The organism is Roseateles microcysteis, from assembly GCF_036880965.1.
GTDB lineage: Bacteria > Pseudomonadota > Gammaproteobacteria > Burkholderiales > Burkholderiaceae_C > JAUASW01.
Genome location: NZ_JBAJMV010000006.1, coordinates 56,802 through 113,214, shown reverse-complemented (window position 1 = coordinate 113,214; position 56,413 = coordinate 56,802). Strand labels below are relative to the sequence as shown.

51 protein-coding genes, 1 tRNA gene and 1 other RNA gene (2 of these 53 only partly in view) are annotated in these 56,413 nt (G+C 65.4%); 28 read left to right on the top strand and 25 right to left on the bottom strand.

Annotated features, from left to right (window positions below):
* Positions 1–681, bottom strand: partial view of an alpha/beta hydrolase family protein gene (locus V3596_RS17210; protein WP_334279031.1) — the 5' end (the start) only. The gene continues 1,308 nt to the left of window position 1, outside the view; 681 of the gene's 1,989 nt are visible here — the first part of the coding sequence; the start codon lies at positions 679–681; its stop codon lies beyond the left edge, outside the window.
* 98 nt (positions 682–779) lie between these two features.
* On the opposite strand from V3596_RS17210, the gene V3596_RS17205 reads away from it, so the two are divergent.
* Positions 780–2,603: an ABCB family ABC transporter ATP-binding protein/permease gene (locus tag V3596_RS17205; RefSeq protein ID WP_334279030.1), complete on the top strand. Its 1,824-nt coding sequence runs from the start codon at positions 780–782 to the stop codon at positions 2,601–2,603.
* A 50-nt stretch (positions 2,604–2,653) separates the two neighbouring features.
* Here V3596_RS17205 and V3596_RS17200 read toward each other — a convergent pair whose 3' ends face one another.
* Positions 2,654–3,328 (bottom strand): hypothetical protein, encoded by a 675-nt coding sequence (locus tag V3596_RS17200; RefSeq protein WP_334279029.1) that lies wholly within the window; start codon positions 3,326–3,328, stop codon positions 2,654–2,656.
* A 152-nt stretch (positions 3,329–3,480) separates the two neighbouring features.
* Here V3596_RS17200 and V3596_RS17195 point away from each other — a divergent pair, with 152 nt between their 5' ends.
* The 5 genes from V3596_RS17195 to V3596_RS17175 all read left to right on the top strand — a co-directional run bounded on the left by V3596_RS17195 (position 3,481) and on the right by V3596_RS17175 (position 7,658).
* Positions 3,481–4,410, top strand: a complete 930-nt coding sequence (locus tag V3596_RS17195) for a LysR substrate-binding domain-containing protein (RefSeq protein WP_334279028.1) — start codon at positions 3,481–3,483, stop codon at positions 4,408–4,410.
* Positions 4,411–4,477: 67 nt separating this feature from the next.
* A complete protein-coding gene (locus tag V3596_RS17190; RefSeq protein WP_334279337.1) occupies positions 4,478–5,332 on the top strand; it encodes an amino acid ABC transporter substrate-binding protein in 855 nt (284 codons plus the stop codon).
* A gap of 81 nt (positions 5,333–5,413) precedes the next feature.
* Positions 5,414–6,154 (top strand): amino acid ABC transporter permease, encoded by a 741-nt coding sequence (locus tag V3596_RS17185; RefSeq protein WP_334279027.1) that lies wholly within the window; start codon positions 5,414–5,416, stop codon positions 6,152–6,154.
* Entirely contained in the window at positions 6,151–6,819 is a 669-nt protein-coding gene (locus V3596_RS17180) for an amino acid ABC transporter permease (protein WP_334279026.1), read from the top strand. Before V3596_RS17185 ends, V3596_RS17180 begins: the two co-directional genes overlap by 4 nt.
* Before the next feature lie 104 nt (positions 6,820–6,923).
* Positions 6,924–7,658 carry an amino acid ABC transporter ATP-binding protein gene (locus V3596_RS17175; protein WP_334279024.1) on the top strand — a complete coding sequence of 245 codons (735 nt, stop codon included), beginning with the start codon at positions 6,924–6,926 and terminating at the stop codon, positions 7,656–7,658.
* 29 nt (positions 7,659–7,687) lie between these two features.
* Here V3596_RS17175 and V3596_RS17170 read toward each other — a convergent pair whose 3' ends face one another.
* Positions 7,688–8,023, bottom strand: coding sequence for a TM2 domain-containing protein (locus V3596_RS17170; RefSeq protein WP_334279023.1), 336 nt, complete (start codon positions 8,021–8,023; stop codon positions 7,688–7,690).
* A gap of 87 nt (positions 8,024–8,110) precedes the next feature.
* Positions 8,111–9,004 carry a DUF4394 domain-containing protein gene (locus tag V3596_RS17165; RefSeq protein WP_334279022.1) on the bottom strand — a complete coding sequence of 298 codons (894 nt, stop codon included), beginning with the start codon at positions 9,002–9,004 and terminating at the stop codon, positions 8,111–8,113.
* A gap of 91 nt (positions 9,005–9,095) precedes the next feature.
* Here V3596_RS17165 and pyrC point away from each other — a divergent pair, with 91 nt between their 5' ends.
* From pyrC to V3596_RS17150, 3 genes are read left to right on the top strand one after another with little or no spacing between them, the layout of a single operon-like run.
* Entirely contained in the window at positions 9,096–10,130 is a 1,035-nt protein-coding gene (pyrC, locus tag V3596_RS17160) for a dihydroorotase (protein WP_334279021.1), read from the top strand.
* A gap of 50 nt (positions 10,131–10,180) precedes the next feature.
* A complete protein-coding gene (locus V3596_RS17155) occupies positions 10,181–11,563 on the top strand; it encodes a S1 family peptidase (RefSeq protein WP_334279020.1) in 1,383 nt (460 codons plus the stop codon).
* On the top strand, positions 11,542–12,534 hold the full coding sequence (locus V3596_RS17150) for an FHA domain-containing protein (RefSeq protein ID WP_334279019.1): 993 nt from the start codon (positions 11,542–11,544) through the stop codon (positions 12,532–12,534). Before V3596_RS17155 ends, V3596_RS17150 begins: the two co-directional genes overlap by 22 nt.
* A gap of 48 nt (positions 12,535–12,582) precedes the next feature.
* Here the strand turns inward: V3596_RS17150 and cysK are convergent, their stop codons facing one another.
* The gene (cysK, locus tag V3596_RS17145) at positions 12,583–13,500 is read right to left on the bottom strand and encodes a cysteine synthase A (protein WP_334279018.1); all 918 of its coding nucleotides are present in this window, start codon (positions 13,498–13,500) and stop codon (positions 12,583–12,585) included.
* 161 nt (positions 13,501–13,661) lie between these two features.
* On the opposite strand from cysK, the gene V3596_RS17140 reads away from it, so the two are divergent.
* A complete protein-coding gene (locus V3596_RS17140) occupies positions 13,662–16,730 on the top strand; it encodes an alpha/beta hydrolase family protein (protein ID WP_334279017.1) in 3,069 nt (1,022 codons plus the stop codon).
* A 69-nt stretch (positions 16,731–16,799) separates the two neighbouring features.
* Here V3596_RS17140 and argJ read toward each other — a convergent pair whose 3' ends face one another.
* Positions 16,800–18,029 carry a bifunctional glutamate N-acetyltransferase/amino-acid acetyltransferase ArgJ gene (gene argJ / locus V3596_RS17135; RefSeq protein ID WP_334279016.1) on the bottom strand — a complete coding sequence of 410 codons (1,230 nt, stop codon included), beginning with the start codon at positions 18,027–18,029 and terminating at the stop codon, positions 16,800–16,802.
* Between the two features lie 109 nt (positions 18,030–18,138).
* Positions 18,139–20,877 (bottom strand): preprotein translocase subunit SecA, encoded by a 2,739-nt coding sequence (gene secA / locus V3596_RS17130; RefSeq protein ID WP_334279015.1) that lies wholly within the window; start codon positions 20,875–20,877, stop codon positions 18,139–18,141.
* A 232-nt stretch (positions 20,878–21,109) separates the two neighbouring features.
* Here secA and V3596_RS17125 point away from each other — a divergent pair, with 232 nt between their 5' ends.
* Entirely contained in the window at positions 21,110–21,430 is a 321-nt protein-coding gene (locus V3596_RS17125) for a hypothetical protein (protein WP_334279014.1), read from the top strand.
* A gap of 71 nt (positions 21,431–21,501) precedes the next feature.
* On the opposite strand, the gene V3596_RS17120 is transcribed toward V3596_RS17125, so the two are convergent.
* The 6 genes from V3596_RS17120 to petA all read right to left on the bottom strand — a co-directional run bounded on the left by V3596_RS17120 (position 21,502) and on the right by petA (position 25,818).
* Positions 21,502–21,577: transfer RNA gene (locus V3596_RS17120), tRNA-Thr, on the bottom strand.
* Between the two features lie 68 nt (positions 21,578–21,645).
* Positions 21,646–22,233, bottom strand: a complete 588-nt coding sequence (locus V3596_RS17115; RefSeq protein ID WP_334279013.1) for a ClpXP protease specificity-enhancing factor — start codon at positions 22,231–22,233, stop codon at positions 21,646–21,648.
* 16 nt (positions 22,234–22,249) lie between these two features.
* Entirely contained in the window at positions 22,250–22,867 is a 618-nt protein-coding gene (locus tag V3596_RS17110) for a glutathione S-transferase N-terminal domain-containing protein (protein WP_282828862.1), read from the bottom strand.
* 114 nt (positions 22,868–22,981) lie between these two features.
* Positions 22,982–23,764 carry a cytochrome c1 gene (locus V3596_RS17105; RefSeq protein WP_334279336.1) on the bottom strand — a complete coding sequence of 261 codons (783 nt, stop codon included), beginning with the start codon at positions 23,762–23,764 and terminating at the stop codon, positions 22,982–22,984.
* Between the two features lie 29 nt (positions 23,765–23,793).
* On the bottom strand, positions 23,794–25,203 hold the full coding sequence (locus V3596_RS17100) for a cytochrome b (RefSeq protein ID WP_334279012.1): 1,410 nt from the start codon (positions 25,201–25,203) through the stop codon (positions 23,794–23,796).
* 18 nt (positions 25,204–25,221) lie between these two features.
* The gene (petA, locus tag V3596_RS17095; RefSeq protein ID WP_334279011.1) at positions 25,222–25,818 is read right to left on the bottom strand and encodes a ubiquinol-cytochrome c reductase iron-sulfur subunit; all 597 of its coding nucleotides are present in this window, start codon (positions 25,816–25,818) and stop codon (positions 25,222–25,224) included.
* Positions 25,819–25,977: 159 nt separating this feature from the next.
* Between petA and mscL the strand changes: the two genes are divergently transcribed.
* Positions 25,978–26,418, top strand: coding sequence for a large conductance mechanosensitive channel protein MscL (gene mscL, locus V3596_RS17090; RefSeq protein WP_334279010.1), 441 nt, complete (start codon positions 25,978–25,980; stop codon positions 26,416–26,418).
* 172 nt (positions 26,419–26,590) lie between these two features.
* A complete protein-coding gene (locus V3596_RS17085) occupies positions 26,591–28,987 on the top strand; it encodes a DUF1631 family protein (RefSeq protein ID WP_334279009.1) in 2,397 nt (798 codons plus the stop codon).
* A 417-nt stretch (positions 28,988–29,404) separates the two neighbouring features.
* On the opposite strand, the gene pdxA is transcribed toward V3596_RS17085, so the two are convergent.
* Positions 29,405–30,406: a 4-hydroxythreonine-4-phosphate dehydrogenase PdxA gene (pdxA, locus tag V3596_RS17080; RefSeq protein WP_334279008.1), complete on the bottom strand. Its 1,002-nt coding sequence runs from the start codon at positions 30,404–30,406 to the stop codon at positions 29,405–29,407.
* On the bottom strand, positions 30,403–31,146 hold the full coding sequence (locus V3596_RS17075) for a Nif3-like dinuclear metal center hexameric protein (RefSeq protein ID WP_334279007.1): 744 nt from the start codon (positions 31,144–31,146) through the stop codon (positions 30,403–30,405). The genes pdxA and V3596_RS17075 overlap by 4 nt, the downstream gene beginning before the upstream one ends.
* A gap of 14 nt (positions 31,147–31,160) precedes the next feature.
* Between V3596_RS17075 and V3596_RS17070 the strand changes: the two genes are divergently transcribed.
* Positions 31,161–32,333: a S1C family serine protease gene (locus V3596_RS17070; RefSeq protein ID WP_334279006.1), complete on the top strand. Its 1,173-nt coding sequence runs from the start codon at positions 31,161–31,163 to the stop codon at positions 32,331–32,333.
* 12 nt (positions 32,334–32,345) lie between these two features.
* On the opposite strand, the gene tatC is transcribed toward V3596_RS17070, so the two are convergent.
* The 8 genes from tatC to V3596_RS17030 all read right to left on the bottom strand — a co-directional run bounded on the left by tatC (position 32,346) and on the right by V3596_RS17030 (position 36,439).
* A complete protein-coding gene (gene tatC / locus V3596_RS17065; protein ID WP_334279005.1) occupies positions 32,346–33,119 on the bottom strand; it encodes a twin-arginine translocase subunit TatC in 774 nt (257 codons plus the stop codon).
* Positions 33,116–33,595, bottom strand: coding sequence for a Sec-independent protein translocase protein TatB (gene tatB, locus V3596_RS17060; protein WP_334279004.1), 480 nt, complete (start codon positions 33,593–33,595; stop codon positions 33,116–33,118). The genes tatC and tatB overlap by 4 nt, the downstream gene beginning before the upstream one ends.
* 18 nt (positions 33,596–33,613) lie before the next feature.
* Complete coding sequence (gene tatA / locus V3596_RS17055; protein WP_334279003.1) at positions 33,614–33,838, bottom strand: Sec-independent protein translocase subunit TatA; 225 nt, start codon at positions 33,836–33,838, stop codon at positions 33,614–33,616.
* A 60-nt stretch (positions 33,839–33,898) separates the two neighbouring features.
* On the bottom strand, positions 33,899–34,246 hold the full coding sequence (locus V3596_RS17050; RefSeq protein ID WP_334279002.1) for a histidine triad nucleotide-binding protein: 348 nt from the start codon (positions 34,244–34,246) through the stop codon (positions 33,899–33,901).
* 7 nt (positions 34,247–34,253) lie between these two features.
* Complete coding sequence (locus V3596_RS17045; RefSeq protein ID WP_334279001.1) at positions 34,254–34,589, bottom strand: phosphoribosyl-ATP diphosphatase; 336 nt, start codon at positions 34,587–34,589, stop codon at positions 34,254–34,256.
* Positions 34,586–34,975, bottom strand: a complete 390-nt coding sequence (gene hisI, locus V3596_RS17040) for a phosphoribosyl-AMP cyclohydrolase (RefSeq protein ID WP_334279000.1) — start codon at positions 34,973–34,975, stop codon at positions 34,586–34,588. Before hisI ends, V3596_RS17045 begins: the two co-directional genes overlap by 4 nt.
* A 95-nt stretch (positions 34,976–35,070) precedes the next feature.
* The gene (locus V3596_RS17035; RefSeq protein ID WP_334278999.1) at positions 35,071–35,520 is read right to left on the bottom strand and encodes an NUDIX domain-containing protein; all 450 of its coding nucleotides are present in this window, start codon (positions 35,518–35,520) and stop codon (positions 35,071–35,073) included.
* Positions 35,513–36,439 (bottom strand): ATP-binding protein, encoded by a 927-nt coding sequence (locus V3596_RS17030; protein WP_334278998.1) that lies wholly within the window; start codon positions 36,437–36,439, stop codon positions 35,513–35,515. Before V3596_RS17030 ends, V3596_RS17035 begins: the two co-directional genes overlap by 8 nt.
* A gap of 42 nt (positions 36,440–36,481) precedes the next feature.
* Here V3596_RS17030 and rnpB point away from each other — a divergent pair.
* The 3 genes from rnpB to V3596_RS17015 all read left to right on the top strand — a co-directional run bounded on the left by rnpB (position 36,482) and on the right by V3596_RS17015 (position 39,225).
* An RNA gene (gene rnpB / locus V3596_RS17025) (RNase P RNA component class A) lies at positions 36,482–36,868 on the top strand.
* Between the two features lie 119 nt (positions 36,869–36,987).
* Positions 36,988–38,202: a multidrug effflux MFS transporter gene (locus V3596_RS17020; protein WP_334278997.1), complete on the top strand. Its 1,215-nt coding sequence runs from the start codon at positions 36,988–36,990 to the stop codon at positions 38,200–38,202.
* A gap of 54 nt (positions 38,203–38,256) precedes the next feature.
* Positions 38,257–39,225, top strand: a complete 969-nt coding sequence (locus tag V3596_RS17015) for a carbonic anhydrase (protein WP_334278996.1) — start codon at positions 38,257–38,259, stop codon at positions 39,223–39,225.
* Positions 39,226–39,237: 12 nt separating this feature from the next.
* Here V3596_RS17015 and V3596_RS17010 read toward each other — a convergent pair whose 3' ends face one another.
* On the bottom strand, positions 39,238–41,520 hold the full coding sequence (locus tag V3596_RS17010; protein WP_334278995.1) for an ATP-binding protein: 2,283 nt from the start codon (positions 41,518–41,520) through the stop codon (positions 39,238–39,240).
* A 123-nt stretch (positions 41,521–41,643) separates the two neighbouring features.
* Here V3596_RS17010 and V3596_RS17005 point away from each other — a divergent pair, with 123 nt between their 5' ends.
* The gene (locus V3596_RS17005; protein ID WP_334278994.1) at positions 41,644–43,281 is read left to right on the top strand and encodes a response regulator; all 1,638 of its coding nucleotides are present in this window, start codon (positions 41,644–41,646) and stop codon (positions 43,279–43,281) included.
* 4 nt (positions 43,282–43,285) lie between these two features.
* Here the strand turns inward: V3596_RS17005 and V3596_RS17000 are convergent, their stop codons facing one another.
* A complete protein-coding gene (locus V3596_RS17000) occupies positions 43,286–44,551 on the bottom strand; it encodes a putative Na+/H+ antiporter (protein WP_334278993.1) in 1,266 nt (421 codons plus the stop codon).
* Positions 44,552–44,840: 289 nt separating this feature from the next.
* On the opposite strand from V3596_RS17000, the gene mraZ reads away from it, so the two are divergent.
* The 10 genes in view from mraZ to ftsW are tightly spaced (at most 29 nt apart) and all read left to right on the top strand, a layout consistent with a single transcriptional unit that may run on beyond the window.
* A complete protein-coding gene (mraZ, locus tag V3596_RS16995) occupies positions 44,841–45,269 on the top strand; it encodes a division/cell wall cluster transcriptional repressor MraZ (RefSeq protein ID WP_334279335.1) in 429 nt (142 codons plus the stop codon).
* Positions 45,269–46,255: a 16S rRNA (cytosine(1402)-N(4))-methyltransferase RsmH gene (gene rsmH, locus V3596_RS16990; RefSeq protein WP_334278992.1), complete on the top strand. Its 987-nt coding sequence runs from the start codon at positions 45,269–45,271 to the stop codon at positions 46,253–46,255. Before mraZ ends, rsmH begins: the two co-directional genes overlap by 1 nt.
* Positions 46,252–46,545: a cell division protein FtsL gene (ftsL, locus tag V3596_RS16985; RefSeq protein WP_334278991.1), complete on the top strand. Its 294-nt coding sequence runs from the start codon at positions 46,252–46,254 to the stop codon at positions 46,543–46,545. The genes rsmH and ftsL overlap by 4 nt, the downstream gene beginning before the upstream one ends.
* Positions 46,542–48,338: a peptidoglycan D,D-transpeptidase FtsI family protein gene (locus V3596_RS16980; protein ID WP_334278990.1), complete on the top strand. Its 1,797-nt coding sequence runs from the start codon at positions 46,542–46,544 to the stop codon at positions 48,336–48,338. Before ftsL ends, V3596_RS16980 begins: the two co-directional genes overlap by 4 nt.
* A complete protein-coding gene (locus tag V3596_RS16975) occupies positions 48,338–50,092 on the top strand; it encodes a peptidoglycan D,D-transpeptidase FtsI family protein (RefSeq protein ID WP_334278989.1) in 1,755 nt (584 codons plus the stop codon). The genes V3596_RS16980 and V3596_RS16975 overlap by 1 nt, the downstream gene beginning before the upstream one ends.
* Complete coding sequence (locus V3596_RS16970) at positions 50,092–51,576, top strand: UDP-N-acetylmuramoyl-L-alanyl-D-glutamate--2,6-diaminopimelate ligase (RefSeq protein WP_334278988.1); 1,485 nt, start codon at positions 50,092–50,094, stop codon at positions 51,574–51,576. The genes V3596_RS16975 and V3596_RS16970 overlap by 1 nt, the downstream gene beginning before the upstream one ends.
* Before the next feature lie 29 nt (positions 51,577–51,605).
* Positions 51,606–53,024, top strand: coding sequence for a UDP-N-acetylmuramoyl-tripeptide--D-alanyl-D-alanine ligase (locus tag V3596_RS16965; RefSeq protein WP_334279334.1), 1,419 nt, complete (start codon positions 51,606–51,608; stop codon positions 53,022–53,024).
* Positions 53,025–53,030: 6 nt separating this feature from the next.
* Positions 53,031–54,209 (top strand): phospho-N-acetylmuramoyl-pentapeptide-transferase, encoded by a 1,179-nt coding sequence (mraY, locus tag V3596_RS16960; RefSeq protein WP_334278987.1) that lies wholly within the window; start codon positions 53,031–53,033, stop codon positions 54,207–54,209.
* Between the two features lie 11 nt (positions 54,210–54,220).
* Positions 54,221–55,996, top strand: a complete 1,776-nt coding sequence (gene murD, locus V3596_RS16955; protein ID WP_334278986.1) for a UDP-N-acetylmuramoyl-L-alanine--D-glutamate ligase — start codon at positions 54,221–54,223, stop codon at positions 55,994–55,996.
* On the top strand, positions 55,993–56,413 hold the 5' end (the start) of the coding sequence (ftsW, locus tag V3596_RS16950) for a putative lipid II flippase FtsW (protein WP_395384245.1). 839 nt of this gene lie beyond the right edge of the window; the window shows 421 of its 1,260 coding nt (coding positions 1–421); its start codon is at positions 55,993–55,995; its stop codon lies beyond the right edge, outside the window. Before murD ends, ftsW begins: the two co-directional genes overlap by 4 nt.

The following is a 56,413-nucleotide window of genomic DNA, read 5'->3' as shown; positions in this document are numbered from 1 at the left end:
GATGACCTTTCCGGCCTCGGTGGCGCTGGCCAGTCGGGGGCGGCCCTGCGGATCGAACCACCAGCGGCCGACTTCCTTGTGCGGCGGGCTGTCCGTCATCACCAGGCGCTTGGCGCGCGTGGTGACGTTGTAGTAGTAGGGCGTGACGTATCCGTGGTCGATGCTGGTGTACTTGTATTCACCGACGATGATTTCGCCGCTGCCTTCAGCGCCGTAGGAGAGCAGGCCGAAGTTGGGCTCGAGGGGCTTGGCGCCACGGGCGGAGAAGTCGCGGTCCCGTTCGCGGCGGATCAGGAGCCGCTGCTCCTTGCCATCGCGACGGATGCTGAACATGCTCGGCTGCTTGCGCAGGCTGTCGGCGTCTTCGATGTCTTGCGTCTCGAAGACCAGCGTGTCGTCGGTCATCCATTCAACGTCGATCACGTCCACCGTGTCGAACAGCGCAATGATCTGGGGCGCAGACGGGTTCTGCGTATCCAGCATGATCAGCTTCTTGCGCTCGCCGGCCTTGGCGCCGATGGCGGCCAGCCAGCGGCCCGATGGCGACAGCTGTGCGCCAGACAGATCGAGCGGTTCAAAGAAGGCCGCTACCGGAACCGGTGCGTCCGCGGCTGTTGACGCGAGCGGCATTGCCGCCGCGAATGCAAGTGCCAATGCACGGGCGAGTTGGGGCATGTCCATGTTTTCCTCCCTGTAATGCTAGGACGGGCGCGATTATTGGCAGGGCCATGCAGGAGCGGTATCGGTAGGTTCACCGTGTCGGACCGACAATCGCTTTCATGCAGCGATCACAAGCAGTTCCCGGTGTCGGCACCGCCGCCCCAGCCACGGCCCCGAAATCCGACTGGTCTACCATTGGCAAGCTCCTGCCCTATCTGTGGCAATACCGCTGGCGAGTCGGCCTGGCCCTGAGCTTCATGGTGGCGGCCAAGCTTGCCAACGTGGGGGTGCCGCTGCTGTTGAAGCAGCTGATCGACAGCCTCTCGATCAAGCCTGGCTCGACCGAGGCTATGCTCGTGCTGCCGCTGGGCTTGCTGCTGGCCTACGGCGGCCTGCGCCTGTCGACCTCGCTGTTCACCGAACTGCGCGAGCTGATCTTTGCCAAGGCCACCGAAGGCACGTCGCGCAGCATCTCGCTGCAGGTGTTCCGCCATCTGCATGACCTGAGCCTGCGCTTCCACCTCGAGCGCCAGACCGGTGGCATGACGCGCGACATCGAGCGCGGCACGCGGGCAGTGCATTCGCTGATCTCGTATTCGCTCTACAGCATCTTCCCGACGCTGGTCGAGGTGGCGCTGGTGCTGGGCCTCCTGTCCACGCAGTTCGACTTGTGGTTCGCCGGCATCACGGTGGCGGCGTTGGTGCTCTACATCGCCTTCACGGTGACGGTGACGGAGTGGCGCACGAAGTTCCGCAAGACCATGAACGAGCTCGACTCGGTGGCGCACAGCCGGGCCATCGATTCACTGCTGAACTACGAGACGGTCAAGTACTTCAACAACGAGGACTTCGAGGCCCGCCGCTATGACGAGAGCCTGGAGAAGCTGCGCCGCGCGCAGCTGAAATCGCAGAGCACGCTGTCCATGCTCAACACCGGCCAGCAATTGATCATCGCCACGGCGCTGGTGCTGATGCTGTGGCGTGCGACCGAGGGCGTGGTGCAAGGTCGGCTGAGCCTGGGTGACCTGGTGATGATCAACGCCTTCATGATCCAGCTCTACATCCCCTTGAACTTCCTCGGCGTGATCTATCGCGAGATCAAGCAGGGGCTGGCCGACCTTGAGAAGATGTTCGTGCTGCTGGAGCGCGAGCGCGAGGTGGCTGACAAGCCCGACGCCCAGCCCCTGCAGCTGCGCGATGTTGCGGTTCGCTTCGAGCAGGTGGACTTCGCCTACGAGCCCGCGCGGACCATCCTGCATGACGTGTCATTCCAGATTCCGGCCGGCAAGAAGGTGGCGGTGGTGGGCCCGAGTGGCTCGGGCAAGAGCACGCTGGCGCGCCTGCTGTATCGCTTCTATGACGTCGGTGCCGGTCGCATCACCATCGATGGCCAGGAGATTTCCGCCGTGACCCAGGCTTCGCTGCGTCAGGCCATCGGCATCGTGCCGCAAGACACGGTGCTGTTCAATGACACCATCGCCTACAACATCGCCTATGGCCGGCCCGGCGCCAGCCGTGAGGAAGTCGAGGCGGCTGCGCGGGCTGCGCACATCCATGACTTCATCGTGAGCCTGCCCAAGTGCTACGACACCGCGGTGGGCGAGCGCGGGCTGAAGCTTTCCGGCGGTGAGAAGCAGCGGGTGGCGATTGCGCGCACGCTCCTGAAGAACCCGCCCATCCTCATCTTCGACGAGGCCACGTCGGCGCTTGACTCACGCAACGAGCGCGCGATCCAGGCCGAGCTCGAGGCGGCGGCGCAGAACAAGACGGTGCTGGTGGTGGCACACCGGCTCTCCACCGTCGTCGATGCGCACGAGATCCTGGTGCTGGAGGGCGGCCGCATCATCGAGCGCGGCAACCATGCGGCGCTGCTGGCGCTGCAAGGACGCTATGCCCAGATGTGGCGGCTGCAGCAGCAGGGCGGCGGCAGCGCCGATCAGTAAACAAAAAGCCCGCCGGAGGCGGGCTTTGCATGATCAGGCGCGGAGGCCGATCAGCTGCGGCGGCGGCGTGTGAATGCCAGGGCGCCCAGGGCGGTCAGGGCCAGCGCGGCACCGGTGGGCTCGGGTACGGTGCCGGGATCGGTGGTGCCGGAGGGCAGGTCACCGAACACGATGTTGTCGAAGTAGAAGACATTGTCCGGCGAGGTGATCACGACCGAATGCGCGACGTTGTCGTCGAGGTCGATGTCCAGCAGGCCCCAGTTGCACGCCAGGGGGGCTGTGCAGCCGGCCTGGTCCACCAGGGGGAAGGGGCCGGTGGAGCCCAGCAAGGTGCCCTTGCCATCCGCCTCGCTGAAGATTTGCACATTGGTGCCGGGCCAGCTGTCGTACGTGGTGTAAAGCATCTGGAACAGGGTGCTGAAGCCCGCAGCCACATTGATCGTCAGCGAAGAGCTGAAGCCAGTACCAATGGCCGGATCATTCACGAACATGGCCACGTTGTTCGTGAGGTGGCTGGCGTCTACCTGGCCAACGAAATTGCCGGTACCGCCTGCAAGCGTCGAGCCACGGGTGAAGGGGCTGCCACTGAAGGTGATGCCTGCGTAGGGGTTGCCGACGGCGCCAGTAACGACCCCCCGATCCTCGAAGGTCAACTCAACGCTGGCACTTGCGCTCAGCGCCACCGCCATCAGCGAACAGCAAGCCAGAATTTTTTTGAGCCGCATGGTTAGCTCCAAGGGTTTGTTGTTGGTCCGGTGGACTGCATGTATCCGGTCGTAAGCTGACTGTACTGAAGCTAGGGGGGGAATCGGCGGCTCCGCCCCCCTCCATCTGCGGGGGGGAATGCCCCGAATGTGGGGCCGGCTACACTGACCCGGTGGAAACCAAATGGCTTGAGGATTTCGTCAGTCTTGCCGAGACGCGGAGCTTTTCGCGCTCGGCCCAGCTGCGCCATGTGACGCAGCCTGCCTTCTCGCGGCGCATCCAGGCGCTGGAGGCCTGGGCGGGCGTGGACCTGGTGGATCGCTCCTCTTACCCGACCCGCCTGACCGGTGCCGGCGAGACCCTGCTCGCTCAGGCGGTCGAGATCCTCGGCAACCTGCAGGCCACCCGCAACATGCTGCGCAGCCACCAGTCGGCTGGGCAGGACATGCTGGAGTTCGCGGTGCCGCACTCGCTCGCGTTCAGCTTCTTCCCGCACTGGCTGATGGACCTGCGCCAGCGCTTTGGTGCGATCAAGAGCCGCTTGAATGCGCTGAACGTGCATGACGCGATGCTGCAGCTCAGCGAAGGCAATTGCGACCTCTTGATCGTTTATCACCACGCCAGCCAGCCCCTGCAGCTCGATCCCGAGCGCTACCAGATGGCCTCGCTGGGCCATGAAACCCTGGCCGCCTACGCCAAGGCCGATGCCAACGGCCAGCCGATGTTCCGCCTGCCCGGCCACCCCGGGCACAAGATTCCCTTCCTCAGCTATGCCTCGGGCGCCTATCTCGGCCGCCTCGTGGAGCTGATCGCCAAGGCCTCGCCCGAGCCGCTGAACCTGGATGCCATCTACGAGACCGATATGGCCGAAGGCCTGAAGGCCATGGCGCTGGAGGGCCACGGCCTGGCCTTCCTGCCTGCCAGCTCGGTTGCGAAGGAAATCAAGTCGGGCCGCCTGGTGCAGGCAGCCCAGGCCGGCCAGTACGAGCTGAGCATGGAGCTGCGCATCTACCGTGAGCGGCCGGAGGTGGCTCGCCGGACCAAGCCGGCAGCGCTAGCGCTGTGGGATTTCCTGACCGGCAGCGTGGTCGTGGCGGCCTGATATCTCCATCGATCAACACCCTTTCTCCCATAGACGGAGCACTCAATCCATGTCGAGCAAGAAGCTGATGAACAAGACCCTCCTGGCCCTGTCGCTGTTGACCGTGGCCCTGGGCGCGCAGGCCGAAGACACGCTGAAGAAGATCAAGGCCAGCGGCGTCGTCAACATGGGCGTGCGCGAATCCTCGGGTGCGCTGTCCATCACCACCGGTGAAAACAAGTACGAAGGATTCCATGTCGATCTCTGCCGCCACGTGCTGGCCGATATCAAGAAGCAGCTCGCCCTGCCCAAGCTCGACATCAACTACCAGGCGGTGACCTCGCAGAACCGCGTGCCCCTGATGCAGGGCGGCAATATCGACATCGAGTGCGGCTCGACCACCAACAACACGCAGCGCGCCAAGGACGTGGCCTTTGCCGTGACGACCTACGTCACCGAAGTCCGCATGGCCGTCAAGGCCTCGTCGGGCATCAACTCCATCGCCCAGCTGAACGGCCGCAGCGTCGTCACCACCACCGGCACCACATCGGTACAGACGCTGCGCCGCCAGGAGCGAGCCAGCAATCTGGACTTCAAGGAAGTCGTCGGCAAGGACCACGCCGACAGCTTCCTGCTGCTGGAATCCGGCCGCGCCGATGCCTTCGTGATGGACGACTACATCCTGGCCGGCAATATCGCCCGGGCCAAGAAGCCGGCCGATTTCAAGATCGTGGGCGAAGTGCTCGCCGTGGAGCCCATTGCCATCATGTTCCGCAAGGACGACCCGGCCTTCAAGAAGGCCGTGGACGACAGCCTGAAGGCGCTGATGAAGAGCGGCGAGATCGAGAAGATGCTGGCCAAGTACGGCGTCACGCCAAGCGCCGTGACGAAAGCCGCATGGGCCACGCCGAACGACAATCCGGCCGAGAGCTACAAGAAGTAAGGCTCAGGCCCGGCGCCGCAAGCGCCGCTTCGAGGCCGCCAACGGCGGCCTCTCGCATTTGATGGAGAAGGGAAGCTAGCGATGGGCTGGGACTGGCAGGTCTTCTGCAAGGACAACCTCGAACAAACCGTGGTCGCCGGCTGCCTGGGCAGCGGCGGCGCAGTGACCTACCTGGACATGTTCCTGGGCGCCTGGAAATGGACGCTGGCCGTCTCGGCCGCGGGCCTTCTGGTGGCGCTGGTGGTGGGCACGGTGATCGGCATCTTGCGCACGCTGCCCGGTAGAGGCTGGCGCTATGCCGGCGAAGCCTGGACCGAGCTGTTCCGCAATGTGCCGCTGCTGGTGCAGATCTTTCTCTGGTACTTCGTCGTCCCGGTGCTGATCCCGCCGATGGCGGCCTTGCCGCCTTTCTGGCTGGTCGTGATGGGCCTGGGATTCTTCACCTCGGCGCGCGTGGCCGAGCAGGTTAAGGCCGGCATCGAAAGCCTGCCGAGCGGCCAGCGCAATGCCGGCCTGGCGCTGGGCATGAGCCTCTCCCAGACCTACCGCTACGTGCTGCTGCCGATGGCGTTCCGCATCGTCATACCGCCGCTCACCAGCGAGTCGATGAACATCGTCAAGAACTCCTCGGTGGCCTTTGCCGTGTCGATCTCCGAGCTGACCCAGTTCGCCATGCAGGCTCAGGAAGAAACCTCGCGCGGCATCGAGGTCTACCTGGCCGTGACGGGCGGCTACTTTGTCTCGGCCTTTGTGGTGGCGCGCTGCGCGACCCTGCTTGAACGCTGGCTGCGCGTGCCCGGCACGCTGGGAGCCAAGCGATGAACAGCCTGGACTTCAGCTTCGTCACGGCAGATTTTGTGCGTGACTTCATCCTGCAAGGCCTGTGGTTCACGCTGCGCCTGACTGCCATCTCGGCCGTGCTGGGCGTGATGCTGGGCACGGTGCTGGCCCTGATGCGACTGTCCAGCAGCCGCGTGCTGAGCATGGTGTCGGCGGCCTATGTGGACACGCTGCGCTCGGTGCCGCTGGTGATGGTGATCCTGTGGTTCTACCTCTTGATCCCGGTGCTGACCGGCCAGACCATCGGCAAGGAGACCTCGGCGCTGATCACCTTCACGCTGTTCGAGGCGGCCTACTTTGCCGAGATCATGCGCGCTGGCATCCTGAGCGTACCCAGCGGCCAGCAGGCTGCGGGCCTGGCCATGGGCATGAGCTATGCGCAGACGATGCAACTGATCGTGCTGCCACAGGCCTTGCGAAATATGCTGCCGGTGCTGATGACGCAGATCATCGTGATGCTGCAGGACACTTCGCTGGTCTATGCCATCGGTGCCTACGACCTGCTCAAGGGCTTCCAGCTTGCGGGCCAGAATCTGGGCCGGCCCATCGAGGGCTATCTGCTCGCCGCCGTCGTGTATTTCGTGATCTGCTTCGGCTTGTCCGCAGCGGTGCGCCGCCTCCAGAAACGCATTGCAATCATCCGCTAGAAATGTGAGCCCCCGGTCGCTGAGTACAGCGACCGCCCCCCGAGGGGGACCGGCCGGCTTGGGGCGGCCCGGCGCTCGGCCGGCACGGCCTGTTAGGAGTGAATGTGATTGATATTCGAAACGTCTCCAAGTGGTACGGCGCCTTCCAGGTGCTGACCGACTGCACCACCTCGATCGCCAAGGGCGAGGTCGTCGTCGTCTGTGGCCCTTCGGGCTCGGGCAAGTCCACGCTGATCAAGACCGTCAATGCGCTGGAGCCGGTGCAACAAGGCGAGATCATCGTGGACGGTGTGACCATCACCGACCCCAAGACCAATCTGCCCAAGCTGCGTTCGCGCGTGGGCATGGTGTTTCAGCATTTCGAGCTGTTCCCGCATCTCTCGGTGACCGAGAACCTGACGCTGGCGCAGATCAAGGTGCTGGGCCGCGGCGCCGATGAAGCCAAGGAGCGCGGCCTGAAGATGCTGGACCGCGTGGGCTTGAGCGCTCACAAGGACAAGTTCCCTGGCCAACTCTCAGGCGGCCAGCAGCAGCGCGTGGCGATTGCGCGTGCCCTGTCGATGGACCCGGTGGTGATGCTGTTTGACGAGCCGACCTCGGCACTCGACCCGGAAATGGTGGGCGAGGTGCTGGACGTGATGGTTCAGCTGGCCCAGGACGGCATGACCATGATGTGTGTCACGCACGAGATGGGCTTTGCCCGCAAGGTCAGCCACCGCGTGATCTTCATGGACGGCGGGCGCATCGTCGAAGACTGCGCCAAGGAAGAATTCTTCGGCCATCCCGACCGCCGCGCGCCGCGCACGCAGGAATTCCTCTCGAAGATCCTGCACGGATGAATTTGTGCCGCCGCAAGGCGGCACAAATTTCAAGTCCAGAGTGTGAGCTGATTGCCTTCTTTGTCGGTGAACGAGCCGACGAGCAGCATGATCAGGTCGATCAGGTACCAGAGGCCCAGGCCGCCCAGGGTGATGATGAACAGGATGGCTGTGCCCACCTTGCCGACATAGAAGCGGTGAGCGCCCAGCCAGCCCACGAAGATCAGCAGCAGCACCGCCGGCAGGATGCGGCGCGTGGTATTGCCGCGGGGGCCGCTGGGCACAGCGCCGCAGTTGGGGCAGGCCGTGGCGCTGACATGCATCTGCTTGCCACAGGCGTGGCAATAGACCATCTGGTTGTGTTGTGTGGCGACGGTGGCTTCCATCTCGAACTCCCTCCAAAGAAAACTATGGCCGCGATCATCGTTGATCGCGGCCCGGGTCAAGCAGGCTGAGCGACGAACTGCACGGATTCAGGGTTCGATGGCAGTACCGACGACCAGCTCGTTCTCGCCGATGCTGCCCATCAGCTGTGCCTTGCCCGTTTTCAGGTCGATGCGGTACCAGCGGCTGCTCGCGCGCCCCGAGGCGTCGGCCGCAGGCGTGATCGCTGCATAGCCGGTGTTGGAGATGTCCGAGATATCGAGCGTGGCGCGGTCGAACGGCGGCAGGCCCAGCGAGCCCACGGTATAGAGCTTGCCGGTGTTGGGCGAGACAACGGGCGTCACACCTTCCTTCGTGCCCATGTGGGCCAGGATGCCCTGGCTGCGCTCGATCACATAGTTGGTGGTCTGCTTCTCGTCTGTCTTGTTGTAGGTGTAGCCGGCGGCCACCACGGCCGGCTTCTTGCCGGCGTTCGCGTCCTTGGCGTCGAAGGCCAGCATGCCGTCGAGCTGCAGGCCCGGCCGGCCGGGATCGCTGTCGACCATGGCGCCAGTGTCAGGATGCATGCGCAGGTTCAGGCCGGTGTCGCTGATCACGCGGATGCGGTCCACCGTCGGGTTGAAGTCGAAGCCGTACTCGCGGCCTTCGCCAGTCAGCACTGCCTGCGATCCGATCGTCGCGGCCATGCCCGTGGCGGTATCGATGCGATAGAGCTGCCCACTCGCGCCGAGGCCGTAGAGCTGGCCGCGGGCTACACGGTAGTCGATGCCCAGCAGCCGGTCCTGCGCGAGCAGGCCGGAGAGCGGCTTGCGGCTGAGGATCTTCTGCGGCTGGCCGGCGTTGAAATGGATCAACTGGTTGTTGACGGTCACCGCATGGACCATCTCCTTGGTCGGAGGATGGGTGGGCTCGGTGGTTCCGCAGGCGCTCAAGGCAAAGGCCAGGGCAAGAGGGGCGCGGGCGGCGGTCGGGAACAGGCGCATGCTGCAGGACTCCTGGGGTTGTTCATTGCATGCTAGCCCTCATCGCGCAGGGCGTACTCAGGTCCATCACGGGTTTTGGGACAATGTGCACATGCAAGACAGCCTCACCCTGACACGCCCCGACGATTGGCATGTGCATCTGCGCGATGGCGCGGCCCTGCAAAGCGTCGTTCCCTATACCGCCCGCCAGTTCGCCCGTGCGATCGCGATGCCGAACCTGCGCCCGCCGATCACCACCGCGGCACAGGCCCAGGCCTACCGGGAACGCATCCTCGCTGCGGTGCCCGAGGGCGTCGATTTCGAGCCCTTGATGACGCTCTACCTCACCGACGTGACCACGCCGGACGAAATCCGGCGTGCGAAGGATGCAGGCGTCGTGGCCTTGAAGCTCTACCCGGCCGGCGCCACGACCAACAGCGATGCCGGCGTGACCGACATACGCAAGACCTACCGGACGCTGGAAGCCATGCAGCGCGACGGTTTGCTGCTGCTGGTGCACGGGGAGGTGACCGACCCGGCCGTTGACGTGTTCGACCGCGAGGCTGTCTTCATCGACCAGGTGATGCGCCCGCTGCGCGCCGACATGCCCGAGCTGAAGGTGGTGTTCGAACACATCACCACGGCCGAAGCGGCGCAGTATGTGGCAGCGGCAGACCAATACACGGCGGCCACGCTCACGCCGCAGCACCTGCTTTACAACCGCAATGCCATCTTCATGGGCGGCCTGCGGCCTCACTACTACTGCCTGCCGGTGTTGAAGCGCGAGACGCACCGGCTCGAACTCCTGAAGGCAGCCACCTCGGGCTCGCCCAAGTTCTTCCTCGGCACGGACAGCGCGCCGCATGCCTCAGTGATGAAGGAGAACTCGGTCTGCGGTGCCGGCTGCTTCACTGCGCTGTCGGCCCTGGAGCTCTATGCCGAGGCCTTCGATTCGGTCGGCGCGCTCGACAAGCTCGAAGCCTTTGCCAGCTTCAATGGCCCCGACTTCTACAGCCTGCCACGCAACACTGCGCAGGTGACGCTGCAGCGCAAGCGCTGGACCCTGCCCGAAGCCGTGCCCTTCGGCGAGGCCGCGCAGCTCAAGCCGCTGCGCGGTGGCGAGGAAATGGGTTGGCAACTGGGCTGAGGCGGGAACAAACCGGTAGCATCGGCCCCCAATCCCTATCGGAGGACGGTTTGCTTTCAATCGCCTTGCCATGGCGCGCTGCAGTTGCGCTGGCACTGACCCTGGCGGCCTTGCCCTTGCACGCACAGCAGCCAGCGCCACAAGCGCAGCGGGGCGCCAGCCCGCCGCCGCCAGTGGCGCAAGCGGCCTCGGCCGTTGCCCCCGCCCCGGTCTCGGCCACCGCCCGCCGTGTCTATGAGCGGGCGCGCTCGCACCTGCTGCAGATCCGCACGCTGCTGAAGAACCAGGACAGTCAGGCCTCGGTCGGGTCCGGGTTCCTGGTCAGCAGCGAAGGCCACATCGTCACCAACTACCACGTGATCAGTCAGGTCGCGCTGGAGCCCGAGCGCTATCGCCTGCAGTTTGAAACCACGGAAGGCCTGCAAGGCACGCTGGAACTGCTCGACTTTGACGTGCGCCGCGACCTGGCCTTGCTGCGGGCCGATCCGGCTGCGCTCAAGGCCATTGGCGCGCTGAGCTTCCGGCCCAAGGACCAGCCGCTGTCCAAGGGCGACCGCATCTATTCCATGGGCAATCCGCATGACGTGGCCTTTGCCGTGGTCGAAGGCACCTACAACGGCCTGGTGGAGCGCAGCTTCGATCCGCTGATCTACTACTCGGGCAGCATCAACTCGGGCATGAGCGGTGGCCCGGTGGTGGATGAGGAAGGGCGCGTGGTCGGCGTGAACGTCTCGGCCATGTTCTTTGCGCAGCAGATGAGCTTCCTGGTGCCAGGGCAGTTTGCCCAGGCCTTGTTCGAACGCAGCCGCAGCCTCAAGCCGCTGAAGGTGGCTGCGTGGCCTCGCCTGCGCGAGCAGATGCTCGCCTATCAGGATGAGCTGGTACAGCGCTTCATGGCCCAGCCCTGGCGCGTGGCCGGTCATCCGCGCTATCAGTTGCCGGTGCCGCAGGAGCAGTTCATGCGCTGCTGGGGCCGCGGCACGCCGTCCGACACCAAGGGCCTGGAATTCCAGCGCTCGCAATGCCGCATGGAGCATGCGGTGTTCATCAATGGCGGCATGCAGACCGGCTACCTGGACATGTCGCACGAGGCCTATGACGGCCGCAACCTCGGCTCGATCCGTTTCTCGCGCCAGTACTCGGCGAGCTTCCGCAACGAGCGCCTGGGCCGCGACGACCGCGACCGCACGGCACCGTTCTGCAAGGAGGACTTCGTGGAGCGCGACGGGCTGCCGCTGCGTGCCGTCGTCTGCATGCGGGCCTATCGCAAGCTCGAGGGTCTGCATGACCTGAGCATCCTGATCACCACGGTGGACGCCAAGACCGAGGGTGCGCTCGGGCGCTTCGACGCGAAGGGCGTCAGTTTCGACAACGCGCTCAAACTGACATCGCATTACCTGGGAGGCTTCGCATGGGCAGCCAAGGCGCGCTGATCGAGATCCTGGACCGCGAGGGCCAGGTCCGCGCCCTGCACAAGATTGCCCAGTGGCCGCTCAGCATCGGCCGCTCACCCGACTGCGACCTGGTGTTGCCGGACGTGCATGTGGCCGGCCAGCATGCGCTGCTGGACTGGGGCGAGGAGGGGGCCGAGCTGGCCTTGCTGCCCAGCCTCAACGGCGGCTGGGTGGCTGAGCGCCGGCTGCAAGGCGGCGAGCGCGTGGCGCTGGGCGTGGGTGGCGTCTTCCGCCTGGGCAGCACCGAGCTGCGACTGCGCACCTCGGCCCAGGCCCTGCCCGCCGAACAGCCGCTCGGCCACGAGCATGAAGTGCGTGGCTGGCGTGGCAATGCCTGGCTGCCCATCCTGCTCGTGTTCTGGATGGGCTTGCTCTGGTTCGACCAATGGTCGGCCGTGAACCCCGGAACGCCGTGGATCGACTACAGCTCGGCAGTCTTGACGCCGCTCGGTGTGCTCCTGGTATGGGCGGCCCTGTGGTCGCTGGTCAACCAGTTGTTCCAGCGCCGCTTCCCCTTCGTGCTGCACCTGAAGCGGGCGTTGCTGGCGCTGACCGGCCTGCATCTGATCGGGGCGCTGCTGCCGCTGGTGGCTTATTCGCTGTCACTGCCACGCCTGCTGGTGCTCGATGCGGTGAGCTTCCCGCTTGGCCTGGCGGCCATGCTGTGGTGGCATGCCAGCCTCGTGTGGCCACGTGCCAAGCGCTGGCTGGCGGCAATCCTGGCCGCCTTGCTGCTTCTGGGCCTGGTGATGACGGTGGCCAAGCGCCAGGAGCAGCAGTACTGGCTGGGCCCCGCCTACCTGAGCTCGCTGCCGCCGCCGGCATTCCGCCTGGTGGCCCCGAAGTCGCCCGAGGCGATGATCGAGTCGCTGAAGCCCCTGCAAGCGCAGTTGAAGAAGCAAGCCAATCGCGACAACGATCAGCCCAGCCTCGACGGCGCCGATGAGTGAAAATTAGAGCAGCCGGGAAACGGTAGGCCGTTCACCGGGCGCCCCATCTCAGCTCGGCAGAAAGCCTTCGACGGAGAGATAGCGCTCGCCGGTGTCGTAGTTGAAACCCAGCACCCGGCTGCCAGCAGGCAGCTCGGGCAGCTTCCTGGCGATGGCCGCCAGGGTGGCTCCGCTGGAGATGCCGACCAACAGGCCTTCTTCGCGGGCGCTGCGGCGCGCGAACTCGCGGGCTTCTTCGGCCTCGACCTGGATCACGCCGTCCAGCAGGTCGGTTTGCAGATTGGCTGGAATGAAACCGGCGCCAATGCCCTGGATCGGATGCGGACTCGGTGCGCCGCCGCTGATGACGGGCGACGCGCTGGGCTCCACCGCGTAGACCTTCAGGTTCGGCCAGGACTTTTTCAGCACCTGCGCCGTGCCGCTGATATGGCCGCCAGTGCCGACGCCGGTGATCAGCGCGTCCAGGCCTTCGGGGAAGTCGGCCAGGATTTCCTGCGCCGTCGTGGCCACATGCACTGCGATATTGGCCGGGTTCTCGAACTGCTGCGGAATCCAGGCGCCGGGTGTTTCAGCGGCGAGTTCCTGGGCGCGGGCGATGGCGCCCTTCATGCCTTTTTCGCGCGGCGTCAGGTCGAAGCTGGCGCCGTAGGCCAGCATCAGGCGGCGTCGCTCGATCGACATGCTGTCGGGCATCACCAGCACCAGCTTGTAGCGCTTGACCGCGGCCACCATGGCCAGGCCCACGCCGGTGTTGCCGGAGGTGGGCTCGATGATGGTGCCGCCGGGCTGGAGGCGGCCGTCCGCCTCGGCCGCTTCGACCATGGCCAGCGCGATGCGGTCCTTGATCGAGCCGCCCGGATTGCTGCGCTCGGACTTGATCCAGACCTCGCTGTTGTCGCCAAACAGGCGGTTGATGCGGATGTGCGGCGTGTTGCCGATGGTGGCGAGGACGTTGTTGGCTTTCATGGCCGGCGATGCTAGCTGGTCGACGTGCGTAGCGACAAAGAACCATCCGTCATGAGGTCATGAAAAATGCTGCTGATCGCCCCGGAGCAATGGTTCTTTGCACAGTGCTTGCTATAAAGGTCGCTTCGCCCGTCTTGCGAGCCTTGAGCTCCCCACCAGACATGAACAAACATTTCCGCCCCGGCCTGCTATTGGCCGCAGTGCTGCTTGTAGCAGGCACTGCCTGGGCTGCCACCGAACCCACGCCGCTCTCGGCCAAGAAGCCGATCACGCATGATGTCTATGCCGGTTGGCGCAGCGTGCAGGGTACGGCACTGACAGCAGATGGCCGCTTCGCTGCCTATGCACTCGTGGGCCAGGAAAGCGATGGCGAGGTCGTCGTCCGTCAGCTGTCTGACGGCCGCGAATGGCGTTCGACGCGCGGCTCCAGCGGCGCCAGCGCGCCCCCGGCATTTGGCGAAGCCCCGGCTCGTGCCAACCTGCCGCTGTTGGCGTTCAGCGCCGATGGCCGCTATCTGGCCTTCACCATCCATCCGAGCCGTGCCGAGCAGGACAAGGCCAAGAAGGAGAAGAAGCGCGGCGACGATGCTCCCAGGCCATCGCTTGGCATCATGGACGTGGCGACCGGCAAGGTCGAGGTCATTGAGCGCGTCAAGCGCTTCGCCTGGCCGGAAGAGGGCGGCGCCTACCTGGCCGTGCAGCTCGAGGCACCTGTCGCCAAGAAGGATGGCGCCGCGGCTGCTGCGGCTGCAAAGTCCGACTTCGACTTCAGCTACGGCGCAGACGACCAGGCCGCACCTGGTGCGGCTGCCGCTGGTGCTGCACGCAAGAAGGACGCTGGTACCGAGCTGCTGCTGATCGATGTGGCTGCGGCCAAGCGCACCAGCTACAAGGACGTGGCCGATTTCGCCTGGCCGCGCAGCGGCAGCTTGCTGGCCTACACGGTCTCGGTCAAGGAAGCTGCACCCGCAGCGGGTGCCCGTGCGGCGAGTGCTGCCAGCGGCGCCAGTGCGCCGGCCGAAGCGGCCAAGGCAGCTGAAGCTTTGCGCGAAGGCGTCTATGTGGTGAACCCGGCCGAGCCGGTCGCGAAGGCGCTGATCACCGGCGCCGGCAGCTACAAGCAATTGCAGTTCGACCGCGCGGGCACGCAGCTCGCCTTCATCAGCAACCGCGATGCCTTGGCCGAGCTGGCTGCAGCGAAGAAGGCGGCAAAGAAGGACGACAAGACGCCTGAAGTGCCGGCCGCCTATCAAGTGTTCTTCTGGCGCGCCAAGGACGCAGCCGCGCAAGTGCTGGTCAATGCCAGCACCACCGGCATGCCGGCGGGCTGGGGCCCCAGCGAGCATGCATCCTTGAGCTTCAGCAAGGACGGCCAACGTCTGTTCCTCGGCACTGCCGAGCTGCCCAAGGCCGAGCCCAAGGACGCGCCCGAGCCGATGAAGGTCGACCTCTGGCACTACAAGGACCCCGAGCTGCAATCGGTCCAGAAGGTCCGGGCCGAGCGCGACAAGAACCGCAACTATCGCGCGGTGGTGCATCTGGGCGCCGCCACACCGAAGTTCGTGCAACTGGGCGGCGTTGAGCTGCCCAATGTGATGGTCAACGACAACGGCCGCTGGGCCCTGGGCATCAGCGAGCTGCCGTACCGCATGCTGCAGAGCTGGGACGCGCTCTATTTCGACGCTTACGCCATCGACCTTCAGACCGGCGACAGGCGCCAGTTCGCCACCAAGCTGCGCAATCAGCCGCGCCTCTCGCCGGGCGGTGAGTATGCGCTGAGCTTCTCGCCCGCGCAGAAGACCTGGTTTGCCTACCGCATGGCCGACGGCAAGCAGCTCAACCTGACCGGCAAGATCAAGAGCCGCTTCGAGAACATCGAGCGCGATGTGGTCGAACCGGCTGATGCCTATGGCTTTGCAGGTTGGTCCGAGAACGACGCGACCGTCGTCCTGTACGACCAGTTCGATCTGTGGGAAGTGACGCTGGCAAGCCAAGCCGCCCGCAACATCACCAACGGCTTCGGCCGCAAGCACCAGCTGCAATTGCGCTATGTGCCACTGGAAACCGAAGACCTGGAAAGCCGCCGCCTGCCGACGGACGGCCTGATGCTGTCGGCCGCGCATGAAGTGAACCGCTCGACCGGCTTCTACAAGCTGCCGGCCGCTGGTGGTGAGCCGGCCAAGCTGATCCACAGTGACAAGCTGATGAGCGGCCTGATCAAGGCCAAGAAGGCCGATGCCGTGCTGTTCACACAGCAGAGCTTTGTCGAGTTCCCGGACCTGTGGTCGGCCAAGCTGGACCTGGCTTCGCCGGTCAAGATCAGCAACGCGAACCCGCAGCAGTCGCAGTACATCTGGGGCACGCAGGAGCTGATCGAGTTCACCGCGGCTGACGGCAAGAAGCTGCGCGCGCTGGTTGCGAAGCCGGAAAACTTCGACCCCAAGAAGAAGTATCCGATGATGGTCTACATCTACGAAAAGATGACGGACAACCTGAACCGCTACGTGCCGCCGGCACCGGCTCAGAACATCAACGTGAGCCGCTATGTCAGCAATGGCTACATCGTGCTGCGTCCGGACATCGTCTACACCATCGGCTACCCAGGCCGCAGCGCTGCCAACTCGGTGCTGCCGGCGGTGAAGCACATGGTCAAGGCCGGCTATGTAGATGAGAAGCGCGTGGGCATCCAGGGTCACAGCTGGGGCGCTTACCAGATCAGCTACCTGATCACGCGCAGCAATGCCTTTGCCGCGGCTGAGGCCGGCGCCTCGATGGCCAATATGGTCAGCGGCTACGGCGGCATCCGCTGGGGCGCTGGAGTGAGCCGTGCGTTCCAGTACGAGCAGCAGCAGAGCCGCATCGGTGGCGCGCCGTGGAACGCGACCGACAAGTACATCGAGAACTCGCCGATCTTCAAGATCGACAAGGTGCAGACGCCGTTCCTGACGATCCATAACGACGACGACGACGCCGTGCCCTGGTACCAGGCCATCGAGTTCTTTACCGCGCTGCGCCGCCTGGGCAAGGAAGCCTACTGGTTCAACTACAACGGCGAAAAGCACGGCCTGCGCGAGCGCGACAACATGAAGCACTTCACCGTGCACATGGGCGAGTTCTTCGACCACTACCTCAAGGGCGCGCCGCGTCCGGAGTGGATGGACAAGCCGGTGCCGTATCTCGAGAGGGGCAAGCGGGATGTGATGCCGCTGTTCAAGCCGGCGGCACGTTGATCGGGCAGGCCCCATGAGAAAGGCCGGTGCTGCAAAGCACCGGCCTTTTGTCTATTTGGGGTCAGGAAATCAGGACCGGTAGTCCGCGTTGATCGTCACGTACTCGTGGCTCAGGTCGCAGGTCCAGACGGTGGCCTGCGCCGGGCCGCGATGCAGGCCCACGCGGATCGTGATCTCGCTTTGCTTCATCACGCGCTGGCCGTCTTCCTCGCGGTAGTCGGGGTGGCGGCCACCGGCGCGCACCACGTGCACGTCGTCGAGGTAGAGCTCGATCAGCGTCTGGTCCAGGTCGGCGATGCCGGCATAGCCTACGGCGGCCAGGATACGGCCGAGGTTCGGGTCGCTGGCGAAGAACGCCGTCTTCACGAGGGGTGAGTGGGCGATGGCATACGCTGCCAATTGGCATTCGGCCTCGTCACGGCCACCCTCGATCTGGATCGTGATGAACTTGGTCGCGCCTTCGCCATCGCGCACGATGGCTTGCGCCAGCTGCTGCGAAACAGCGATCACCGCATCACGCAAGACCTGGCCCTCGGGCGAGCTCAGGGACTCGATGCGCGGATGCTTGGCCTTGTTGGTGGCGATCAAGAGGAATGAATCGTTGGTCGACGTGTCGCCGTCGATCGTGATGCGGTTGAACGAGGCATCTGCCGCGTCGCGCACCAGGCCTTGCAGCAGGTCGGGATTGATGTTCGCGTCGGTCGCGACGAAGCCGAGCATCGTCGCCATGTTCGGGCGGATCATGCCGGCGCCCTTGCTGATGCCGGTGATGCTGACCGTCTGGCCGCCGATCTGCACCTGGCGCGAGGCAGCCTTGGGCAGCGTGTCTGTTGTCATGATGCCGGCGGCAGCTTCGTCCCAGGCGTCGGGGCGCAGCGCGGCCAGGGCGGCCGGGATGCCAGCGACGATGCGGTCCACCGGCAGCGTTTCCATGATCACGCCGGTGGAGAAGGGCAGGATCTGCTGCGGCTGCACGCCCATGGCCTCAGCCAGTGCGGTGCAGGTGAGGCGGGCGCGAGCCAGGCCGTCGGCGCCGGTGCCGGCATTGGCGTTGCCGGTGTTGATCAGTACGGCGCGGATGCCGGTGCCGGCGTCCAGGTGCTCGCGGCAGACCTGCACCGGCGCAGCGCAGAAGCGGTTCTTGGTGAACACACCGGCCACGGCCGAACCCGCGTCCAGCGCGATTACCGAGAGGTCGCGGCGATTGGCCTTGCGCACGCCGGCCATGGTGATGCCCAGGCGGACGCCGGGAACAGGATGCAGGCTGGCGGGATCGGGAGCGCTGAGATTGACGGGCATGACGTTCGCACATGAGTGCGCATGAGAGGGTGTGGCGCGAATTGTAGGCAGGCCACAAGACAAAGGGGCTTCCGATGGAAGCCCCTTTTGGGTCTTGCTATTCAGTCGCTCAGGACAGCTTGCCGTGGCAAGCCTTGAACTTCTTGCCGCTGCCGCAAGGGCAGGGATCGTTGCGACCCACGCCCATCATCTGCTCAGGCGCAAGTTCCTTGTCTTCCGACACCGAGCCATCTTCATTCGGATGCGTGTAGGTGACGTTGCTGACATTCTCGGCCTGCTGCTCCAGCGCGGCGGCGGCCAGGGCGGCTTCGTCCTTGCTCTGGATGCGCACATTCATCAGCGTGCGCGTCACTTCCAGCTTCACCACGTCCAGCATCTGCGAGAACAGCTCGAAGGCTTCACGCTTGTATTCCTGCTTCGGGTTCTTCTGCGCATAGCCGCGCAGATGGATGCCCTGGCGCAGGTAGTCGAGCGAGGCCAGGTGCTCGCGCCAGTGCTGGTCGATGTTTTGCAGCAGCACCATGCGCATGAAGGGCGTGAACTGCTCGGCGCCGACCTGGTCGAGCTTGACCTGGAAGGCAGCGTCGGCAGCCTTCACCACCAGCTCGAGGATCTCGTCATCGGTGATGGAGTCACTCTTCTCGACGGCGGCCAGCAGGCCCACGTCCAGCTGCCATTCGTCGTGCAGCACACGCTCCAGCGCGGGCAGGTCCCACTGCTCTTCCAGGCTCTCGGCCGGCACGAAGGTACGCACCACGTCTTCCAGCGCGCTGGCGCGCAGGTTGGCGATCTGGGCAATCAGGGTCTGCGCCTCGAGGATGTCGTTGCGCTGCTGATAGATGACCTTGCGCTGGTCGTTCGAGACGTCGTCGTACTCGAGCAGCTGCTTGCGGACGTCGAAGTTGCGGGCCTCGACCTTGCGCTGGGCGCTCTCGATCGAGCGGGTCACGATGCCGGCCTCGATGGCTTCGCCCTCGGGCATCTTCAGGCGGTCCATGATGGCTCGCACGCGGTCACCCGCGAAGATGCGCATCAGCTGGTCGTCCAGCGACAGATAGAAGCGCGAGGAGCCCGGGTCGCCCTGGCGGCCCGAACGGCCGCGCAGCTGGTTGTCGATGCGGCGGCTTTCATGGCGCTCGGTGGCGATGATGCGCAGGCCACCCTCGGCCTTGACCTTGTCGTGCAGGCCCTGCCATTCGTCCTTCAGCTGCTGGATGCGTGCGGCCTTGTCGGCCTCGGCAATCGCTTCGTCGGCCTCGATGAACTGCACCTGCTTCTCGACATTGCCACCCAGCACGATGTCGGTACCGCGACCGGCCATGTTGGTCGCAATGGTGATCACGCCGGGGCGGCCGGCCTGGGCCACGATCTCTGCTTCCTTGGCGTGCTGCTTGGCGTTCAGCACTGCATGCGGCAGCTTGGCTTGCTGCAGCAGGGCCGAGATCAGCTCGGAGTTCTCGATCGAGGTGGTGCCGACCAGCACCGGCTGGCCGCGCTCATGGCAGTCACGGATGTCGGCAATGACCGCCTGGAACTTTTCCTGCGAAGTCTTGTAGACCAGATCCAGCTCGTCCTTGCGGATGGTGGGGCGGTTCGGCGGGATGACCACGGTCTCCAGGCCGTAAATTTCCTGGAACTCATAAGCCTCGGTGTCGGCCGTGCCGGTCATGCCCGAGAGCTTGCCGTACATGCGGAAGTAGTTCTGGAAAGTGATCGAGGCCAGGGTCTGGTTCTCGCTCTGGATCTGCACGCCTTCCTTGGCCTCGACGGCCTGGTGCAGGCCATCGCTCCAGCGCCGGCCCGTCATCAGGCGGCCGGTGAATTCGTCGACGATCACGACCTCGTCGTTCTGCACCACGTAGTGCTGGTCCTTGTGGAACACGTGGTGGGCGCGCAGCGATGCATACAGGTGATGCATCAGCGTGATGTTGGCAGCGTCGTAGAGCGACGCGCCCTCGGCCAGCAGGCCGGCCTGGCTGAGGAACTTCTCGGCGTTCTCGTGGCCGTCTTCGGTCAGGTAGATCTGGTGCGACTTCTCGTCCACCGTGAAGTCGCCAGGGACCTCGACGCCTTCGCCGGTGCGCAGGTCGAGTTCGCCGATCTGCTTTTTCAGCAGCGGTGCCACCTGGTTGATCGCGAGGTAGACGTCCGTCTGGTCTTCGGCCTGGCCGGAGATGATCAGCGGCGTGCGGGCTTCGTCGATCAGGATCGAGTCCACTTCGTCGACGATCGCGTAGTTCAGCTTGCGCTGCACCCGGTCCGCCACCTCGTAGACCATGTTGTCGCGCAGGTAGTCGAAGCCGTATTCGTTGTTGGTGCCATAGGTCACGTCGGCGGCGTAGGCGGCCTGCTTTTCTTCGCGCGGCATCTGCGGCAGGTTGATACCCACCGTCAGTCCGAGGAAGTTGTAGAGCTTGGCCATCCACTCGGCGTCGCGGCGAGCCAGGTAGTCGTTGACGGTCACCACATGCACGCCCTTGCCGGCCAGTGCATTCAGGTAGACCGGCAGCGTGGCCATCAGCGTCTTGCCTTCGCCGGTGCGCATTTCGGCGACCTTGCCACTGTTCAGCACCATGCCGCCGATCAGCTGCACGTCGAAGTGGCGCATCTTCAGAGCGCGCTTGGAGCCTTCGCGGCAGACCGCAAAAGCCTCCGGCAGGATGGCGTCCAGCGTTTCGCCGGCGGCCACACGCTGCTTGAACTCTTCGGTCTTGGCCTTCAGTGCCGCGTCGTCGAGCTTTTCGAACTGGGGCTCCAGCGCATTGATCTGCTGGACGATGCGGCGGTAGCCTTTGAGCAGTCGCTCATTGCGGCTACCGAAAATCTGGGTAAGAAGCTTGGGCAACATGCGGCTTGAACAATGACTTGTTGGTCTGTGGCGCGGGCTTTTGACCTGCGTGCTGGGCGCCCGGGTCTGGCCGCGTGGCGAACGATGTAATTTTTGGGAGACGGCCTAGCTGGGGGCGGCGCGCGGCAACGCAAGAGTGCGTCGGCCGCCGGCCAGAGTCAGGCTGCAGAAAAACCCGCCGAGTTTAGCATCGCGCCCGACTACCCCTTGAGCCGCCCACTACACTGCGCGCATGGCCCAGCCCCGTTCCCCAGTCACGCCCGCGCCGCTGGGCATCCAGCAGGCGCTGGAGCAGCACAGCGGCCTGGCCAGGCTGGGTCTGCTCCTGCAGGAATCGAACCGCCGCATGGCCATCGTCAAGCCGGCCTTGCCCGGCGCCCTGACCCGTTTCGTGCAGCCCGGACCGGTCGACGAGGAAGGCTGGACGCTCCTGGCCGCCAATGCAGCCGTGGCCGCCAAGCTGCGCCATCTGCAGCCGAGGCTGGAGGAACTGATCCGCGAGCAGGGCCTGCGGCCGGCGCTGGTGCGCATCAAGGTGCTGCAGCAGCGCTGAATCATGAAGGGCTCTGGCGAAGAGGCAAAAAAATCGCCCCGCGTCTGTGGGACGGGGGCGATTTGCATTCTTGGTGCCGGCTATCGGATTCGAACTGATGACCTACCGCTTACAAGGCGGTTGCTCTACCAACTGAGCTAAGCCGGCTGTTCCCTTTGACGGGAGCCGCATTGTAGGGGCTGTGCGCCACCTCAAATGCGACTTGGGCCAATTTCTTACTTGATGCGCTTGAGCGCCGGGCGACCGCCGCCTGCCGGGCCGGAGGGCTCATCGCCGCCGCCTTCGGGCTTGCTGGCATCTTCAGGCTGCTTGGCCTGAGGAGCAGGTACCGCTGCTGGTGGCGGCGGTGCTTCAGCTTCAGGCGTGCTTGCCAGGCGCAGGCTGCGCAGGGAGGTCACGCTGCCGCGGGCCGGTGAGGCACCCGCAGCTGCCGGAGCCCCGGCTTCGGGCGTGCCTTCCACATTCGGTGCTGGGAAGGCCATGCCCTGGCCGTTCTCGCGGGCATAGATGGCCACCACGTGGTCCACGGGCACGAGGATCTCGCGCGCAACGCCGCCGAAGCGGGCCTTGAACTGGATGAAGTCATTGCCCAGTTCCAGACCCGAAGTGGCGTCGAAGCCGACGTTCAGCACGATCTCGTTGTTGCTCACGTACTCCATCGGCACCTGCACCATGCGGTCGACATGGACCGCGATGTAGGGCGTGAAGCCGTTGTCGGTGCACCAGTCGTGCAGGGCCCGGATCAGGTAGGGCCTTGTCGACGTGCTGGGGCTGCCGGCGCCTTTGTCGCTCGTGGAATCCATGTGGAAACTGCCGCGCTTACTTGCGCATCACCTTCTCGGACGGGGTCAGCGCCTCGATATAGGCCGGACGCGAGAAGATGCGCTCGGCATACTTCAGCAGCGGCAGGGCGTTCTTGGACATGTCGATGCCGTAGTAGTCCAGGCGCCACAGCAGCGGAGCGATGGCCACGTCGAGCATCGAGAAGTCGTCGCCCAGCATGTACTTGTTCTTCAGGAAGATCGGCGCGAGCTGGGTCAGGCGGTCGCGGATCTGCGAGCGGGCCTTCTCGAGCTGCTTGTCGGTCGCCTTGACCGTCGTGCCACGGCCTTCCAGCACGTTCACGTGAGCGAACAGCTCCTTCTCGAAATTGAGCAGGAACAGGCGCACGCGGGCGCGGGCCACCGGGTCTCCGGGCATCAGCTGCGGATGCGGGAAACGCTCGTCTATGTACTCGTTGATGATGTGCGACTCGTACAGGATCAGGTCGCGTTCGACCAGGATCGGCACTTCGTTGTACGGGTTCATCAGGGCGATGTCTTCGGGCTTGGCAAACAAGTCCACATCGCGGATTTCAAAGTCCATGCCCTTTTCGAACAGCACGAAGCGGCAACGGTGCGAGTAAGGGCAGGTGGTTCCAGAGTAAAGCACCATCATGACGGCGGCTCCCGAAGTTCAAAAGGTCAAAAAACAAACGCAGTGGGTGGCCGGCAGACCGGCCCCACTGCGTGACGGGGCCCAGGACCAAACCCTGAGCCCGCAGCTTACTTCTTACTTGACGTCTTTCCAGAACGCGGCGTTCAGGCGCCAGGCGATCACGGTAAAGACAGACAGGAACAACAGCACGATCACGCCGAGGCGGAAGCGCTGGCCCTGGGCAGGCTCGCCCATCCACTGCAGATAGGCCACCAGGTCGCCAACGGCGCTGTTGAACTCCTGCTCGTTGAGCTTGCCCGGCGTCACTTGCTCGAAGCCGCGGAACACATGCGTGGTCTTGCTGTGGTCATGCGGGTCAGCCACTTCCTCGAACTTGGCAGCGCGCTGGCCTTGCAGCTCCCACAGCGCATGCGGCATCGCCACGCTCGGGAAAGCCAGGTTGTTCCAGCCGGTGGCCTTGGTGTCGTCGCGGTAGTAGGTGCGCAGGTAGGTGTAGAGATAGTCTGCACCCGAACCCTTGGAACCATCAGCGCGCGAGCGAGCCACCACGGTCAGGTCAGGCGGCACGGCGCCGAACCATTCCTTGGCCTGCTTGGCGTCCAGCGAGACCTTCATCAGCTCGCCGACCTTGTCGGAGGCGAACATCAGGTTCGACTTGATCTGCAGCTCCGTCAGGCCGAGGTCCTGCAGGCGGTTGTAGCGCATGAAGGCTGCCGAGTGGCAGTTCAGGCAGTAGTTGACGAACAACTTGGCGCCGTTTTGCAGCGACGCCATGTCGGTCATCTTTTCCTTCGGGAACTTGTCCCATTCGATGCCGCCGCCGGCAGCCTTGGCTCCGGACACCAGACCGGCGCCAAGCGCCAGCGAGGTCAGCAACGTAGCAATGAACTTTTTCATCATTCTTGGAACTCCGGTGCTGTGGCTTGTCAGTGGGCGTGGAAGGTAATGCGGTCGGGCACTTGCTTGAAGGTCCCGAGCTTGCTCCACCAGGGCATCAGCAGGAAGAAGCCGAAATAGAACAGCGTGCCGATCTGTGCCACCAGGGTGCCTATGTCGGTCGGCGGCTGGATGCCGAGGTAACCCAGCACCAGGAAGAACAGCACGAACACCGTGTAGACATAGGTGTGCCAGGTCGGGCGATAGCGGATCGACTTGACCGGGCTGTGGTCCAGCCAGGGCAGGAAGAACAGGATCACGACCGCGCCGCCCATCACCACCACGCCCCAGAACTTGGCGTCGAAGGTCTTGAGCAGGCCGATGCCGACGAGCGCGGCCACCAGCACGGCGAGCTTGCCCTTGCCGGCGAAGTTGCCCTTCAGCACAGCCAGCACGGCACCCAGGCCGATGAGGCCGCACAGCACATTGACCATGGTGTCGGTCGTGGCGCGCAGCATCGAGTAGAACGGCGTGAAGTACCAGACAGGCGCGATGTGCGCAGGCGTCTTCAGCGGGTCGGCCGGGATAAAGTTGTTGTACTCGAGGAAGTACCCACCCAGCTCAGGCGCGAAGAAGATGATGGCGCAGAAGGCGATCAGGAACAGGCTGACACCGAAGATGTCGTGCACCGTGTAGTACGGATGGAAGGGAATGCCGTCCAGCGGATGGCCGGCGGCGTCCTTCGGAGCCTTCGGGCCCTTGATCTCGACGCCGTCCGGGTTGTTGGAGCCCACTTCATGCAGCGCAATGATGTGTGCAACCACCAGGCCCAGCAGGATCAGCGGCACCGCGATCACGTGGAAGCTGAAGAAGCGGTTCAGGGTGGCATCGCTCACCACGAAGTCGCCGCGGATCAGCAGCGCCAGGTCCGGGCCCACGAAGGGCACGGCGGCGAACAGGTTCACGATCACCTGGGCGCCCCAGTACGACATCTGGCCCCAGGGCAGCAGATAGCCCATGAAGGCTTCGCCCATCAGGCACAGGAAGATGCCGCAACCGAAGATCCAGACCAGCTCGCGCGGCTTGCGGTACGAACCATAGAGCAGGCCACGGAACATGTGCAGGTACACGACGACGAAGAACGCCGAGGCGCCCGTCGAGTGCATGTAGCGGATCAGCCAGCCCCAGGGCACATCGCGCATGATGTACTCGACCGAGGCGAACGCCAGGTTGGCATCCGGCTTGTAGTGCATCACCAGGAAGATGCCGGTGACGATCTGGATCACCAGCACCAGCATGGCCAGCGAGCCGAAGATGTACCACCAGTTGAAGTTCTTCGGAGCGTAGTACTCCGACATGTGCTCCTTGTACATCTTGCTGGCCGGGAAGCGGTTGTCCACCCAGGTCATCAGCTGCGTGGCGATGGAGGCGCCAGCGGGAGCTTCTTTGAATTCAGCCATTTTTTACCTCTGTCCTGTTCAGGCTTTTTTGTCTTCACCAATCAAGATCTTGGTGTCGGACAGGTAAATGTGAGGTGGCACTTCGAGGTTGTCGGGTGCCGGCTTGTTCTTGAACACGCGGCCGGCCAGGTCGAAGGTCGAGCCGTGGCAGGGGCACAGGAAGCCGCCATGCCAGTCGTCCGGCAGCGAAGGCTGCGGGCCGGTCTGGAACTTGTCGCTGGGCGAGCAGCCCAGGTGCGAGCAGATGCCCACGGCGACGAAGAACTCGGGCTTGATCGAGCGGGCTTCGTTCTTGGCGTACTCGGGCGTCGGGTAGGCCGTACGTTCCGACTTCGGGTCGGCCAGTTGGCCATCGATGCCTTTCAGCCCCGCGAGCTGCTCGGGCGTTCGGCGCACGATCCACACGGGCTTGCCGCGCCATTCGACGGTCTTCTTCTCGCCGGGCTTGATGTCGCTGATATCGACTTCCACGGCGGCACCGGCGGCTTTCGCGCGCTCGGAAGGCGTGAAGGTACTGACGAAGGGTACGGCTGTTGCAACGCCGCCGACGGCGCCGGCACAACCGGTGGCGATGAGCCAGGTGCGCTTGCCTTGGTCCACTTGCTGGTCACTCATGAGGGTCCTCGAACGAGACTTCTGATCTGGGGCAGCCGGGGATTCTAAGGGATGCTGTCAAGCCCTCGGTCCTCAGCCAGCCACAAACCTCTGGTTTGGCCCGATTCGCCTGCTCCTGTGGCATGCACAATGCCAAAGATCAACTTTCCTGGAGGCCTCATGGGCGTGATGTCGGAGTTCCGCGAGTTTGCGGTCAAGGGCAATGTGGTCGACCTGGCGGTCGGTGTGATCATCGGCGGCGCCTTCGGCAAGATCGTCGACTCGATGGTCAACCACCTGATCATGCCCTTGGTGGGGCGAGTGGTCGGCGGCCTGGATTTCAGCAACTACTTCATCATGCTGGCCAGCCCGCCGGCGGACTTCAAGGGCCCGATGACCTTTGACGCCCTCAGCAAGGCCGGGGTGCCGCTGTTTGCCTATGGCAGCTTCCTGACCGTGCTGCTGAACTTCATCATCCTGGCCTTCATCATTTTCATGATGGTCAAGCAGATCAACCGCCTGAAGCGCGACAGCGCCCCGGCCCCGGCCCCGGCCGAGCCGCCAGCTACGCCGGAAGACATCCAGCTTCTGCGCGAGATCCGCGACTCGCTCAAGCGCTGAACCCCTGATCCCGCCTCGGGGTGGCGGTAAGTGAAAGTTACCGCTGCCTGGAGTGTTAGCTTTTTGGCGACGCCGGGCGCATAGCGTCCCTGGGTTGGACTGTGAGTCCTCTTGAATCGGGTGATACTTGCGTTCACGTGGCTTGTACGCCACAAGGCCCAGCCGGACCCCAATGAACCCGCCCGACCTCAGACTCAACCCTCATCTGGAGGCCGCCCTCCAGCGTATTCGCACCGCTGCCGAGCAGGCCGCCGAGCGTGGCGCCGAGGGCATGGGCTTGTCGGCACTGTCGGCCAGCCAGACCAAGCGCCGTGACGAACTGCTGGCGGCGCAGTTTCTGTTCCGCAAGCAGCAGGTCGTGTTCGGCCAGCACTTCTATCAAAGCCTGCGTCGGCAGCTGGCTGCCCAGCGCAGCCCCGAAATGGCGGCCGCACCGGCGCCCAAGAAAAAAGACTGGACCGAGCTGTCGCTGATGGGCGACGAGCAGCTCGAGTCCATGGTCCAGGCCGACCGCATCGGCATGGCCATCGGCCATCAGAGCGAATGGGAGCTGCGCGAAGTCGACTCCTACATTGCCAATCTGTCTGGCAATGAGCGCAACCCCTTGCGCCCCGAGGTGATTGCCCAGGGCCTGCTCGACGGGGTCAATTCGGTCACCGAAGACCCGGCGGTCCGCCAGGTGCTCACCGATGAATTGACGCGTGCGCTCTCGCAGGAGATGCGCGCCTGCTATGCCGACATCGCCGAGCTGTTCCGCAGCCGTGGCCTGCGGCCGCAAGACTTGCGGGTGCGCGCGGGCGTCGATCCGCTGGGTCATTCGACCCGGGGCAGCGGCCACAGTGAGCAAGGCGGCCTGGATGGCCCGGATGCCGGGCCGTCGGGCCGTGGCAATTGGGGTGGCGGCCAGCGGGGCGGTGGCGGATTCGGCAACAGCATGCACGGCGGGCTGGGCGGCATGCCGGGCGGTGGCCGGCGTGGTGGCGGCGGTGTTGGCGGGGGTGGATTTGGCACCGTCGATGCACAGATGATGGACCTGCTGCGGCGCCTCTCCCATATGCCCAGTGGCCACGGCGGCCTGGCTGGTGGCGGTGGAGACTACAACAGCGGCTGGGCCGAGGACTACGGCGACGGGCAATGGAATGGCGGCGGCGGCATGGCCGTGAGCCTGCCGCCCAATCTGATCGTCCAGCACCGCGAAGAGCTGCGCCAGGCTTCGACCGGCAACCTCGACCACATGGTCATCGACGTGGTTGGCAGCCTGTTCGACCAGATCCTGTCCGACCCCAAGGTGCCGCCGCAGATGGCGCGCCTGATCGCCCGGCTGCAGCTGCCCGTGCTGCGTGTGGCGCTGGGCGACAACAGCTTCTTCTCCACGCGCAAACATCCGGTGCGCCGCTTCGTCAATCGCATCGCCTCGCTGGCCTGCGCCTTCGACGACTTCAGCGAAGACCCGGGCAAGGCCTTCCTGAGCCATGTGCGCGACCTGGTGCAGGACGTGGCCAATGGCGACTTCGATCGCATGGACGTCTATGAGTCCAAGCTCGATGCGCTGGAGCAGTTCATCGGTCAGCAGGCTTCGGCCTCGCTGCAAGCCCAGGGCGATGCCACGCTGCTGGTGGCCCGCAAGGAAACCGATCTGCGCCTGCAGCAGCGCTACATGCAGCAGCTGCAGCAGCAATTGGCGCCGGTGCCGATGCACAGCTTCCTGCGCGATTTCCTGGCGCAAGTCTGGAGCCAGGCCATCGTGCTGGCCGCGCGCGACGAAAAGCAACCCGAGCGCGCGCAGCGCCTGCGCCAGCTGGGCCGCCAGCTGGTGATGAGCGTGCAGCCCAAGGCGGGCAGCGATGCGCGCAAGACCTTCCTGGCCGAGCTGCCCATCCTGATGCGCACGCTCAACGAGGGCCTGGACCTGATCCAGTGGCCCGAGGCCGCGCGCAAGCCCTTCTTTGGCCAGTTGCTGCCGGCCCATGCAGAGTCCCTGAAAGTCGCAGCGCTGACGGCGCTGGACTACAACCTGCTGGCCAAGCAGCTGGACCAGGTGTTCGGCGTCGCGCCGCCGGAAGAGAAGGACCTGCCGGCCGCCACATCGCCGGTTGATCTGCCGGAAGACACCGATCTTGGCAGCCGCCTCAGCGCCGCCGAGGCGCAGCGCATCGGCCTGATGGATGAGACCAAGGTCGACTGGAGCGGCAAGGTCGATATCGACTTGGCGGCCGAGGCGCCCCTGCAGGCGGTGGACATCAGCATCGATGGCCTGCCGGCGGTCGAGGATGAGCCAGACCCGAATGCCGGCGTGCTGCTGATCGACCATCTGCAGCTGGGCTTCGCCTACAACATGCTGACCGGCGACGACTGGCACAAGGTGCGCCTGGCCCACATCAGCGCCGGCCGCAGCTTCTTCATCTTTACCGAAGGCAGCAAGCACCAGCAGACGGTCACCATGACCGCGCGCATGCTCAAGCGTCTGTGCGAATCGGGCCGTCTGCGCGCCTTCGAGAACGCCTATCTGCTGGAACGCGCCACGGCGCGTGCCCGCAAGCAGCTGGCGGCGCTGGGCGCCAAGGCCTGAAGCCCCAGTGTGCCCAAAGTACTCATGGCCGAAGTAGAGGTCTCCTGGTGTGAGACCTCCAGCTGCAGCATGCTGCTAGTGGAGGATAACCACAGTCGCGCTGGCCACGGCTATCAAATCTACGGTCAGGGCAAGCCACCGCAGGCGCTTTTCGGGATACAGCTGCTCTAGCCCAGCGCCTCTTTTTTCAGCCAAGAAGAAGAGCAGGGAAAGTACACAGCAGAGTATCGCGACTGCAGGCTCGAGGGCGCTCATTGAGCGCTGCAACATCGCTATCCAGGCGAGCGCGCCTAGCGCCAAGGGCCCCCATCTGGCGCCCAGCATGATCAAGCGTGTGGACATGACGATTTGCACCTGGTGTCCATTTTGTTCGCCAACGGGCGCTGAGGCGAATTTTCCATCCACATACTTGCCGACTCAGATGCGGCTGAGGCGACTTGCCAAGGCCAGCGCTGCACGCAGGCTTGACTCGTCCGCAAGGCCCCTTCCGGCAATATCGAATGCCGTGCCATGGTCCGGGCTCGTGCGCACGAAGGGCAGGCCCAGCGTCACGTTGACGCCTTGCTCCACGCCCAGGTACTTCACCGGGATCAGGCCATGGTCGTGGACCATGGCGACCACCGCATCGAACTCGCCCCGGCGGGCACGCATGAAGACGGTGTCCGGCGCGAAGGGGCCGCTGGCGGCCATGCCCTCGCTCTTTGCCTGCTGAATGGCCGGCGCGATGAATTGAATTTCCTCGTCACCGAACAAGCCGCCTTCGCCGGCATGCGGGTTGAGGCCTGCCACGGCAATCCTCGGCTTCTCGATGCCGAAGAGGCGCAGTGCTGCATCGGTGATGCGCAGGGTCTGCAGGACGGAATCGAGAGTGATTGCCTCGATCGCCTTGCGCAGCGACATGTGGATGGTCACCAGGACCGTGCGTAGCTCTTCATTGGCCAGCATCATGCGCACCGGTGGCAGTGCCTCGCCGGGCTTCGCGGCGAGCGCCTGCAGCATCTCGGTGTGGCCGGGGTAGGGCACGCCGGCTGCGTGCAAGGCTTCCTTGTGGATGGGTGCAGTGACGATGGCCCGGCCCTGACCAGCCTGCACGGCGCGCACGGCCGCCTCGATGCAGTGTGCGGCGGCGGCGCCAGCGCGGGCATCGACCTTGCCCAGCGGGCAATCTGCAAGGTCGAGCGGCAGGCCTGCGGGCTGCCAGAGCGGCAGGCTGCACGGCGGTGCCGGTTCATCGGGGCGGTCCAGCAACGCCACGGGCAACGTCATGCCCAATTGCCTGATGGCTCGGCGCATCACGTCGGCGTCACCGATGACGCAGACATCTTCGGGCGGGTGCGCCAAGGCCCAGAGCTTGGCAATGATCTCCGGGCCTATGCCAGCGGCATCGCCCATCGTTATCAGGATTGGCTTCCTGCTCATGCCGGATTGGGCAGGTCGATGAACTGCTGCTCCAGCCCGAACTGGCCGGCCAGGTGCTCGCCCAGCGCCTTGATGCCGTAGCGCTCGGTTGCGTGGTGGCCCGCGGCCACGAAGGCCACGCCGGTTTCGGCTGCCAGGTGCGCCTGCGGCTCGGAAATCTCGCCGGTCACGAAGACGTCGGCCCCGGCGGCGATCGCGGCTTCGAAGTAGCCTTGCGCGCCGCCTGTGCACCAGGCGATGCGGCGCAGCGGGCGGCCGTCCCCCGCCGCGACGGTGGGTTCGCGGCCCAGCACCAATTGCAGTTGTTGCTGAAGTTCGGTCAATGTCTGTTCGGCCAACGGGCCGACAAATCCCAGGTCCTGTTCGCCGAAGCGGCCATCGGCCTGCCAGCCGAAGCGCCCGCCGAGCTGCGCGTTGTTGCCCAGCGATGCATGCGCATCGAGTGGCAGGTGGAAGGCGAACAGATTGACCTCGGCCGACAACAGCTTCTGCAGCCGTTGCTTCATCCAGCCGGTGACGCGGCCGTCCTGGCCGCGCCAGAACAGGCCATGGTGAACGAGCAGGGCGTCTGCGCCGGCGTCAATCGCCGCCTCGATCAGTGCGAGGCTTGCCGTGACGCCGCAAACCAGCTTGTGGACCTCGCTGCGGCCCTCGACCTGCAAACCGTTCGGCCCATAATCCTTGAAGCGTCCGACCTCGAGCAGTGTGCCGAGGTAGCGGTCGAGTTCGGTGCGTTGCATGGTGGGAGCTCTTGGTGCGCAGACTTTGGCTGATTTTCGCCCAGGCCACGACGGTGGCATTGGCGGTGTTGTTTGTGATCGCGACGCTCAAGCCCGACTGGCTGCGCCGTCCCGAGCTCAAACCGCTGCGCCAGAGTCTAGGCGCATCGGCACCTCTGAAGCTCACCAGCAATCCGCCGCGTGAAGCGAGTGCTTCCCGCGAAGACGGCCACGGCCTGCGTGCTGCCGCCCGCAATGCGGCACCGGCGGTGGTCACCATCATGGCCAGCAAGGCACCGGCGCGTGACAAGCAGGACCCCTGGTTCCGTTTTCATGAAGGCCTGCGCGGCGAGGTGCAGCGCTCGCCGCAGGTGGGCCTGGGCTCGGGCGTGATCGTCACCGCGGACGGCTACCTGCTCACCAACAACCATGTCGTCGAGGGCGCGTCCGACATCGAGGTGCGGCTGAACGACGGTCGCCAGGCCAAGGCCGAACTGGTGGGTACCGACCCTGAAACGGATCTTGCCGTGCTTCGGGTCGGCTTGCGCGATTTGCCGGTGATCGAGTTCGGTCGCATCGAGGAGCTGGCGGTGGGCGATACGGTGCTGGCCATCGGCAACCCGTTCAATGTCGGCCAGACGGTGACGTCGGGCATCGTCAGCGCCATGGGCCGCAAGGAACTCGGCATCAACATCTTCGAGAACTTCATCCAGACCGATGCGGCGATCAACCCCGGCAACTCTGGCGGCGCGCTGGTCGATGCCGATGGCGCGCTGGTGGGCATCAGCACGGCGATCTATTCGCGTTCTGGTGGCAGTCTCGGCATCGGCTTCGCGATCCCGGTCAGCACGGCACGCCAGGTGATGGAGTCGCTGGTGCGTGATGGCCAGGTCGCGCGCGGCTGGATTGGTGTGCAGACCCGCGAGCTGAACGAGGAGTTCATCGAGGCCTTCAAGCTGAAGGTGCGCGAGGGCGTGCTGGTCAGCGGCGTGCTGCTCAATGCGCCCGCAGAGAAGGCCGGCATCAAGCCGGGCGACGTGGTCACCCGCGTGGCCGGCACGCCGGTACGCAGCCCTGGTGAATTGCTCACCGCAGTGGCTGCTCTTGCGCCCAAGTCGAAGGCGCAAATTTCAGTGCAACGGGGCGACAAGGCCCTGCAGATCGAGCTGCTGGTGCAGCAGCGACCGCGGCCGCCGGCCAAGGAGTGAAGGGCCGGGGCCTCAGGCCTCGGTTTCCGCCTCGACCCGCTTGGGCTTGATGAAGAGCTTGGTCGCCATGATGCCAATCTCGTAGAGCAGGCACATCGGAATCGCCAGCGCCAGCATCGAGACGACGTCGGGTGGCGTGATCAGCGCCGAGACCACGAAGGCCACGACGATGAAATAGCTGCGGAAGGTCACCAGCTGTTCCACCGTCACCATGCCCACCTTGACCAGCAGTACCACCACGATGGGCACCTGAAAGGCCAGGCTGAAGGCGATGTAGAGCCCGAGGATGGCCTCCACATAGGAGGCGATGTCCGGCGTGGCCGCGACCGAGGCCGGTGTCATGGCCTGGATGAAGGCGAACATCCGGTCCAGCACGAAGAGCTGGACGAAGGCGATGCCGGCATAGGCCAGCAGGCTGCCGAAGAAGATCAGGGGCAGGGCGAAGCGCTTCTCATGGCTGTACAGCCCTGGCGCCACGAAAGCCCAGGCCTGATAAAGCAGCCAGGGCAGCGCCAGCAGCATCGCCGCCATCAGGAGCACCTTCAGCGGAATGAAGAAGGGCGAGAACACGCCGACAGCGATCAGCTTGGCGTCCACCGGCATGTGGGCGCGGATCGGCTGTGCCAGGAAGTCGATCAGACCGCTGGCGCCCGGCCAGATGGCCAGCGCTGCCACCGCCACCGCCAGGCCGTAGACGGCCTTGAGCAGGCGGTCGCGCAGCTCGATCAAATGGGAGACGAAGGGCTGCTCGGTGCCCGCCAGTTCGTCTTCTTTCTCAACTGTCATGTCGATTTCCGTGGCCGAAAGCGAGCCACGCGAGCGGCACCGGACTGGACGTTGCGGCGCACGCCCTCGCGCTGCTTGTACCACTGGGGCGTGGCGCCGCGTTTGAGTCGCCAGTTCTTCTTGGGCGATAAATAGCGGGGCGGCGCAATGCTGTGGCCCAGATAGTCAGGGTCGCTGCCGCTGCCATCTTCGAGCCCGGACCAACTGGACTCGAACACCTGGCCGGCGCTCGCCACCTCCTGGCGTACCGACTGTTCCATGTCCTGGGCAGCGGTTTCCATCTGGGTCTTCATCTTCTTGAGCTCGTCGAGCTCGATGGAGCGATTGACCTCGGCCTTGACGTCGGCCACATAGCGTTGGGCCTTGCCCAGCAGGTGGCCCACGGTGCGGGCCACGCGCGGCAGTTTTTCCGGCCCGATGACGATGAGCGCCACCGCGCCGATCAGCGCCAGTTTGTCGAAACCGAAATCAAGCATGCAGCGGCGCGGACCTGATCAACCCTTGGTCTTGGCTTCGACGTCGACGGTGTTGGCGTCGTTCGTCTTGTTGGCCGTGACTTGCTGTGGCGGCGTGTCGGCAGCGCCGTCCTTCATGCCGTCCTTGAAACCCTTGACGGCAGAGCCGAGGTCGGAGCCGACATTCTTCAGCTTCTTGGTGCCAAAGATCAGCACGACGACGACCAGCACGATCAGCCAGTGCCAAATGCTGAGTGAACCCATGGTGTTTCTCCAGAAAACGTTTGAGAGATTCTAGTTGGCCTGTGTGACAGGCCCCGATTGCTAGCCTTTGAGCCAGGGGCGAGGGCCGCCCATGACGTGCATGTGGAGGTGATAGACCTCCTGGCCGCCGTCAGGCCCGGTGTTGATCACGGTGCGGAAACCGTTGCCGACACCCAGCTCCTTCATCAGCCTGGGCGCCAGCAAGAGCATGCGGCCAGCCAGCTCGGCATGTTCGGTGCCGAGCTCCGCGTGCGTGGCGATGTGCTGCTTCGGGATGATCAGCACATGGACGGGCGCCCACGGATGGATGTCGTGAAAGGCGAGCAGGTGCTCGTCTTCATAGGCCTTCTTCGAAGGAATCTGGCCCGCGACAATTTTGCAGAAGATGCAGTTCGGATCGTGCGACATGGCTGCTTCAGTTGTGAGGACGTTGTGCAAATTCCTGCAAACCGGACAGGCCTTCGCGGCGGGCCAGCTCGGCCAGCACATCGGCCGGCTTCAGGTCGAAGGCGGCTAGGGCAATCATCGAATGGAACCACAGGTCGGCCACTTCGTAGGTCAGCTTCCGGGCGTCGCCGTCCTTGGCTGCCATGACCAGCTCGGTGGCTTCTTCGCCGACCTTCTTCAGGATCGCGTCCAGCCCCTTGTCGAACAGCTTGGCCACATAGCTGCCCGCGGGGTCGCCGCCATTGGCCGGCTTGCGCGATTCGATCACCTCGGCCACGCGGGCCAGCACTTGCTGCTCGTTCATTTGTAGATGCTCTCGGGGTCTTTCAGCACCGGCTCCACGGCCTGCCAATTGCCCTTCTCCAGGCGCTGAAAGAAGCAACTGTGGCGGCCGGTGTGGCAGGCAATGCCGGGTTCATGGCCCTGCTGCGTGATCTTCAGCAGCACGACGTCGTTGTCGCAGTCCAGGCGCATCTCATGCACCACCTGCTTGTGGCCGGATTCCTCACCCTTGTGCCACAGCTTCCTGCGCGAACGGCTCCAGTAGACGGCTTCGCCGAGCTCGGCGGTGCGCGCCAGTGCCTCGCGGTTCATCCAGGCGAACATCATCACGTCGCCGCTTGAATGCTCCTGTGCGATGACGGGCACCAGGCCGTCGGCGTCCCACTTGATTTGATCGAGCCAGTTCATCGCGGAAGTGTACTCAGCAGGCGCCGGGCCGCCCCAAGCCTGCTGAGCGCCCTCCTGGAGGGCTGCGGCCTCAGGCCGCTGGGGTGTCAACATGTTCAGCCGACATGCGTGATGCCGCTGTGTGCCCTCTCGGCCGCGAACCATTGCAGCACCGGAATCGTGCCCGGCAGCACCGGCTGCAACTGCACCGGCAGCGTCTGCCAGGCCATGGCCTGCTGCTCGCGCATTTCGAACTCGCCCTGCCACTCGTAGACCTTGCAGAAATGCAGGCGCACGCGGGCATGGGGGTAGTCCATCATCTCGACCTTCCACGGGTGCGCGGCGCCAATGGTGATGCCGAGCTCCTCATGCAGCTCGCGCCGCAGCGCCTGCTCCACCGTCTCGCCGGCCTCCAGCTTGCCGCCCGGAAACTCCCAGTAGCCGGCGTAGACCTTGCCTTCGGGGCGCGAGGTCAGGAGGAACTGACCTTCGGCGCCAGCGGCATCGCGCTGCACCAGCACGCCCACGGCCACGTCCACCGGGACGCGTTCTTCTTGTTCAGACATGGTCCAGACCTTCCGGCGGAATGCTCTTGTTGTTGCCTGTGGCTGCCGCAGGTTCGGTGCCGCCGCGCCCCGCCAGGTCGCGGGCGAACTGATAGGCCACGCGGCCCGAGCGAGAACCACGCTCCAGCGCCCAGATCAGCGCGCCCTGGCGGGCGGCCGCGATCGCTGCTTCATCGAGGCCGAAGAAGCGCAACCATTGCCCGGCGATTGCCAGGTACTCGTCCTGGCTGAAGGGATAGAAGCTGATCCAGAGGCCGAAGCGTTCGGACAGCGAGATCTTCTCTTCCACTGCCTCGCCGGGATGTACTTCACCGTCTTCAGTGTGCTTGTAGCCGAGGTTGTCGCGCATCTGCTCCGGCAGCAGGTGGCGGCGGTTGCTGGTGGCGTAGATCAGCACGTTGTCGCCGGCCTCGGCCACCGAGCCGTCCAGCATCGATTTCAAGGCCTTGTAGCCCGGCTCGCCCTCGTCGAAGCTGAGGTCGTCGCAATAGACGATGAAGCGCTCCGGCCGGCCTGAGACCAGGTCCACCAGGTCGGGCAGATTGACCAGATCGGCCTTGTCCACTTCGATCAGGCGCAGGCCCTGGCCGGCAAATTCATTCAGGCAGGCCTTGATCAGCGAACTTTTCCCCGTGCCCCGGGCGCCGGTCAGGAGCACATTGTTGGCAGGCTTGCCAGCCACGAACTGGGCGGTGTTGCGCAGCAGCTTGTCCTTCTGCGGCTCGACCTCTTTCAGGTCCGCCAGGCGGATTCGCGCCACATGCCGCACTGGCTCCAGCAGCGCGTGGCTGCCTCGCTTGCGGTAACGGAAGGCGCTGGAAGCGGCCCAATCGGGCGCTGTCAGCGGCTGCGGAAGGATGCCTTCCAGGCGTGCAAGCAGGGCTTCGGCCCGGGTGATGAGGGAGTCGACGGCGAACATGAAGCGAGTGTAGTGACAGCCCCAGGCGATAATGTTCGCCGTGAAGCAAGCCAGACCGCCGCTGGGGCAAGCGTGGAAACACGGCCCTGGAGGAAGGTCCGGACTGCAAAGAGCGGCGTAGCAGCTAACGGCTGCCCGGCGAAAGCCGAGGATCAGAGCAACAGAGACGAGTCAGACCGGGTCCGATTCGGGTGGTCTGTGACCGAAAGGTCACAGCACCCAGATCGGGCAAAGCCCGATCTGGGTGAAACGGGCAATCTCTACGCGCAGCAACACCAAGTAGGCCAGCGTTGATGCGGCTCGCAGAGCTGGCGGGTAGGTGGCACCGAGCTGGGCAGTGATGTCCGGCCCAGAGGAATGGCGGTCACAGGGCTGGATGCGCAAGCATCCGGGCCTGCACAGAATCCGGCCTATCGGCTTGCTTCACACTTTTTCCATTGCGCTGCATCGGCCCGCGCCTCGGCAGCGCACGGCCGCCGGACGCCCGCCAAATGGCGGCCGCTACACTGCTTGCGCACCCCCATCCCACCCTCCGCTGATCGCCGCCGATGAATCCTGAAGCCAGCCAACTCTGGCGCGCACCGCGCTGGGCCCTGGCCGTTCTGCTGGCCTGCCTGGGCATGGTGGGGCCGTTCTCGATCGACACCTACCTGCCCGCCTTCGCCGGCATCGCCCGCGCACTGGATGCCACGCCGGTGCAGATGCAGCAGACGCTGTCGAGCTATCTGTTCGGCTTCGCGGTGATGAACCTGTTCCACGGCGCGCTGTCGGACAGCTTCGGGCGGCGCCCGGTGGTGCTCTGGGGCATGGTGGTCTTCACCGCCGCATCGCTCGGTTGCGCCTTGTCCACGAGCATCGGCCAGCTGGTGTTCTGGCGCACGGTGCAGGGCATGTCGGCGGGCGCAGGCATCGTGGTCTCGCGCGCCATCATCCGCGACATGTTTCCGCCTTCGGAAGCGCAGCGGGTGATGTCGCAGGTCACGCTGTTCTTCGGCGTGGCCCCGGCCATTGCGCCCATGGTGGGCGGTTTCCTTTTCGTCCATGCCGACTGGCATTCGATCTTCTGGCTGCTCGTGGTCCTGGGCGTGGCCCTGGTTGTTGCCAACTGGCGCCTGCTGCCCGAGACCCTGCACATCACGCAGCGCCAGCGCTTCCACGTCGGCGACCTGATGCGCAACTACTGGCGGCTCACGACCAGCCGGCGCTTCATGCTGCTGGCGCTGGCCAGCGGCATCCCGTTCAACGGCATGTTTCTCTACGTGCTGGCGGCGCCGGTGTTCCTCGGTGAGCACCTGGGGCTGGAGCCGCAGCAGTTCTTCTGGTTCTTCTGCTTCTCCATTGGCGGCATCATGGGTGGCGCCTGGTTCAGCGGCCGGCTGGCCGGCAAGATCCGGCCACGCCGCCAGATCCGCCATGGCTTTGTGATCATGTTCCTGGTCTCGCTCGTCAATATCGGCCTGAACCTGGCCTTCCCGGCCAAGGCCTGGTGGGCGCTGCCGGTGGTGGGTGCCTTTGCCTTTGGCTGGGCGCTGATGGTGCCGGTGGTGACGCTCCTGGTGCTGGACCAGGCGCCCGACCGCCGCGGCATGGCCAGCTCGCTGCAATCCTGCATCGCCAGCCTGGCCAACGGCGTGGTGGCCGGCGTGCTGGTGCCCTTGGTGATGCATTCGACCATCGCCCTGGCCTTTGCCTCGGCCGGGATGATGATGATCGGCCTTGTCGCCTGGCATGTGGTCAAGCGCGAGGTGGCTCAAGACCGCTAGGAAAACAGCCGATGTAGAGGCCAGCAGGCCTCGTTTCGAGGCCAGGAGTGCTGCATGTCGAAATCACCGCGGGCCCTGGGCTTCGCTTTGTCCTTGGGATTGGCGCTGGCGCCGGTCTGGGCTGCCGGCCCGAAGGGGGCCAAGACTGGCGCGCCCGAAAAGGCTGAAAAGGCCGAGGCCGCAGCCAGCGCCCCGGCCAGCGAGGAGCCGCTGGACGTGCTGCGTGAGCGCCTGGCCGAGCGGCTCAAGACCGCGCCCAGGGGCGATGCGGCCAAGGTGTCTGGCCGGGGTGGTCGGGCGGATGCGAAGACGGCTGAACCCAAAGGCAAGGCCAAGGCTGAGGTGCATTGGGGCTATGCCGGCGATATCGGGCCAGAGCGTTGGGCCGAGCTGACGCCGGAGTACCGCCAATGTGCGATCGGCACCCGCCAAAGCCCGATCGACATCCGTGACGGCATCAAGGTCGACCTGACGCCGATCACGTTCAACTACAAGCCTAGCTCCTTCTCGGTGCTGGACAACGGCCATACCGTGCAGGTGAACATGGCTGCGGGAAACAGCCTGGAGGTGATGGGCAAGCGCTATGCCTTGCAGCAGTTCCACTTCCATCGTCCGGCAGAGGAGCGCATCAATGGCCGCAGCTTCGAGATGGTGGCGCACCTGGTGCACAAGGATTCTGAGGGCAAGCTGGCCGTGCTGGCGGTGCTTTTCGAGCAGGGGTCGGATGAATCCAAGCAGCCGGTGGTGCAGACGGTCTGGGCCAATCTGCCGCTGGAGAAGCACGAGGTGCTGGCCGGCCCGGGCCAGATGGACCTGAGTGAGCTGCTGCCTGCCGACAAGGCCTACTACACCTTCATGGGCTCGCTGACGACGCCGCCCTGCAGCGAAGGCGTGCTCTGGCTGGTGATGCGCCAGCCGGTGGCCTTGAGTGCGGCCCAGCTCAATGTCTTTGCCCGGCTCTACCCGATGAACGCGCGGCCGGTCCAGGCCGGCTCGGGGCGGCTGATCAAGGAGAGTCAGTAGGGGCCGAGGCCCTCAGCGCTTGCTCAGCCACAGCTTGAGCGTTGCGAACAGCTGCTCGGCCACCACGGGCTTGGCCACGTGGTCGTTCATGCCGGCGTCGAGGCAGCGCTGCCGTTCTTCGTCAAAGGCGTTCGCCGTCATGGCCAGGATGGGCACCGGGTTGCCGCTTGCGCGGATCGCGCGCGTGGCATCCAGGCCATCCATCTGCGGCATCTGCACATCCATCAAGACCAGGGCATAGGCGCCGGTGGCAGCCATGGCCACGGCCTGCACCCCGTCCTCGGCCACATCGACGGACAGACCTGCGCTGCCCAGCAGGGCCACGGCAACCTCCTGGTTCACGAGGTTGTCTTCGGCGAGCAGCAACCGGGTACCGGCGAACTTGTTGGCGAGCTCCTGCGCGGCCTGGCTGCGGCTCAAGCGCGCCTGCTGCGGCGCCGGGTTGGTCGCCTTGTCCAGCGTCAGACGGAACCAGAATCGACTGCCGCTGCCGGGCTGGCTCTCGACGCCGACCTCGCCGCCCATCAGATCGGCCAGGCGGCGGCAGATCGCCAGACCCAGGCCCGTGCCGCCATAGCGCCGGGTGGTGGAACTGTCGGCCTGCTCGAAGTCCTGGAACAGCCGGCCCTGCGCTTCTTCGGCGATGCCGATGCCGCTGTCTTCGACCTCGATCAGCAGCTGCAGCGCCGTGCCCAGGTCGCGCTCGACCTGCACTCTGATGCCGACGAAGCCGTTGTCGGTGAACTTGACCGCATTGCCGGCGAAATTGAGCAGGATCTCGGAGATGCGCTGCGCATCGCCCTGCAACTGCTGCTGCTCCAGCATCGGGTCGAGCTCTACGTGGACTTCCAGCTTCTTCTCGGCCGCGCGTTGGGCGAGCATGCCGGTGACGGTGTCCAGCACCTGGCTCAGCGAGAACTCGGCGATCTCGAGCTCGAACTTGCCGGCCTCGATCTTGGAGAAGTCCAGCACGTTGTTGATGATGGACAGCAGGTGCTCGGCGGCATCCGCCACCTTTTTCAGGCGCGCCTGCTGCTCGGCCTCGCGGCTGTCCCGACGCACCAGATAGGTCAGGCCGATGATGGCGTTCATCGGCGTGCGGATCTCGTGGCTCATGTTCGCCAGGAATGCGCTCTTGGCCAGGTTGGCTGCCTCGGCTGCCTCGGTGGCGGAAGCGAGCTGGCGGGTGCGGGCCTCGACCAGGTCTTCCAGGTGGTTGCGGTGCTCTTCCAGCTCCAGCGCGTCGCGGCGCTGGCGTGAGATGTCGGTCAGGAAACCATGCCAGAGCACGGCGCCGTCGTCTTCGGCGCGCGCAATTGCATTGCCGAACAACCAGCGTTCCGTGCCGTCGGCGTTGTGGGTGCGGAACTCCTGCTGCCAGGGCGCCAATTGCTGGGCCGAGCTCAGGAGCGAGCTCATCACCGCGCTGCGATCATCAGAATGCACCTGCTGGAACCACTGCGTCGCATCCGTGGCCAGCTCGGCGGCTGACAGGTGGAAGTAGTCGCGCACCGCCTCGCTGACGTAGCCGAACTCGAAGTGTCCATCGCCGTGGCGCCGCAGCTGGAACACCACGCCCGGCACGGTCTCGGCCATGCCCCGCAGGCGCTCGATCAGCGTCTGCTGCGCATTGAACTGCTGCTGCAGCGCGTTGCGCATGTCGCCCAGGTGCTGGCCCAGCAAGCCGATCTCATCCTGGCGCCCGGTCTGCAGCTCGGCCGAGAAGCGGCCTTGCGCCAAGTCGTTGGCGAAACCGCCCAACTGACGCAATGGCTTCATCACGCGCGAGTCCAGCAGCAGGAGCACGAACGCCAGCGAGATCGCCAGCTGCAGCCCCACGGTTGCACCGTACAGCCAGCGCTGACGGCTGAGTGCTTCAGCGGAGAGGTGGTCGTCGATCTCGATGCGGATATGGCCAATGCGCGTGCTGCCGCGATAGACGTCGCGCGCGCTGGTCAGGGTGTTGCCGCGGCTGCGTTCGGGCGCGCGCACGTCGATGAAGGGCTTGCCCTGGGAGTTGTCGGCCACGCTGATATGGACAACGTCGGGTGCCTTCATCACCGCCGCCACCACTTCGCGCGCAGCCACCTGGTCGAGGTTCCACAGCAGCTCAGGCAGGCTGCTGGCCAGCACGTCGAGCTTGGTTTCCAGGTCGCGTTCCAGCGCGGCCTGCGCCACTTGTGGCTCGCGCAGTCCTATCCACAAGCCGCCGATGATCAGGGCGGGCAGAAGCAGGCCGATGACGGCACCCGTCGCGATCGCGATAAAAAGCGAGCTGGAGGCTTTGCGACTCAAGATGGACTCATGCGGTGCGAGCTCCGGACGGCGGCTGGCCGGCAAGGGACTGGCGCGGGGCCAGACGAGGCATTATCGTGACTCAGAACAGGCTCGGCCGTGGCCTGATGGCAGGGAGTGTTTGTGACAAACCAACACCTATTGGTGTCTGCGAGGGCTGCCGTTGCCGATGCGGGACGGCTGCGCGCGCTGGTCATTGACGAGAGCGACCTCACGCGCTCGGTGCTGGCTGGCATCCTGCGCCAGCTCGGCTTGCCCATGGTGGCCAGCGCCCGCCGCCCGGAAGAGGCGCGCCGGATGATACGCAGTGCGCCGCAGCCCTATGACCTGATCGTCAGCGATTTCCATTTTCGCCAGCAAGGTGGCGACGCCATGACCGGCCAGGACCTGCTGGACGAGCTGCGCCAGGCCCGTGGCCTGCCGATGCAGACCGCTTTCATCATGGTGACCGACGAGGCTCGCTACCAACATGTGGCCGATGCGCTGGAGGGCGCACTGGACGACTACCTGCTCAAGCCCATCACCGCAGGCCAGTTCGAGGATCGCTTTTGGCTGGTGATGGAGCGCAAGGCGGCCTTCCGCGAGGTGTTTCGGGCCATCGAGGCTGGTGAGTACGAGAAGGCGGCTCAGCAGTGTGAGGTGATGTTTGCCGAGGGACAGAAGTTCCGCATCTACGCGGCCCGGATTGGTTCCGAGCTGTATCTGCGCCTGAACCAGCTGGATGCGGCCAAGCGCATGTTCGAGGCCCTGCTGGCCCACAAGGCCGTGCCCTGGGCGCGTCTGGGCCTGGCCCGCATCGAGCTCAGCACCGCCGACTCGGCCACAGCCTGTCGCACACTGGAGACCTTGCTGGTCGAGAACCCCGGCTATGCCGATGCCTATGACGTCTACGGCCGGGCGCTGCTCGAAGAGATGAAGCTGGAGGCGGCGGTTGAGGTGTTTGCCAAGGCGGTGCAGATCACGCCGGGCAACATCACGCGCCTGCAGAAGCTGGGTTCGCTGGAGCTGTTCCTGGGCCGGCCGGAAGCGGCCGTTCAGCATCTCGGTGCGGCGTTGACGCTGGGCGGGCAGTCACGCACGCTGGACTACCAGGGCGTGGTGGCGCTGGCCATCGCCTGCGTGGACCGCGAGGCCCTGGAGACTTGCGAGCGGGCCGGCCGCTTTCTGGAAGAGGCAGCCGGGCGCCATCCCGACAGCCAGCGGGTGCGCCGCCTGCGCCTGTCCAGCGAAGTGGCCCTGGCGCTGGCCCGGCGGCGCTTTGATGCGGCGCGCGCCGGCCTGGTGGCCATGGCTGCAGAGTTGAATGAGCCCGAGTTCAGCTTCGAGATGGCGGGCAATCTCTTGCAACTGCTGGTGCGCTGCGCGCCGCACTGCCCCTTGCCGGACTGCAATATCTGGGTGCGTCGGGTGGCCGAGCGCTTCTGCATTTCGCGCCCGCGCACCCGCTTGCTTGAACTGGCAGCGGCGCCGATGCCGCCGATTGAAGACATGCTGCGCGAGGCCGCCGGCAAGATCAACGAGGCCTCGCGCGAGGCCATGACCCACCTGGTCAGCAAGCAGCATGGCCGCACCTTGCAGGCGCTGGTTGAGTTGGCCGAGCGCAGCCTGAACGCCCGCATCATCAACTTGGCGCGGGCGACCCTGGAGCACCATGGCCACCATCTGGCGGCCGAAGACGCCTCGCGCCTGGGCCGGCGCATCGAGGCGCTGCATGAGGTCTATACGGACGCCGGGAGGCGTCTGGTGGAGCGCCGGTCCTGAGCCCTCAAAGCAGGCGGAAAGCCAGCACGGCCACCAGCGTCGGGCCGAGTGCGGCGGCGAGCAGGTAGAGCGGGTTGATCGTCTGGTCTTCGAATTTGCCGCGCAGGATGGCCACGCCCGCCGGGTTGGGCGCATTGGCCACGACGGTCAGGCCGCCGCCGGTCACGGCGCCCGCCACCAGTGCAATCTTGAACTCGGGCGACAGGCCTGGCACCAGCGAGCCCAGGTAGGTGAGGGCGGCGTTGTCGGTCACGGCGGTCAGCGCGGTGGCGCCGTAGAACACCGCGTCCGGGCTCATGCTCAGCAAGAGTGGTTGCAGCCACCACTGCTGCAGCCCGCCGAGCACGACGAGGCCCGCGAGGAAGAAGGCCACGAGCAACGCCTCCTTCAGGATCAGCGGGGTCTGGTGGCGCTGGTAGGCGCTGGTGAAACCGAGGAAGAACAGGAACAGGCCCATGAAGATCGCCGGATGGTGGGCGAACACCACCACGCCGGCCAGGAAGAGCAGGTGCACCGCGACCACGGTCAGCGGCACCGGTTCTTCGGTGCGGCCCTGCGATTGCGCCAGGGTCGCCAGTTCGCGGCGGAACAGCAGCGCCAACATGGCGGCATTGATGCCCACGGCCACCGCTGCCTTCCAGCCAAAATTGCTCAGCATGAAGCTCATGTCCCATTGCCAGACGCCGGCCACCATCAGCACCGGCGGTGCGGCAAATGGCGTCAGCGTGCCGCCGATCGAAATGTTGACGAAGAGCGCGCCCACCGTGGCATAGCGCAGGCGCGCCGACGTCGGCTGGGCGAACAGGCTGTCACGCAGCATCAGGGCCGCCAGCGTCATCGCTGCTGGTTCGGTGATGAACGAGCCGAACAAGGGCACCAGGCCCAGCAGCAGGATATAGAGTGCGATGCCCGAAGGCAGGGGCAGCGCCCGGGCGATGCCGCGCACCAGGTCTCCGGCGATTTGCAGCACCGGCCGGCTGGCGGCCACCACCATGATGGCGAACACGAACAGCGGCTCGGTGTAGTTGCGCGTGTCCACATAGTGCGTGGCGGCCGTCGAGCCCTCCAGTGCAAACAGGCCCACGATCAGCACCATGGCCCAGAAGCCGAACACCACCTCCACCTCGCCCAGCAGGTGGAACAGGCCGGCATGCCTGGGCCGGGTGTGGGCCAGGCGCTCGAAGAACTTGGTCGAGAAGGTGTGGATCAGCGCCAATGCGAAAAGCACGGCAGCCAGGATCTGAACTGTGGTCGGGGAGGCGCTTGTCATCGCGGCGATTCTGTCAGAGCAGGCCGGCCTCCTGGCAGCGCGTGGCCCGCTTTCGACGACCAGACGCGTTCGGCAAGGGGCGGATGCAGACCTTCAGCAATCTCATCCAGCACTTGCAATGCCCCCCGCAAGTCCTTCATTTTGAACGACTTTTATCTCGCCGCTGTCGCAAGAATCGGTTCTAAGTACTTGATTTCATTGAATAAATTTGTGATTTCGCTTGACCGTGTGCAGGTCGATGATTAAAGTGGTGAAAAGTGCAATTTAGTGGATCGCCGTGGCGAATTTTGTGTTTCAGGGGGCAAGTGCCTTGGCGATGGACGCCAAGGGGCGTCTGGCCGTCCCGACACGCCACCGCGAGGTCCTGCAGGCGCTCTGCGCCGGCCAGTTGACGGTCACCAAGCACCCGGAAGGCTGCCTGATGGTCTTCCCCCGCCCGGCCTGGGAAACCTTTCGTGATCGCGTCGCTGCGCTGCCCATGTCAGCCGCCGGCTGGAAGCGGGTGTTCCTTGGCAATGCACAGGACGTCGAGATCGACGCCGCCGCCCGCGTCTTGATCGCGCCTGAGTTGCGCACTGCAGCCGGCCTGTCCAAGGACGTGATGCTGCTCGGCATGGGCAGCCACTTCGAGCTGTGGGATGCGGCCACGTACGCCGCCCACGAAGCCCAGGTCATGGAAAGCGGCCTGCCCGATGCATTGAAGGACTTCAGCTTCTGATGTCCTCACCCGCCTTCACCCATACCACCGTGCTGCTCGACGAAACCGTCGATGCGGTGCTTACCGATCCGGCCGGCCTCTATGTGGACGGCACCTTCGGCCGCGGCGGGCATTCGCGTCTGCTGCTCTCCAGGCTTGCTGCGGAGGGGCGCCTGATCGCCATCGACCGCGACCCGGAAGCTGTCGCCGCAGCGACCACCGGTGAAACGCGGGTCACGGACCCGCGTTTTTCCATCTGCCACGCCCCCTTTGCTGAGATGCGCGAGCAGCTGGCTGCGCTGGGCATAGCTCAGGTGCAGGGCGTGATGCTGGACCTGGGCGTCTCGAGCCCGCAGATCGACAACCCCGAGCGCGGGTTCAGCTTCCGCTTCAGCGGACCGCTGGACATGCGCATGGACACGACCCGAGGCGAAAGCGCCGCGGACTTCCTGGCCCGCGCTGATGAGCGCCAGATTGCGGAGGTGATAAAAAACTATGGGGAAGAACGGTTTGCTGTTCAGATTGCAAAGGCGCTTGTTGCTCGCCGCGACGCGGGGCAGCCCGTACGAAGCACCGATGAGCTTTCCAAAGTCGTGGCTGGCGCGGTCAAGACCCGCGAGCCGGGCCAGGACCCTGCAACGCGCACATTTCAAGCTCTTCGGATTCAAGTCAACGGTGAGCTCGAGGAACTCGAGCAGGGCCTGAAGTCGGCGCTGGCGCTCTTGGCGCCGGGCGGCCGGCTGGCGGTGATCAGCTTCCATTCGCTGGAAGACCGCATCGTCAAGAACTTCATTGCCGAGCACAGCAAGGAAGTGTTCGACCGCCGCGCGCCCTTTGCCGAGCCCAAGCCGCTGGCGCTGAAGGCGCTGGAGCGCATCAAGCCCAGCGCCGCCGAGATCAAGGCCAACGGGCGCTCGCGGTCAGCCGTGCTGCGCGTGGCTGAGCGTACCGATGCGCCACTGCCGGCCGAACCGCAGGGCCGCTATGGCAAGGGAAGCAAGCGGTGAGCCGGATCAACTTCGTGCTGCTGCTGGCTGTCCTCGGCTCGGGCATCCTGATGGTGCGCAGCGCCTATGACGCGCGCCGCCTGTTCACCGAGATCGACCGTGCCCAGGCCGAGGCACGCCGGCTCGATGCCGACCTGCAGCGCCTGCAGGCCGAGCGCCAGGCGCAGGCCACCAATCTGCGCGTCGAGAAGGTCGCGCGCGAACGCCTGAACATGCGTGCGATCTCGCCGGCGATCAGCCAGCAAGCTTCGCTGCACATGGACGGCAGCGCGAGCGGAGTGGCGCGATGATAGTCCGCAAGAGGAACAAGGACGGCGGCGGCTCTCGTGCCGTCAATACGCGAAGCGTGAGCTACAGCTCGAGCCCGCTGCTGGCTTCGAAGACGCCGCCCTGGCGCTCGCGCTTCCTGGTCGCGCTCGTCGGTCTGGCCTTCGCCGGCCTCCTGGGGCGCGCACTCTATGTGCAGGTGATCGGCACCGAGTTCTTCCAGAAGCAGGGCGAGGCCCGGTATGCCCACACGCTGGAGCTGCCGGCCAGCCGCGGCCGCATCAACGACCGCAGTGGCCAGGTGCTGGCTGCCAGCGTGGCCGTGCCTTCGTTCTGGGCAATTCCGAAAGATGTCGAGGCCGATCCGGCCAAGCGCCGCGCGCTGGCCAAGATTCTCGGCATCAGCCGCGACGAGCTGGAGCGCAAGCTCGACCCGAGCAGCCGCTTCGTCTGGCTGCGCCGCCAGGCTGACGACGACACCGCCGCACAGATCAAGAACCTGGCGCTGAAGGGCGTGTTCCAGGACCGCGAATACAAGCGCAAGTATCCGGAAGGTGAGGCGGCGGCCCATGTGGTCGGCTTCACCAATATCGAAGAACGTGGCCAGGAAGGCATCGAACTCGCGTTCCAGAAGGAGCTTCAGGGACGCGATGGCTCGCGCGCCGTGGTGCGCGACCGCCTGGGCCGCGTGGTCGAAGACATCGGCGACCGCGTGCCTGCGGTGAATGGCCGCGACATCGACCTCAGCATCGACTCCAAGATCCAGTTCTTCGCCTACCAGCGCGTGCGCGATGCCGTGGCCGAGCACAAGGCCAAGGCCGGCTCGGTGGTGGTCCTCGATGCGCAGACCGGCGAGGTGCTGGCCCTGGCCAACTACCCGAGCTTCAATCCCGGCGACCGCCAGAACCTCAGCGGCGCGCAGCTGCGCAACCGCGCGCTGACCGATGTGTTCGAGCCCGGCTCCACGATGAAGCCCTTCATTGCCAGCCTGGCAATGGAAACCGGCCGTGTGCGCCCGGAGACCATCATCAATACGGCGCCGCGCAGCCTGGTGATTGCCGGCTGGTCGCCGACCGACGCCCATCCGCATGGCGACTTGAGCGTCGCCGAGGTGATCCAGAAGTCCAGCAACATCGGCGCCGCCAAGCTGGCCATGCAGATGCAGCCGCGCGAGATGCACGAGATGTTCACGGCCATCGGCCTGGGCCAGCGCCTGCAGATCAATTTCCCCGGGGCCATCACCGGCAAGCTGCGGCCGTACAAGAGCTGGCGCCCGATCGAGCAGGCGACGATGAGCTACGGCTACGGCCTCTCGGCCTCGCTCTTGCAGCTCGCTCGCGCCTACACCGTGTTCGCCCGCGATGGCGAAGTGATCCCGATCACCATGACGCGTTCGCAGAGCGGTGATCCGGTGCATGGCATCCGCGTGTTCTCGCCCAAGGTCGCTCATGACATGCGCGGCATGCTTCAGTTGGCGGCCGGCCCTGGCGGCACGGCGCCGATGGCGCAGGCGCCGGGCTACAGCGTGGGCGGCAAGTCCGGCACCGCGCACAAGCAGGAAGGCAAGGCTTACGCCGGCAACAAGTACCGCAGCTGGTTCGTGGGCCTGGCGCCGATCAACAACCCGCGCATCATCGTCGCGGTGATGGTGGACGAGCCGAGCAACGGCGTCTACTTCGGAGGCGCCGTGGCCGGCCCGGTGTTCAGCCAGGTGGTCTCGCAAAGCCTGCGCCTGATGAATGTGCCGCCCGACCTCGAGGTCAAGCCGCAGATCGTCGCCAGCCAGAAGATGCAAGCGGTGGAGGAGAGCTTCTGATGCTCAAGCCGCGCCGCTCTCTCCATCATGCGCAAAGCCCCTTGCTCGCCGCAGCAGCACCGCTGTGGCGTTCGCGCCTGCTGGTACTGGCCGTGGGCTGTGCCTTTGCCGGCCTGCTCGGCCGCGCGCTGTATGTGCAGGGCATCGGCACCGAGTTCTTCCAGCAACAGGGCGCCGCGCGCTACAGCCACAAGCTCGAGCTGCCCGCCAGCCGCGGCCGAATCAGCGACCGCAGCGGCCAGTTGCTCGCCACCAGTGTGGCCGTGCCTTCGTTCTGGGCGATTCCCGGCGATGTGGACGCCGACCCGGCCAAGCGCGCCGAGCTGGCACGCATCCTGGGCCTGACGCAGGCGGAGCTGGCCGAGAAGCTGCTGCCCGGCGGCCGCTTCGCCTGGTTGCGCCGCCAGGGTGACGACACCATGGCCGCTCAGATCAAGGCGCTCGGCATCAGGGGCGTGTTCCAGGACCGGGAGTACCAGCGCCGCTATCCAGAAGGTGAGGCCTCTGCCCACGTGGTGGGCTTCACCAACCTCGAGGAGCATGGCCAGGAAGGCATGGAGCTGGCACTGCAAGCCAAGCTGCAGGGGCGCGACGGCTCGCGCGCCGTGGTGCGTGACCGTCTGGGCCAGGTGGTCGAAGACATTGGCGAACGTGTCGCTCCGAAGGACGGGCAAGACGTGACCCTGTCGATCGACTCGCGCATCCAGCACCAGGCCTACCAGCGTGTGCGCGAAGCCGTGACGGCACACCAGGCCAAGGCCGGCAGTGCGGTGGTGCTGGATGCCCTGACCGGCGAGGTGCTGGCCCTGGCGAACTACCCAAGCTTCGACCCCGCCAACCGCAAGAAACTGAGCGGCGAACAATTGCGCAACCGCGCCATGACCGACCAGTTCGAGCCGGGCTCGACGATGAAGCCCTTCACCGTGAGCCTGGCGCTCGAGGCCGGCCGGGTGACGCCGCAGACCATGATCGACGTCGGCGGCGGCCAGTGGAATTTCTTCGGCTCCGTCATTACCGACGCGCATCCGGCCGGCGTGCTGAACGTGACCGAGGTGATCCAGAAGTCCAGCAATATCGCGGCAGCCAAGCTGGGCCTGCAGGCGCAGCCCCGCGAGCTGCACGAGATGTTCACGGCCATCGGCCTGGGTCAGCGCCCGGAGCTGCCATTCCCGGGTGCCGCCATTGGCAGCTTGCGCCCCTACGCGAAATGGAAGCCGATCGAGCAGGTCACGATGAGCTATGGCTACGGCCTGTCGGCCTCGCTGGTGCAAATCGCTCATGCCTACACGGTGTTCGCGCGCGACGGCGAGCTGATTCCCCTGACCTTGGACAAGCAAGCCGAAGGCCGGGCCGTGCATGGCCGCCGCGTGTTCTCCGCCAAGACGGCGCAAACGATGCGCGCGATGCTGCAGACCGTCACCGAAGCAGGCGGCACCTCGCCTCAGGCGCAGGTGGCTGGTTACAGCGTGGGTGGCAAGTCCGGCACGGCCTACAAGCAAGTGGGCAAGGGCTATGACAAGAGCAAGTACCGCGCCTGGTTTGTGGGCCTGGCGCCGATCAGCAATCCGCGCATCGTGGTCGCGGTGATGGTGGACGAACCCAGCAAGGGCGCCCATGACGGCGGCCGGGTGGCCGGCCCGGTGTTCAGCGACGTGACCGGCGGCAGCCTGCGCCTCTTGAAGGTGAAGCCCGACCTGGCCGTGAAGCCGCAAATCGTGGCCGGCATTGCGCCGGCCCAGGACAAGAAACTCTGATGCTGACCCGACTCAAATCTCCGGAAGCTGCGGCCCGCTGGCTGCAGGAATGGACCACCGGTGCGCTGCAGACCGACAGCCGTCAGGTGCGCCCCGGTGATGCCTTCATCGCCTGGCCGGGCTATGCACGCGATGGCCGCGAATATGTGGCTGCTGCCTTGGCGGCCGGTGCTGCCACCTGCCTGGTCGAAGCAGAAGGCGTGGACGCCTACAACTTCGTCGATGCCCGCGTGGCCTCGCTGCCCGGGCTGAAGTCCAAGACCGGCCTGATCGCCTCGGCCTGTTACGGCGCGCCCAGCCAGGCACTGTCGGTCGTGGCCGTCACCGGCACGAACGGCAAGACATCGTCGGCCTGGTGGGTTGCGCAGACGCTCTCGCTGCTGGGCCAGCGCTGCGGTGTGGTTGGCACCCTGGGTGTTGGCGAGCCGCCGCTGGCGGGCAAGCCGGCAGCCATCGAGTACACCGGCCTGACGACGCCTGATCCGGTCCTGCTGCAACAGGCGTTCAAGCGCATGGCCGACGAGGGCTTCGCAGCCTGCGCCATCGAGGCCTCGTCCATCGGCGTCAGGGAGCATCGCCTGGCTGGCACGCGAGTCTTGGTGGCCTTGTTCACCAACTTCACGCAGGACCACCTGGACTATCACGGCAGCATGGAGTCCTACTGGGCCGCCAAGCGCGAGCTGTTCGACTGGGCTGGCCTGCAGGCAGCCGTGCTGAACGTCGATGACCCAAAGGGCGCAGAGCTTGCCGTGGAATTGGCAGCCAAGCTAGATGTCTGGACCTGTGCGCTGAACGGCGAAGCCCGCCTCTCGGCGCATGACATGCACTACGGCGCGGGCGGAATCGCCTTCACCTTGCGTGAAGGCGCTGACGCCATTCAGGTGCAGACCGGCCTGATCGGCGAGTACAACATCGCCAACCTGCTGGGCGTGATCGGCGCCTTGCGTGCGCTGGGCCATTCGCTCGCCGATGCAGCAGGCGTTGCCGCGCAAGTCACGCCAGTGCCGGGCCGCATGCAACGCGTTGGCAATGGCCGCGAGTTGCCTGAAGTGGTGGTGGACTATGCCCACACGCCCGATGCCCTGAACAAAGCGCTGCAGGCGCTGCGCCCGCTGGCAGCGGCCCGCGGCGGCCAACTCGTCTGCGTCTTCGGCTGCGGCGGAGATCGTGATCGCACGAAGCGCCCGTTGATGGGCGCCATTGCCGCTCGCATGGCCGACCGCGTGATCGCCACCAGCGACAACCCGCGCACCGAATCGCCCGAGGCCATCCTGGCCGACATTGCGGCCGGCGCACCGGGCTGCTTGCAGATCGTTGAACGCCAGCAGGCCATCGAACGTGCGGTGCTGGAAGCCGGCGCTCGCGACGTGGTCTTGGTGGCGGGCAAGGGCCACGAAGACTATCAAGAAATCATGGGCGAGCGCCGCGCCTTCTCGGATGTCGAGCAAGCACGTGCCGCCTTGATCCGGAGGGCTGGTCTGTGAACACCGCAAGCCTCAATTCAACGCCGCTGATGACGCTGGCCCAGGCTCACCACCTGTTGCTGCAGAGCGTTCCCACGGCGCGCCTGGTCGGCGACGGCCAGACCGAGATCGAGCGCGTGCACAGCGATACCCGCACGCTGCAGGCTGGCGACCTGTTTGTCGCGCTTCGCGGTGATCGCTTCGATGCCAACGACTTCCTGGCCGACGCCAAGGCCAGCGGCGCCGTCGCTGCCCTGGCTGAGCGTGGCCTGGAGGCGGCTGGCCTGGCCGGCATCGAAGTGCCGGATGCCAAGGCAGCACTGGGGGCATTGGCCACGGCCTGGCGCCGCCACTGCCATCTGCCGGTGATTGCGGTGACCGGCAGCAATGGCAAGACCACGGTCACGCAGATGATCGCCAGCATTCTGCGCGCCTGGCTGGGCAATGCCTCGCTGGCCACCGAAGGCAACTACAACAACGACATCGGCGTGCCATTGACGCTGCTGCGCCTGCGTCAGGACGACGCGCACTGGCACCGCGCCGCCGTGATCGAGCTGGGCATGAACCATCCCGGCGAAATCGCACCACTGGCCGCAATGGCGCAGCCCACCGTCGCGCTGGTCAACAACGCACAGCGCGAGCACCAGGAATTCCTGCAGACGGTCGAGGCCGCGGCGCGCGAGAACGGCGCCGTGATCGAAGCCCTGGGCGCGGCCGGTGTTGCCGTGTTCCCGGCCGAAGATGCCTGCGCACCGATCTGGCACAGACTGGCTGGCCATCGCGGCGAGCTGAGTTTTGCCTTGCAAGGCCAGGCCGATGTGACCGGCCGCGCGCAGTGGATCGGCGCTGGCGAAGAAGTCTTTGCAAGCGGCGGCAATGGGCATTGGGCACTCGAGCTGCACACGCCCGCTGGCGATGCGCCGGTGAGCCTCGCTGTTGCCGGTCAACACAATGTGCGCAATGCCCTGGCGGCCGCGACCTGTGCGCTGGCCGCTGGCGCGCCGCTGGCCGCCATCGTTCGCGGCCTGGAGAACTTTCGCCCGGTCAAGGGGCGCTCGCAACTGGGCAGCGTGATGCTGGCCGGCCGCCGCGTCACGCTGATCGACGACAGCTACAACGCCAACCCCGACAGCGTGCGTGCCGCCATCGATGTGCTGGCCGAGCTGCCCGGTGCGGCCTGGCTGCTGCTGGGCGACATGGGGGAGGTGGGCATGCAAGGGCCGGAGTTCCACCGCGAGGTGGGTGCCTATGCGGCCGAACGCGGTGTTGCCCATCTCTGGACCGCCGGCATGGCAGCCAAGGATGCAGCCAAGGCCTATGGCAACAACGGCCGCGCTTTTGAAACCGTGGCCGACCTGCTGGCCGCACTGGCCGAAGCCCCGCGAGTCTCGACCGTCTTGGTCAAGGGCTCGCGCTTCATGCGCATGGAACAAGTGATTGCGGCCCTCTCGGCCGCCGAAGGGAAGTAAACCGCCATGCTGCTGAGCCTCTCGCAATGGTTGCTGGGCCTCTACCCCGAATGGGGCTTCCTGCGCCTGTTCAACTACATCACGTTCCGCGCCGTGATGGCCGCCATGACGGCGCTGCTGATCGGCCTGGCCTTCGGCCCCTGGGTGATCCGCCGCCTGACCGAGATGAAGATCGGCCAGCCGATCCGCGAGTACGGCGTGCAGCAGCATCTGGTGAAGAGCGGCACGCCGACCATGGGCGGCGTGCTGATCCTGATCGGCATCGGCGTGTCGACCTTGCTGTGGTTCGACTGGAGCAACCGCTTTGTCTGGGTGGTGATGCTGGTGACGCTGGGCTTTGGTGCCGTGGGCTGGGTGGATGACTGGCGCAAGGTCGTCGACAAGAATCCCGAAGGCATGCGCAGCCGCGAGAAGTTCTTCTGGCAGGCGCTGATCGGCATCATTGCCTCGATCTACCTGGCCTTCAGCGTGTCCGAGACCTCTGCACTGCGCGTGTTCGAGCTCTTCTTCCGCTGGGTGCAAAGCGGCTTCTCGACAGAGTTGCCGCCGCGCGCCGACCTGCTCGTGCCCTTCTTCAAGTCGGTCAGCTATCCGCTCGGGGTGTTCGGCTTCATGGGCCTGTCGTTCTTCGTCATCGTCGGCACCAGCAATGCAGTGAACTTCACCGACGGGCTTGACGGCCTGGCCATCATGCCGGTGGTGCTGGTGGGATCGGCGCTGGGCGTGTTTGCCTACCTGACGGGCTCCTCGGTGTTCTCCAAATACCTCCTGCTGCCCTACATCCCGGGTGCTGGCGAGTTGCTCATCTTCTGCGCTGCGATGGCGGGGGCAGGTCTTGCCTTCCTGTGGTTCAACGCTCACCCGGCCCAGGTCTTCATGGGCGACGTCGGCGCGCTCGCGCTGGGCGGAGGCCTGGGCACGCTGGCCGTGATCACGCGGCAGGAAATCGTGCTGGGCATCATGGGCGGCGTCTTCGTGGCCGAAGTGCTGTCGGTGATGATCCAGGTCAGCTGGTTCAAGTACACCAAGAAGAAGTTCGGCACGGGCCGGCGCATCTTCAAGATGGCGCCGCTGCACCACCACTTCGAGAAGTCGGGCTGGAACGAGACGCAGGTCGTCATCCGCTTCTGGATCATCACCATGCTGCTGTGCCTCATCGGCCTGGCCAGCCTGAAGCTGCGCTGAGGGCGAAGCACGTGGAACTGAACTGCGCTCACCTCCTGATCCTGGGCCTGGGAGACACCGGCCTGGCCATGGCGGCCTGGGCCAGGCGCCAGGGCGCGGCTGCGATCCGCGTCTGGGACTCGCGCGAGGCGCCGCCGCAACTGGCCGCCCTGAATGAGCAGGTGCCCGACGCGACGTTCTTCAGCGGCGAGTTGCAAGCTGCCGATGCTGAAGGGCTGCGTGCCGTCCTGAAGAGCCCGGGCCTGTCGCCGCTGGACGCGCGCCTGCAGCCGCTGCTCTCGCGTGCCCGCGAGCTGGGCCTGCCGCTGCTCGGTGAACTCGATTTGTTCGCCCAGGCACTGAACGCCTTGAAGGCCGAGCGACGTTATGCGCCCATCGTGCTGGCCATCACCGGCACCAATGGCAAGACCACCACCACCAGCCTGACCGGCCAGCTCGTCGAGCGCTGTGGCAGGCGCGTGGCCGTGGCCGGCAATATCGGCCCGAGCATGCTGACAACGCTGGCAGCAGCACTGGAGCTCGAGCCAATGCCGGTTGCTGAAGCGCCCGTCGTAGCAGCGGCGATTGAAGCGATTGAAGCCGCTGAAGCCGCTGAAGCTCCTGCGTCCACCGGAGAAATTGCCGAACAGGCCGAACAGGCCGAACCTGTCGAAGCCGCAACAGCGCCCGCCGAACCGGAGCTGACCACGCTACAGGAAATCGAAGCCCTGCTCGACGAAGCCCCGCTGCCGATCAAGCCGCCGCCGCCCAAGGGTCCCGTGTTCGAGCACTTGCCCGAGGCCTGGGTGCTGGAGCTGTCGAGCTTCCAGCTGGAAGGTGTCGAAGGTTTTGAGCCCACGGCCGCCACGGTGCTGAACATCACGCAAGACCATCTCGACTGGCACGGCGACATGGCCGCCTACTCGCGCGCCAAGGGCCGCGTCTTCGGCGCCGAAGCCATCATGGTGATCAACCGTGACGATGCCGCCGTCGAGGCATTGGTGCCGACCCCGGTGATGGTGAGCCCGGGTCGTGGCCGTCGCAAGATCGAACAAGGCCGCAGGGTTGTGCGTTTCGGCCTCGATGCGCCCAAGCGTCCCGGTGACTATGGCCTCGTGAACGAAGGCGGCATGGCCTGGCTGGTCCGCGCACTCGAGAGCGACCCGACGATCAAGCGCAAGGCGGATGACGACGAGGAAGAGATCGTCGTGCAACGCCTGATGCCAGCGGACGCGCTGCGCATCCGCGGCCGCCACAACGCCGCCAACGCACTGGCTGCGCTGGCGCTGTGCACCGCCGCCGAGCTGCCACTGGCGCCAATGCTGCATGGCCTGCGCGAGTACCGCGGCGAGCCGCATCGCGTGCAGCACATCGGTTCGCTTGACGGCGTTGACTTCTACGACGATTCCAAGGGCACCAATGTCGGCGCCACTGTGGCGGCGTTGAGCGGCCTGGGTGCTGATCGTGCGCCGTCCAGACTGGTCGTGATCCTCGGTGGCGACGGCAAGGGCCAGGACTTCTCGCCGCTGCGCCTGCCGCTGATCCAGAACGCCCGCGCCGTGGCCCTGATCGGCCGCGATGCTTCCGCGATTGAAAGCGTGTTGACGGACAGTGGCCTCAACGTCCAACGTCACGAAACGCTTGAAGCCGCGACCCAGTGGTGCTTCGCTCAGGCGCATGCCGGCGACAGCGTCTTGCTCAGCCCGGCCTGCGCCTCGCTCGACATGTTCCGCAACTATGCGCACCGCGCCGAGGTCTTCGTGGCCGCGGCCGAGGCATTGGCGGCAGAGAAGGGGGCAACGCTTTGAACGCCGCCACCTTGAGCAACTTCTTTCAGAACCTTCGCCAGCGCTTCGGCAAGGGCGCTGATGGCGAAGGCCCGACCGCTGTGCCGGTGCGCGACTGGGTGGCCGCCGGCCAGCCTACCAAGCTCGCGGGCTTCGACGTGACGCTGGTCTGGGTCGTGATCGCCTTGATGGGCCTGGGCCTGCTGATGGTCTATTCGGCCTCCATCGCGCTGCCGGACAACCCGAAGTTCAGCAAGTACCAACCGATGCACTTCTTCATCCGGCAGTCGCTCTACATCGCGGCCGGCCTGATCGCGGCGCTGATCACGGTGCAGGTGCCGATCAGCAGCTGGGAGCGCTGGGCGCCCTGGTTGTTCGTGGCGAGCCTCGTGCTGCTGGTGGCAGTCTTGATTCCGGGTGTGGGCAAGGTGGTGAACG

Bases quoted from the DNA above. Each gene is read 5' to 3' on its own strand.
- V3596_RS17205 (WP_334279030.1), top strand. From the start codon at position 780: ATGCAGCGATCACAAGCAGTTCCCGGTGTCGGCACCGCCGCCCCAGCC.
- V3596_RS17200 (WP_334279029.1), bottom strand. From the start codon at position 3,328: ATGCGGCTCAAAAAAATTCTGGCTTGCTGTTCGCTGATGGCGGTGGCG.
- V3596_RS17190 (WP_334279337.1), top strand. From the start codon at position 4,478: ATGAACAAGACCCTCCTGGCCCTGTCGCTGTTGACCGTGGCCCTGGGC.
- V3596_RS17185 (WP_334279027.1), top strand. From the start codon at position 5,414: ATGGGCTGGGACTGGCAGGTCTTCTGCAAGGACAACCTCGAACAAACC.
- V3596_RS17180 (WP_334279026.1), top strand. From the start codon at position 6,151: ATGAACAGCCTGGACTTCAGCTTCGTCACGGCAGATTTTGTGCGTGAC.
- V3596_RS17170 (WP_334279023.1), bottom strand. From the start codon at position 8,023: ATGGAAGCCACCGTCGCCACACAACACAACCAGATGGTCTATTGCCAC.
- V3596_RS17165 (WP_334279022.1), bottom strand. From the start codon at position 9,004: ATGCGCCTGTTCCCGACCGCCGCCCGCGCCCCTCTTGCCCTGGCCTTT.
- pyrC (WP_334279021.1), top strand. From the start codon at position 9,096: ATGCAAGACAGCCTCACCCTGACACGCCCCGACGATTGGCATGTGCAT.
- V3596_RS17150 (WP_334279019.1), top strand. From the start codon at position 11,542: ATGGGCAGCCAAGGCGCGCTGATCGAGATCCTGGACCGCGAGGGCCAG.
- cysK (WP_334279018.1), bottom strand. From the start codon at position 13,500: ATGAAAGCCAACAACGTCCTCGCCACCATCGGCAACACGCCGCACATC.
- V3596_RS17140 (WP_334279017.1), top strand. From the start codon at position 13,662: ATGAACAAACATTTCCGCCCCGGCCTGCTATTGGCCGCAGTGCTGCTT.
- argJ (WP_334279016.1), bottom strand. From the start codon at position 18,029: ATGCCCGTCAATCTCAGCGCTCCCGATCCCGCCAGCCTGCATCCTGTT.
- secA (WP_334279015.1), bottom strand. From the start codon at position 20,877: ATGTTGCCCAAGCTTCTTACCCAGATTTTCGGTAGCCGCAATGAGCGA.
- V3596_RS17125 (WP_334279014.1), top strand. From the start codon at position 21,110: ATGGCCCAGCCCCGTTCCCCAGTCACGCCCGCGCCGCTGGGCATCCAG.
- V3596_RS17115 (WP_334279013.1), bottom strand. From the start codon at position 22,233: ATGGATTCCACGAGCGACAAAGGCGCCGGCAGCCCCAGCACGTCGACA.
- V3596_RS17110 (WP_282828862.1), bottom strand. From the start codon at position 22,867: ATGATGGTGCTTTACTCTGGAACCACCTGCCCTTACTCGCACCGTTGC.
- V3596_RS17105 (WP_334279336.1), bottom strand. From the start codon at position 23,764: ATGAAAAAGTTCATTGCTACGTTGCTGACCTCGCTGGCGCTTGGCGCC.
- V3596_RS17100 (WP_334279012.1), bottom strand. From the start codon at position 25,203: ATGGCTGAATTCAAAGAAGCTCCCGCTGGCGCCTCCATCGCCACGCAG.
- petA (WP_334279011.1), bottom strand. From the start codon at position 25,818: ATGAGTGACCAGCAAGTGGACCAAGGCAAGCGCACCTGGCTCATCGCC.
- mscL (WP_334279010.1), top strand. From the start codon at position 25,978: ATGGGCGTGATGTCGGAGTTCCGCGAGTTTGCGGTCAAGGGCAATGTG.
- V3596_RS17085 (WP_334279009.1), top strand. From the start codon at position 26,591: ATGAACCCGCCCGACCTCAGACTCAACCCTCATCTGGAGGCCGCCCTC.
- pdxA (WP_334279008.1), bottom strand. From the start codon at position 30,406: ATGAGCAGGAAGCCAATCCTGATAACGATGGGCGATGCCGCTGGCATA.
- V3596_RS17075 (WP_334279007.1), bottom strand. From the start codon at position 31,146: ATGCAACGCACCGAACTCGACCGCTACCTCGGCACACTGCTCGAGGTC.
- tatC (WP_334279005.1), bottom strand. From the start codon at position 33,119: ATGACAGTTGAGAAAGAAGACGAACTGGCGGGCACCGAGCAGCCCTTC.
- tatB (WP_334279004.1), bottom strand. From the start codon at position 33,595: ATGCTTGATTTCGGTTTCGACAAACTGGCGCTGATCGGCGCGGTGGCG.
- tatA (WP_334279003.1), bottom strand. From the start codon at position 33,838: ATGGGTTCACTCAGCATTTGGCACTGGCTGATCGTGCTGGTCGTCGTC.
- V3596_RS17050 (WP_334279002.1), bottom strand. From the start codon at position 34,246: ATGTCGCACGATCCGAACTGCATCTTCTGCAAAATTGTCGCGGGCCAG.
- V3596_RS17045 (WP_334279001.1), bottom strand. From the start codon at position 34,589: ATGAACGAGCAGCAAGTGCTGGCCCGCGTGGCCGAGGTGATCGAATCG.
- hisI (WP_334279000.1), bottom strand. From the start codon at position 34,975: ATGAACTGGCTCGATCAAATCAAGTGGGACGCCGACGGCCTGGTGCCC.
- V3596_RS17035 (WP_334278999.1), bottom strand. From the start codon at position 35,520: ATGTCTGAACAAGAAGAACGCGTCCCGGTGGACGTGGCCGTGGGCGTG.
- V3596_RS17030 (WP_334278998.1), bottom strand. From the start codon at position 36,439: ATGTTCGCCGTCGACTCCCTCATCACCCGGGCCGAAGCCCTGCTTGCA.
- V3596_RS17020 (WP_334278997.1), top strand. From the start codon at position 36,988: ATGAATCCTGAAGCCAGCCAACTCTGGCGCGCACCGCGCTGGGCCCTG.
- V3596_RS17015 (WP_334278996.1), top strand. From the start codon at position 38,257: ATGTCGAAATCACCGCGGGCCCTGGGCTTCGCTTTGTCCTTGGGATTG.
- V3596_RS17000 (WP_334278993.1), bottom strand. From the start codon at position 44,551: ATGACAAGCGCCTCCCCGACCACAGTTCAGATCCTGGCTGCCGTGCTT.
- rsmH (WP_334278992.1), top strand. From the start codon at position 45,269: ATGTCCTCACCCGCCTTCACCCATACCACCGTGCTGCTCGACGAAACC.
- V3596_RS16980 (WP_334278990.1), top strand. From the start codon at position 46,542: ATGATAGTCCGCAAGAGGAACAAGGACGGCGGCGGCTCTCGTGCCGTC.
- V3596_RS16975 (WP_334278989.1), top strand. From the start codon at position 48,338: ATGCTCAAGCCGCGCCGCTCTCTCCATCATGCGCAAAGCCCCTTGCTC.
- V3596_RS16970 (WP_334278988.1), top strand. From the start codon at position 50,092: ATGCTGACCCGACTCAAATCTCCGGAAGCTGCGGCCCGCTGGCTGCAG.
- V3596_RS16965 (WP_334279334.1), top strand. From the start codon at position 51,606: ATGACGCTGGCCCAGGCTCACCACCTGTTGCTGCAGAGCGTTCCCACG.
- mraY (WP_334278987.1), top strand. From the start codon at position 53,031: ATGCTGCTGAGCCTCTCGCAATGGTTGCTGGGCCTCTACCCCGAATGG.